Raw genomic sequence first — 57,363 nt, forward strand, 5'->3', positions numbered from 1 at the left:
GTCAAAAAGCGTCCTTTGACTACATGGAATATTTGTCCGCATCCTGTAAAAAGAAATGGAGTTTCGTTGACGCCATTTATGGTGTGATGCCGTTCTTTGGCATGGTGTTAAAATCCCGTTCTCAAAAAAACAACTCGAAGCAAGAATCCTTGCGGGCGCTGGCGTTGCAGGTCGTTTCTACCCAGGTCAGCGACGAGACGAATATTGTCCGTCTGATTGAACTGGCGGAGCAGCAGGGCATGTACAACATCGATATTAATTTACCGTATTCCCTGACAGACGATCAGCTCACGGCAATTAAGGTTGAGTGCAAACATCTGGTACAGCTCAGCCAGAATAACGATCATCTGTTTGTACAAATTATGCAGATGCCGCCGCAGCACTGATTTCACAGTTTGTAACAGTTCAGTGACGACGACATGACAAAAAAGAAAGGCCGCGAGTGCGGCCTTTGTCATTTTCAGAACAGCACGTTTATTTCTTCAGCGTTTCCCGCACATCTTTCACGTCTGACGCTGCCACTGGCGCAGCCGCATTGCCCCAACTGTTACGGATGTAGGTCAGCACGTTCGCCACGTCCGCATCGCTCATGTTTGCGTCAAACGACGGCATTGAGGGCGCGGTAGGTTTGCTGTCCGTCGCCACCGGCCTGCTGCCCGCCAGCACAACGTGGATAAGCGAGGTGGCATTGGTCTGGTTGATCAGCGCAGAATCCGCCAGACGCGGGAACAGACCTTCCTGGCCTTTACCGTCCGGCGTATGGCACGCAGAACAGCGGTCGGCATAGATGTGTTTCCCGGCGACCATCGCGCTGTCATCGGCTTTCACCGGCGCCGGGGCGTTATTCCCGCTGTCATGACCGCTGTCTTTGAGATAAACCGCCACGGCTTTCAGATCCGCATCCGTCCAGTGCTGCGACGAATTTGTCACTTCTTCCGCCATCGGTCCGGAGGCGATATCGAAACGGTTTACACCGGTTTTCAGATATTGCATCAGGTCTTCCTGCGTCCAGTTGCCCACGCCGGTGTGCTTGTTGGTGGTGATGTCCGGCGCGACCCAGTTTTCAACCACGGCGCCTTGCAGGAATTCACTGTCCTTGTCACCACCAATCATGTTTTTCGGCGTATGGCAGGTGCCGCAGTGGCCTAAACCTTCAACAATGTATGCCCCGCGATTCCATTCTGCGGATTTATCCATCTGCGGCCTGAATTCGCCTTTATTGAAGTTCATCCAGTTCCAGCCCATCAGGCTGGTACGCACGTTGAACGGGAACGGCAGCTGGTTGGTTTCAACTTCGTGATGCACCGGTTGCAGGGTTTGCAGATAAGCCCAGATGGCGGCGTTATCTTCACGGGTCACTTTGGTGTAAGCGGTAAACGGCATCGCGCCGTACAGGCGTTTGCCACCGTGGCCGATCCCTTCAGACATCGCGCGCTGGAAGTCGTCGAAGCTCCATTTACCGATACCTGTTTCCGGATCCGGCGTGATGTTTGCGCCCACTAAACGGCCAAACGGCGTTTCGATCGGCACGCCACCAGCGAAGGGTTTGGCATCCGGCGTGGAAGCGGTATGGCAGGCGGCGCAGTCGCCGACCGTCGCCAGGTAGCGCCCGCGTTCCACCTGCTCGAACGAGCCGTCACCGGCGGCATGCGCCAGCCCTGAAACGCTCAGTGCCAGTAAACCGAGTGAGAAGGAGGTTAACTTTTTCATGCAATCATCTCTCCCGGCTTTTTCAGATAGAAATTACGGATCGCGTGAGCCGCTTTGAATGCCAGCGCGCCGACGGTGCCGGTCGGGTTGTAACCCGGATTCTGCGGGAAGGCAGAGGCGCCGACCACGAACAGGTTTGGCACATCCCAGACCTGCAGGTGTTTGTTCACCGAACTGGTGGACGGATCCGCACCCATCACAAAACCGCCGACAACGTGGGAAGACTGATACGGCGTGCCGTTCCAGTGGCCTTTCATCGGGTTTGCCACCAGCTGGCGCGGATTCATCGCTTTGGCGATTTCCGCCACTTTGCCGGTGCAATACGCCGCCATTTTCAGATCGTTTTCCGGGAAGTCGAACGTTACGCGCAGCAGCGGACGGCCAAGGCGATCTTTGTAGTTCGGATCAAGCGACAGATAGTTGGTTTTGGTGGTGTAGCTGCTGGCCTCACAACCGATCGACATTGAGCTGAGGTAGTTGGCGACGGTCGCCTTTTTCCACTCGCTGCCCCATTTCGGGGTTCCTGGCGGAACCGGGCGATAACCGATGGGTGCGCCACCGATTGGCGTGACGCGGATGCTGCCGCCGCCGAAGAAACCCAGACCGCTGTGGTCGAAGTTATCGTTGTTGAAGTCGTCAATACCCATGCCGACCGCGCCTGCGCCGATGAACGGGTTAAAGTTTTTATCGTCGAAGAACAGCTGCACGCCGTTGGCGGTCTGATAGGCGTAATTGCGGCCCGTGGTGCCGCTCAGGCTTACCGGATCGTAAGGCTTGCCGATGCCGGAAAGCAGCATCAGCCGGACGTTTTCGAAGGTAAACGCGCTGACAATCACCAGATCGGCGGGTTGTTCCCACTCGTCGCCGGAGGAATCGATGTAGATAACGCCGGTGGCACGTTTGCCGGTGGAGTCGGTCAGGACCTGCATCACTTCGCAGTTGGTGCGCGCTTCGAAATTCTCTTTGCGGACAAGCGCCGGTAAAACGGTCGTGATCGCGCTGGCTTTCGAGTAGTTCGCGCAGCCGTAGTTGGTACAGAAACCGCAGTATGTGCATGGCCCCATTTTGACGCCGAGCGGGTTGGTGTAAGGCTCGGAAATCAGTGAGGAGGGCACCGGGAAGGCCTTGTAACCCATGTTGCGCGCGGCTTCGGCGAACAGCGTCGGGCCATAAGGCTGATCCATCGGGCGGGTCGGGTACTCAATCGAGCGCATCCCTTCATACGGGTTACCGCCGTCATGATGTTCGCCTTTCACGTTGCTGGCTTTACCGGAAACCCCGGCCAGACGTTCGAAAGAGGCGTAATGCGGCTCCATCTCATCCCAGTCGGTGCCCCAGTCCTGCAACACCAGCTCTTCCGGGATGGCGTTTGCGCCGTAACGTTCGGTGAGGTGGCTTTTCAGGCGGAATTCATCCGGCTGGAAGCGGAAAGTGATCCCCGCCCAGTGGTTGCCCGCGCCGCCGGTGCCGTTCCCCGGATGGAATGAACCCCATTCGCGCATCGGTAACGCGGTTTGCGCCGGGTTGTTGCGGATGGTGATGGTGTTCTGGCGCGTGCGTAACATCAGTTCCTGACGGGAGTTGTAACGCAGTTCGTCAGTCACTGTCGCCACGTTAAAATCGCGTGCGGTATCGCGCCACGGGCCGCGTTCAATCGCCACCACGTTCAGACCTTCGTCGCACAATTCATTGGCGATGATGGAACCGGCCCAGCCGAGTCCGATCACCACCACGTCAGTTTTGGGTAATTTCTTTGCCATAATAGTGTTCTGCCCTTAGCTCTTCATTTTCCACGCGTCGCCGCCTGAAATGCTCAGCGGTTCCAGATCGAGTTTCTGGTTATGTTTGCCGACATATTCACGGTAGTCATAACGTGCGCCGGGGAAGCCCAGCATTTTCCACGACACCATGTTGCGGTTGCCGCCATAAATCGGATCGGCAAAGAATCCTTCCATGGTGTTTTTCAGCACAATGGCGAAGAACAGTTTGGAATCGATCCCATCGAGAGCGATTTTTCCGCTTTCCAGACCGGACAAAATCTGGTCCTGCTGGTCGCCGGGCAGATCTTTAAACAACTTCTGATGCTGTGACTGGGTCAGTTTGTTCAGCGCGGCCAGACCGAGGCGGTAGCGCTGCTGCGGAACCAGCGGTGACTGATCCCCTTGTTCCGGCGTGCCTTCCTGGAAAGGGCCTTGCATATAAAGACGGGCATAGGTGCCGTAGAAACCGGCCATCTGGCGATCGATAAACACGGCACAACCGGCGTCTTTTCCGCCCACGCTCAGATCGTCGGCGGGTACCAGACGGTCAACAATGGCTTCCAGGGTGGCGGCTTCGGCATCGGTGAAAAACACCCAGCCGTCGGTTTCAATCTGTGGAGGCGGGCTGGCGTCGAAGGGGCTCCACACGGGCGTACCTTTGAGCGTCACCGCATTGGCGGCTTTGGCGGCGCCCAGCACTGCGGAGGCGGCCGTGAACGAGAGAATTTGCCGACGGGTTACCCCGGGCAAGGTTTTTTTGCTCATTTATGTTCCCTGTTTGTTATAGAAAATCGCTACAGAGGGCGGTCAGGCGTGCTATCGGCAACGCGCTGCAAAAGCAGTCGGGTGGCGTTGTGATAATCGTTAACATGCTAAGGATAAGTGATAAATCCGGGTAAGGATAAATAGAATGAATGTTAAAAATGTTATGAAATGTGTGTGAATGGTTTTTTATGTTGTAATTTTAGACGATTAATTGACGAATGTTTACATTTTAACCGTTAAGTTCATGGGGATAATCCGTCGCGGTCATCAGGACGGGAAGTCTGATGTGGCGTTTCGTGGCCTGAGGGTTGAAATATGCTGCCTGTCAGCTAAGATCACCTCTCACTGGCAAAATGTGCAAGGCATGACAAACGTCACAGATTTTTTTTCATATTTATTGAAGCGTTCGGGACCTTCCTGTCTTTCCGTGCTTATCGCCGGGGCAGGGAGTTTTTATGCTGTCGGCGCCTTTGCGCTGACGGCAGACCCGGCTGAAAGCAATTCCGCCGCCCTTAACCTCAGTTACGATCTTTCCGGCTTCCTTCCCGCCAGTGACCAGCAGTCAGCCTTCAATACCGGAGGTGGCGCTCAGCCTGCGGCCTTGCCGAGCCTGGGCAGCCAGTACATCAAAAGTGCTTCCGGCCCGACCGCAACTGAAAAGCAACTGGCGACGACCCTCAAAGAGCTTGGCACCACCACGGCAGACAGCGACGATCCGTTGCGCCTGCAGGCAGAAAATCTGGCGCTGGGTCAGGCGGCGAAGCTGGTGCAGAAAGAAACCAACAGTTTGCTGTCACCGCTGGGCACCGTCAGCACCACGCTGGATATTACCGGGCATAATCTTGACGGCAGCTCCGGGCAGCTTTTCAGCCCGCTGTACAATACCGATAATAATCTGGTGTACAGCCAGATCGGTTTGCAGAGTGCGAGCGATGCCACGGTCGGGAATTTTGGCGTCGGACAGCGCATCAATACCGGCGCATGGATGCTGGGTTACAACGCGTTCATCGATAACGATTTCGATCATCAGCTCACGCGCGGCAGTCTGGGGGCGGAAGCCTGGTCAGACTATCTGCGTCTCTCCACCAACTATTATCACCCGATCTCCTCGTATAAAGCGGACAGCCGCACCTCCGCCCAGCAGCGTCGGCAGGCGCGCGGGTACGACATCACCACCAAAGGGTATTTGCCGTTTTATCGCCAGCTTGGGGCATCGCTCAGTTATGAGCAGTATTTCGGTAATCAGGTGGATTTGTTCGGAAACGGCACGCGACAGAGCAATCCTTCGGCGGTGTCATTCGGGCTGAATTACACGCCGGTGCCGCTGGTGACGGTAATGGCCGAGCATCAGGCCGGTCAGGATGGCGATAATCAGGATCTGGTAAAACTGACGCTTAACTATCGTCTCGGCGTTCCGCTGGATCAGCAGTTGTCGGCGCGCAATGTGGCGGCAGCAAACTCGCTGCGCGGCAGCCGGATGGCGATGGTAGATCGTAATAATATGCCGGTGATGGAGTTTAAGCAGCGCAAAACCCTGTCGGTCTTCCTCGCCACGCCGCCGTGGACGTTACAGCCGGGGGAAACTGTTCCGCTGAAACTGCAATTACGCGCACTGAATGCTGTCGTGGCGTTGAGCTGGCAGGGTGATACCCAGGCGCTGAGCCTGACGCCGCCCGCCAATAACCGCAATGCCGAAGGCTGGAGTGTGATTGTGCCGCCGTGGGATGAGTCGCCGGGCGCGAGTAACAGCTATCGCTTATCCGTTACGGTGGAAGACAGTCAATCGCAGAAAGTGACTTCGAACTGGATCACGCTGAGCATCGCGCCGCCGCTGGCCGCGCAGCCACAATACGGTAACGACGCCGGTCTGAATTTCTGATCTGAAGGTCTGAGAGAAGGTGCGCTAACCTCCCCGGTGATGAAGGGGAGGGTGGCGCAGTTAAGACAATGTTGGCAGTTAACGCGTGCGCAGCCGGAGATGGCTTACTCTGTGAAGAAACTGACTTTCAGTGCCCGTTCAACCCCTCTCAGTTCCGCCAGCCCGCGTAAACGGCCAATAGCGGAATAGCCCGGATTGGTCTTCTTGTTCAAATCATCCAGCATCTGATGGCCGTGATCCGGGCGCATTGGAATAGCGCGCTGATTTCCTGCGCGGCGGCGGGTTTGCTCTTCGGTCAGAATGGCTTTGATCACCGCGACCATATCAACGTCACCGTCCAGATGGTCGGCCTCATGGAAACTTCCCGGTACCTCTTCACGCTGCGTCGCGCGCAGATGAATGAAGTGAACGCGATCGGCGAAGGTGGTCATCATCTTCACTAAATCATTGTCCTCACGCACGCCGTAAGAACCGGTGCAGAAACAGAAACCGTTATGGATGCTGTCTGCCGTGTCTTTTAGCCACTGCATATCTTCAATGGTGGAGACAATGCGCGGAAGGCCGAGAATAGGGCGCGGAGGATCGTCCGGATGAACCGCCAGACTCAATCCGCATTCCTCTGCCACCGGCACAATGCTGCGCAGGAAATGCGCCATATTTTCACGCAGTTTCGCTTTGTCGATGCCGTCGTAAGTTGCCAGACGCGCGCGGAACTGTTCCAGCGTGTAGCCTTCTTCCGCACCCGGCAGACCAGCAATAATGTTGGCGACCAGGGTGTCTTTTTCTGCCTGGGTCATCGCAGCGAAATAATCAGCAGCCTGTTTTTGCTCTTCCGCGCTGTAAGAGGATGTCGCCCCTTCACGTTGCAAAAGGTGTAGTTCGAAGGCGGCAAAGGCGATGTGATCGAAACGCAATGCGCGGGAACCGTCCGGCAGGAGATAACCGAGATCGGTACGCGTCCAGTCCAGAACCGGCATGAAGTTGTAGCAGACGGTGTCGATGCCACAGGCCGCGAGGTTACGGATTGACTGCTGGTAGTTGGCAATGTGCTGCTCAACGTTGCCGCTGCGGGTTTTAATCTCTTCATGCACCGGAATACTTTCTACCACTGACCACACCAGACCTTTCGCTTCCACCTCGGCCTGACGTTTTTTGATCTCCTCAACCGGCCACACTTCGCCGTTCGGAATATGGTGCAGGGCGGTGACCACGCCGGTTGCGCCAGCCTGACGCACATCATCAAGCGATACCGGGTCTTTCGGGCCGTACCAACGCCATGTCTGTTCCATCTGATTTCCTTAATTATTTTACTGATGCTTGCCAATGTAGTTGACGCATGGCCGGTGATAAGTTCAATCTTAGTGCACGGCATGGCCCGGTGGTCTGCTGGTCAGGCCATCAGACCAACATATGATTCAGCATCAAACCGATGATTAATGTGATCGGGATAACAAATCTGGGATTCAGCACCAGCACGGAGAAAACAATGGAATTACCTACACTGAAGGTCGAACGGCTGTATCGCCAGATTTCAAATGTCCTGATTAACTGTATTAAAACCGGGCAATTTTCGCCGGGGGCGATGATCCCTTCGGAGCGCGATCTCTCCAAACAACTGGGCGTCAGCCGCTCCTCTATTCGTGAAGCGCTGATTGCGCTGGAGATCACCGGCTGGGTGGAAATTCGTACCGGCAACGGGGTGTACGTCAGCAATCCGCTGCCGGACGGTTCGCCGGTGGTTCACGCCGCGCCCGCAGAAGAGGAGTTCAGCCTGCAATCATTAGTGAAAGCGCGTCAGATTTATGAAGCCATGACCGCAGAACTGGCGGCCATCAACGGTACTGACGACCAGCGCGCAAAACTCAAAGAGATTGCCCGCGAGCTGAACGAGCTGAACGCCAATAATGACGCCTTCCTCGAAGCCGACCGCCGTTTCCATCTGATGATCAGCGAAATGACCGGCAACGAAGTGCTGCACGATATGATGGGATACCTGTGGGATAAGCGTCAGTCGCGCCGGTTTATGCGGCTTGAAAGCCACTATACCGAGGTGGATTTTGCGCGTGAGATGAACGCGGATCATCAGGGGATTTTGGATTCGATTCTGGCGCGTGACGGCGCGGGTGCCAAAGCGCGGATGAGCAGGCATCTTCAGCACGTATACGATCAGCTGTTTGCCGGGTGAGTGGTCGCGTATGAGAAATTAAGGGGGGGAGAAAAGGAATCAGGGGAGCAGAAGCTCCCCAGGGTATTTCGGTGTCAGGGGGATGACGCGGTTAGCGCTCATCAGCCGACATCGTCTGGCCGGTGCTGCCGAAGACTACTGAGAGTCCTGGCTGGTGCCGGTTTTAGGGCTTGAGGCTGTCTCATCGCCCGCGTCTGCGGTTTTGGTGTAGATGATCTTCTGGCTGTCGTTTCCGCAATGCCCGACCACCTGTCCGCCGGCCTGATCTGCCTGATCGTTAGGTACGATGTCCAGTTTGAAGCCGGACTCCGGCAAACCGTTTGCAACGATTTTCGACGTAATATCTGCCTTCACGCTTTCACAGGAAGCTTGTGCGACGAGGGGGGCCAGCATGACCACCGCAAGACCGGCTAAAAGTGTCTTTTTCATCATTCATTCCTTTTATGAAAATCAACGTATCAATGAGTTTAGCAGATTACGGCGCCATTAACTGACGACCGGTCCGGCGATCGAGGCAGCGCTCGGTGTTCGGTTCCCAGTAGGCATTGATATTCTGGCTGGCTTCGCACTTGTCGCGCAGATCAACCGAGTTGTCGTACTTGGAGAAATCTTTCTCGTTGCGCTGGTTCTTCATGGCGCGCAGACGCTGGGTTTCATTCCACTGCTCTTTGCTCTGACGTGCTTCTTCGTTGGTCATGGCATCATTGCCGGTACCGCCAAAGACACAGGTTCCGCCCGCGCAGTTGGTGGCTGCCAGTGCAGGGGCCTGCCAGCCCGCTGTCATGACCAGCAAGGCGACCGGCAATACGCTGCGGGTCAGTCGGGACATAAACGTTGCATTCATTAGCTCATCCTTTTATTTTTACACATCGCTCAGGCGAATATATCAATTATAACATCCCGCTCAATGACGTCATCCTCTGACAGTGAACTCATTGATTTGTGATTGAACTACGGACTGTAAACCTGACAAATATGATGCTCAAAACTTCTTTACTGTTCTTTGCGACGGCGCTGGCGGAAATTATCGGCTGTTTTTTGCCTTATCTCTGGTTACGCAAAGGCGGCAGCGCATGGCTTTTATTCCCTGCGGCGCTCAGCCTGGCGGCTTTTGTCTGGCTGCTCACGCTGCATCCGGCGGCCAGCGGCAGGGTTTATGCGGCCTACGGCGGCGTGTACGTGATGACGGCGATGCTGTGGCTGCGCGTCGTGGATGGCGTGAAACTCAGCACCACCGACTGGCTGGGGGCCTGCGTGGCGCTGGCGGGAATGCTGATTATTATTTCCGGCTGGAAAGCCGCTTAATGCGTTAACTGCTCCATCATAACGATGACTTTCTGAATCACCATTTGCGCCGCGCGGGAAAGTTGCCTGCGCGGGGCGACGCACAAAGCCAGCGTCAGCGGTTTGGCGGTGCGGCCCTGCAACGGCACAAACGCCAGCCGCTGTTCCTGCAAATCGGGCAGGACATCTAACAAACTCAGCACGCCGACCCCGGCACCTTTGCGGATAAGTTCGCGCATCATGCGCACGTCATTACAGACGATCGACGGCGTTTCCAGCAGCTGATAACGGTTGTACAGCAGTTTTGCGCGGGCATTGACCATCAGCGGCTCAGACGGAATGATCTGCCGGTAAGCGGCGATATCGCTGAACGACAGCGACGTCTGATGAGACAGTTCATGCCCGACCGGCATGGCGATGCCGATCGGCAGTTCCGCAAACGCCCGTACTTCCAGCCCGGTATGTTCCACCGGATCAAGCAACAAACCGAAATCCACTTCTGCGGAACTCACCTGTTCGCTGATATTGCGGCTGTCTTCAATGCGGATATCAAAGGTCAGATAAGGGTGTTCCTTGCCGACGTCGGCAATCAGTTCTGCGACCATGCCTTCGCTCAGCGCAGCAATCATCGAAATCGTGACGTGACCGCGCCGTAATCCCTGGATTTCATCAAACCTTTCACGCGTGCGGGAAAATTCTTTTCGCCAGCGGCGAATGTCATCGAACAAGATTTCACCGGCCGACGTCAGTTTCAGCCCGGTGGGAAGCCGTTCAAACAGCGGGGTTTCCAGCGTCTGTTCGGCCTGTAAAATTTGCCGGTTGATGGCTGAAGCCGAGACGTGCAGCACTTCCGCCGCTTTGCGCAAACTTCCTGTTCGGGCGACTTCGGTAAAATATTGCGAAAAACGGGAGAATGGCGACATGGGTGTACTAATTTATGCAGTGAATAAGTGAGATATCTATTATGGACTGCATCACTCATTTTTCCTAGATTGTGCGATGTCCCTTTATAAAACAATGTCCTCAGGTTGTTTTATGTGCAAAGTGGCAATGACAGGGTTCGTCAAAACACGTTTTCAGCTCGTGTTCCGCTATCAGTATCAGGCAGTGGGGCGAATTGTGGCATCCTCACTGCGGGCGCGCGGGCGTGTTTTGAATAACAATACTAATAACAAGCGTGCGCTATTTGATCGCCAGATCAAAAGTGATCATGCGACCAAGAGATTCCTTCTCATGTTAGAAAAACTATTTAAGTTAAAAGCTCACCGTACTAACGTGCGGACTGAGATTGTGGCAGGACTGACTACGTTTTTAGCAATGGCCTATATTCTGTTTGTTAACCCGTCTATTTTGGGCGCGACGGGGATGGATAAAGGCTCGGTATTCGTGGCAACCTGTCTTGCTGCCGCAATCGGTTCCGCACTGATGGGCTTTATCGCCAACTACCCGATCGCGCTGGCGCCGGGCATGGGGTTAAACGCCTTTTTCACCTACACCGTGGTTCTGCATATGGGTTACACGTGGCAGATTGCGCTGGGTGCCGTTTTCCTTTCCGCCTGTATTTTCTTCGCGTTATCTATCTTTAAAATCCGCGAGTGGATTATCCGCAGTATTCCGCTGCCGCTGCGTTCGGCCATTGCCGCAGGTATTGGTTTGTTCCTGGCGCTGATTGCGCTGGAAAATGCCGGTATCGTGATTGCGAACCCGGCCACGCTGGTGGGGTTGGGTGATCTGACGAAACCGGGCCCGCTGTTCGCGATGCTGGGCTTTATCCTGATCGTGGTGCTGGAAGCGCGAAAAGTCACCGGTGCGGTGCTGATCGGCGTGCTGGCGGTTACCGTACTGGCGATCGCGCTGGGCTATTCAGCTTTCGGCGGGATTATGTCGATGCCGCCGTCTATCGCGCCGACCTTTATGCAACTGGACATCAAAGGCGCATTCAACGTTTCGCTGATTAGCGTGATCTTCGCCTTCCTGTTTGTGGATGTGTTTGATAACTCCGGCACCCTGATTGGCGTGACCAAACGTGCTGGTCTGGCAGACGAAGACGGCAACATCCCGAAAATGGGCCGTGCGCTGGTGGCTGACAGCGCCGCTGCGCTGTTCGGTTCGCTGCTCGGGACATCAACCACCACCAGTTATATCGAATCGGCGGCGGGCGTCAGCGCCGGTGGCCGTACCGGTCTGACAGCGATTGTGGTTGCCATCCTGTTCCTGCTGAGCCTGTTCTTCGCACCACTGGCAGGCAGCGTTCCGGCCTTCGCCACAGCGCCTGCGCTGCTGTTTATCGCGGTGCTGATGACCTCCGGTCTGGCTGAAATCGACTGGAAAGACATCACGGTCGCCGCACCGGTCACCGTGACCGCGCTGACCATGCCGTTCACTTATTCCATCGCCAACGGTATCGCGTTTGGTTTCATCACCTGGACGCTGTGTAAACTGCTGAGCGGCCGCTGGCGTGAGCTGAATTCTGCGCTGATCGTGCTGTCGATTCTGTTCGTGATCAAACTGGGCTGGCTGAGCGCGTAACCGTTACGTCAGACATCAGTAAGAAGAGGGCGCGGGCAGGTTTGCCGCGCCTTTTTTTGTGAGTGGCATACCCGTCAGTCAGGCTGCCGTTCTGGCGGCGGAGGGGAAATTCTCGACGCGGATATCAAATTCCGTAAACAGCGCGACCGGGCGTTTCCTGGCACCGAAAGCCACCATCTTCACAAACCCGCGATTCTCGAGAGTTTTCAGCGTTTTAGACAAGTTGCTTTTATGTCGTCCTGAAAGTGTCGCCAGTTCTGTCAGGGTTTGCGGATTGCGCTCATACATCAGGCTGAGCAATGCAATATTGTCCGGGCTGAGGATCTGCGCCAGTGCGGCCAGTGAGTTGTACCAAATTTTTGGTTCATCCGCCGCTGGCTTATAGTCGCCCTTAAGGATAGCCAGCATACGCTGACGAACCATCTCTTCCGGCATTACGCCAATAAGTGCTTTCATTCGGACCTCTTAACATCCTTGATTATTGAGTCTGTTGCCTGCCAAAAATCGTCAAGCAGTTGGCAGGGTGATGTAAACATGTAGGGCGTTCCTTTTTGTCTGATTCCCTTATGCAGATGATCGTAGGTCACGGTTCTGCCGTGATAAACGCCACGTTTGCCTGAGATCACTGCATGACTGTTATCCATTCCATACACCCGCTGATCGTGATTATCATGCAGAGTCAGGTTATAGCGAATGCCGTGGGGAACCGTCACCGTTTTCGGTACGCGCCGGGCTTCAATTTTCCACCAGTAACCTGACGTGGTGTAGTTAATCCAGCCATTAAGTTCCAGTAAGTATTCGAGTCCGTTCTCAAAATTGGCTTCCATAGTAGAACCTGTATGTTGTGAGGTGATCATAACTCTTTGTGCGAAATACAACCAGCACAATTCAGGTGCAAAATGCCGTTTTTCATCAAAATAAACCAATAAAAAAAGCAGCCTGGGCTGCTTTTCATTATTTTTCATCAGGTTCAGGAAGCGAGATCACTCTTCGCGATGGACCTGCAATCCGGCGAGAGACTGGCTGACTGGCATCATTTCGATGCTGTTGATGTTGACGTGCGCAGGGAGCGTGGACACCCAGAAAACGGATTCGGCAACGTCAGTGGCGGTCAGCGGGTTGGTGTTGTCGTAGGTTTTGCTGGCTTTCTCATCGTCACCCTTAAAGCGGATGTTTGAGAATTCAGTACCGCCGCACAGGCCCGGTTCGATGTTGGTGACGCGAACGTGAGTGCCGTGCAGATCGGTGCGCAGGTTCAGGCTGAACTGACGCACAAAAGCTTTGGTCGCGCCGTAGACGTTACCCCCGGCATACGGCCAGTTACCGGCGGTGGAACCGATGTTGATCACATGCCCGGTATTGCGTTCAACCATGCCCGGCAAGACGGCGCGGGTCATGTACACCAGCCCTTTGGTGTTGGTGTCGATCATTTTGTCCCAGTCTTCCAGCGACGCTTTATCCGCTTTTTCCAGACCAAGCGCCAGACCGGCGTTATTGACTAGCACGTCGATGTTGCGCCAGTCAGCAGGCAGGCTGTCGATGGCATCCTGAATGGATGCGCGGTTAGTGACATCCAGTTCAACAGCGTACAGCGCGTCTCCCAGTTCGGCTTTCAGGTCGTCCAGACGCTCTTTACGGCGGCCAGATGCAATCACTTTATGACCTTCTTTGACAAACCTGCGTGCGATTTCTGCACCAAATCCGGCAGTGGCGCCGGTAACAAAAATAATCATCCCGGTAATCCTCAATATTTAAGCAAGGTGCTCAGTGCACACAAAAAGACCTTCACAGTATTAACACAAAAATAACACGACCGGCACTCTCTGCCGACCGTGTTACGTTTCATTTTATTGCCGTTACTTTTTCAGATAGGGCGCAATCAGCGATAAATCCGCTGCGGACAAACGATCCGGTGCCGTCTGCGCCTGGTGCCAATAAGGATACAACAAAGGCAACTGACTGACCTGATTAAGTCGTTCAATTTCTTCATTATTGAGAGTTAAACCGGCGGCGAGCAGGTTGTCCTGCAACTGAGATTCATTACGCGCTCCGACAATCACCGAGGTCACCTGCGGGCGGGCAATCAGCCAGGCCAGCGCAATCTGCGCCGCAGAAACGCCACGGGCTTCGGCAATACTGACCAGCACATCAACCACGTCGTACAGCGCGCTTTCATCACGCACCGGCGGCTCGCCCCAGTCTGCCAGATGGCGGGTGCCTTCCGGCGCGGCCTGATTGCGGCGATATTTACCGGAGAGCAGGCCGCCTGCCAGCGGGCTCCAGACCAGCGTACCCAGCCCCTGATCTTGCGCGGCGGGCAGCAACTCGTATTCGGCTTCGCGGGCCTGCAGGGTGTAATGGATTTGCTGGCTGACCGGGCGGATATAATGATGGGCATCGGCCACGCCCAGCGTTTTCATCACATGCCAGGCGGAGAAGTTAGAGATACCGACGTACCGCACTTTACCACTGCTGACCAGATCGTCGAGCGCGCGCAGGGTTTCTTCCAGCGGCGTCAGGCCATCCCATTCATGCAACTGATACAAGTCCAGATAATCCGTATTCAGACGCTTAAGGCTGGCTTCGCAGGCGCGCAGAATGTGATGACGTGATGAACCGCGATCGTTCGGATCTTCGCCCATCGGGAAGCGGGCTTTACTGGCGACCAGCACGTCATGGCGTTTGTCGCCGAGCGCCTTACCGAGGATCACTTCTGATTCACCGCCTGAATAAACATCGGCGGTATCGAACAGATTGATACCGGCATCCAGACACAATCCTATCTGGCGCTGAGCGGCCTCAACGTCGGTTTGCCCGGTTTTTGCGAATTTGCCCTGACCACCAAATGTCATGGTGCCGAGGCTTAAAACTGAAACTTTCAGGCCAGAGCGGCCTAACAGACGGTATTCCATGGTTTAACTCCATTTTTCGGATACGTAATTTCAGTCTGGCTGCGCCATTATTTTTCCGGTACAGCCGGTGGGGTTACAGATTCTTTTTTGCGTCGTATTTCATCGCCTGCTGTTTTGTCGAGCGTCAGGCTGTCGAGCGTACCGGCCAGTGAAAACAGGCCGATGATGATAAAAGCGATGTGAAACGTGCCGGTCTGCAACGTGTCGCTGGCGGGCAGAAAATGTTCGGCGATGCGCAGGGAAAGCGCGCCGATGGCGATACCCAGCCCGGTAGAAAGCTGCTGCGCGGTGTTAAACAGCGTATTCGCGCCACCCATTTGTTCAGAAGGCACCTGCGAAAAGGCCAGCGTATTGAGGGCAGTGAACTGCATCGAGCGGCTCATGCCGCTGGCGAATAACAGCAGCAGCGTCAGCGCCGTCGGCACGTTTGGCGTTAACAGCGCACAGGCAAAAATGGTCGCAGAATTGATCAGGCCGTTAACCAGCATAATCGACTTAAAGCGGAAGCGGTGCAAAATCGCTGAGGTAAAAGGCTTCATCGCCAGATTTCCGGCAAAAACCGCGAGCACCAGCAAACCGGCATTAAAAGCACTCATGCCGTAACCGAGCTGGAACATCAGCGGCAGCAGAAACGGCAGGGCGCCGATGGCGATACGAAACAGCGAACCGCCGTAAATAGTGACCGCGTAACTTTTGATTTTCATCGCCGTCAGCGGCAGCAACGGGTGCGCCGCCCGGCGGGAATGCCAGATAGCCAGCGCCCCGGCCAACAGCGCGCCACCGATCATCGCGAAAGGTTTCCAGTCGATAATCCTTTCATTGAATTTATCCAGCCCGAAAATCAGCCCGAGGCAGGCAATCCCGGTCAGCACAAATCCGGTCACATCGAAGGGCACGCCTCTTTCGCCGGGAATAAGCGGGATCAGTTTCCGGCTAAACCACAGAGCAATACACCCGAGCGGCACGTTGAGGATAAAGATCCAGTGCCATGAGGCATAGGTGGTGATAAATCCGCCGAGCGGCGGTCCGAGAATGGGGGCGACCAGCCCCGGCCAGGTGATGGTGGCGATGGCGCGGATCAAATCCGATTTCCGGGTGTTTTTCAGCACCACCAACCGCCCGACCGGCACCATCAGCGCACCGGCAAAGCCCTGCAACATTCGGGCAGCGGTAAACGTCGGCAGGCTGGTGCTGGCGGAACATAACACCGAGGCGAGAGTGAACAACACCAGCGCCAGCGAGAAGACGTTGCGGGTGCCGAAACGGTTGGCAATCCAGCCGCTGGCGGGAATAAATACCGTGAGCGTCAGAATGTATGCCGACACACCGATATTCATATCCACCGGATGCACCCCGAAATCTTTCGCCATCTGCGGCAGCGCGGTCACGATCACCGTGGCATCGAGGTTTTCCATAAAGAACGCGCCCGCCACCAGTAATGGCAAAGCAGAACCGGGCGGCAGCGAGAATTTTTTGTTTGAGAAGAAGCTCATAGAAGGTAAGCGCGCTAATGAAACAGGCAATGTCTGAGCATAGCGCATCGGGGTGTGGCGTCAACGGTGAATAACAGGAAAGGTTATCTGTTAATAATTCCTTTAACGCTAACGCGTTTTTTTCCCTCTGTTATGTCGCGCAGGGTTAATACGCGAGGCGTGAATACGTGCCGGCAATATCATTTCGCACATTTAAATAGTCATCATTGTTCAGGTGGAACATAATGCCCGGCCTGTTTATTAATAATGGCAATGATTCATCAGTGTGTTGAATTGTTTTGATATTCATATTTTATATGTCCTATCGATAGTTATTTGTTCATTCGATATTTACACCTCACAGGAATGAAGTTAATCTCATTATGAATAATAAATTTATATACGCAGTGCTCTTTTCATCAATTCTGGTTGCGTTATCAGGTTGTGATGATAAAAAGGCTGAGGCTAAGCCTGCTTATGTGGCTGCCAAAGCGGCTGATACAGCTGAAAAATCCTCCACTGCGGCTGCCCCGAAAGCCTCTGCGGCAGAGGTTGCCGCAAAATTGCAGATCTACATTAAATGCTACAGCCTGCTGGATGCAGGAATTAATCATTCCTTTAACCAATATTCAAGCTGGGTAAAAGATGTTGATCAGGGGCCAGCAGGGAATGAAACTGAAGTGTCGGGAATGAGTCCTGTTAATAGCAAATTATTAGAGTTTTGTAATAATAAAATGCCACTGGCAGCTGAACGGCAACCGGGTATTCCAGAACTGGATCGTGCGGCGCTTAATTTCATAAAGTCAGCAAACAGTTTGAGTGAGGTGATGAATTCTCTGAATCAATATTACCAGCAAGGGGAATATAAGAAAGATGCATCCCTGAAAGGAAAAACTTTACGTGCTGAACTTATGAATAAACTGAAGTCATTTAATTCAGATTCTGCGGCGTTCAGAAGCGCAATTGATACCGTTAGCGATGCACAACAACTCGCCCGTTTGCAGGAAATCGAACAATCGGAGGGTAAAAATGCCCGCTATCATGCTTTGTCCATCGTGATAAATGCTAAAAAGCTGAATGCGATACTGGTGCAGGATAAATTTTCAGCCGAATCTGCCACGCGTATTGTGAGCGAAATACAGGCCTCTCTTGACGTGATGAAGCAGCCTTCCGAGAACACCGGGGAAAAACCGCAGGACTACAGCAAGCTGATTAAAAATATTGAAGAATATGTGCTGGCCGCGCAACAGCGAATTAATCATGTGCGGGATAACCAGCCATTCACCGAAGCGGAAAAGGCACAGTTCACTGACCAGAAATCATCAGCGATGGTTGAAGGAACCTTTAATCATGCGATGAAAGCCAATAATGAAATGGTCGCGAGTTTTAACCTTCTGCAATAATTAAATTTTACCGTTATCGCACGAATAAAGACCCCGTTTTGTCGGGGTCTTGACCTTTTATTCCTCCGCCAGTCGTTCTCCCGTTGTCACATCAAACAAATGAATCGCTTCACTGTTGGCCTCGAGATACAACGGCTGGTCGGCGCTGACGCGGGCACGTCCGGCAAACTGCACGTGCAGCGGGAATCCACTCCAGTCGATGTGCAGCAGGCTGCTTTCGCCGGTGACTTCCAGCAAGCGCAATGTGGCGGCAGGCTGCGTGCTTACCAGCACAGGTTTTAAGTCGTGCGGACGCAGCCCCAGAGTGACCGGTTTTCCCTCGGCGTGCCGCGCCTGCAATGCCCATTTCTCCGGCAGGGCGAACCACAGTAGATCGCAGGCCACGCCCGGCTGTCCGTCAATATTACGGAAGACACCGCTGAGCAGGTTCATGGGCGGCGAGCCGATAAACCGCGCCACAAAGGTGTTAACCGGTTTGTCGTAAATCGACAGCGGGTCACCCTGTTGCACGATAAAACCGTCTTTCATCACCACGATATTATCGGCCAGCGTCATGGCCTCGACCTGATCGTGCGTGACGTACACGGTGGTGGTGCGAAACTGCTGATGCAGTGATTTGATCTCAGCACGCAGTTCCATTCGCAGCTGGGCGTCAAGGTTAGACAGGGGTTCATCGAACAGGAACACTTTCGGATTTCGCACCAGCGCCCGGCCCATGGCGACACGCTGGCGCTGGCCGCCGGACAAATCTTTCGGCAGACGTTTGAGCAGGTGATCGATCCCCAGGACTTTGGCGGCCTGTTGCACTTTGGCCTGCTGCTCGGCTTTCGGCACTTTTTTAACCTGCATGTGGAACGCCATATTTTCGGCCACCGTCAGGTGCGGATACAGCGCGTAACTCTGGAATACCATGGCGATATCCCGGTCGGCCGGGTCGAAATTATTGATTTGCTGTTTATCGAGCAGAATGTCGCCGTCAGACAGCGATTCCAGCCCGGCAAGCAGGCGCAGCAGGGTGGATTTTCCGCAGCCCGACGGGCCAACCAGCACGGTGAAACTGCCGTCAGGGATGGTCAGATCCAGCGGTTTCAACACCTGCACTTTGCCATAATGTTTGGCGACTTTTACCAGTTCTACCAGAGCCATTTAGATTTTCTCCACAAGACCAAAAAGCGATTGCCAGTCAGGATAACGGCGCGGGGAACTGCCAATCGCACAACCGGCGACGCGGACACCCCATTGCAGCGCCGTGGCAGGCGGCAGGCCATAAATCAGCGCGGATAAAAATCCGGCGTTAAAACTGTCTCCGGCACCGATGGTATCGACCACATCGACCGGTTCCGCGTGCTGATGCAGCGTCAGGTTTTTCGACCACAGCCGCGCGCCTTCCGGGCCGCATTTCGCCACGCAAAAGGCGTTTTCCGCCATCTGCGCAAGCAGCGTCAGCGCGGCGATATCCAGCGTGGCCGCATCCGCCAGCCCGAGGGTTTCCACTTCATTAAGCAGCAGCGCGTCGCAATACGGCAGCCATGTTGATGCCTGGTCACGCAGCGCATCGCTCCAGTCTTCCGGCGGCCAGCCGCTGTCCACCGCCACCTGATAACCGCGCTGCTTAAGCACGGCCAGCAGTTGCGGATAGTCAGCATAAAGCGCCGTACACAGCCAGGTGCCGCACAGCAATACCCAGTCACCGGCCTGCGCCGTTTCAGGGATTTGCGCCAGCACGTCCTGCATGGAAAGGCGCACGATGTGCCCCTGATTGCTGAAAAAGGTTCTTTCGTGATCAGGGTGCGTAACGCCAAACGTCAGCGAGGTTTCGCAGTCGCAGGTAGGCCAGCCCGGGGCGCTCTCTGGAAACATGCCCGCCAGCCAGCCGCTGAACTGGTCGTTGCCCTGATTGGCCACCAGCCGGAAAGGGGATCCGAGGGCGGAGAGCGCCAGCGCGCAGTTTCCGGCAGAACCGCCGGGGCGCAATGAACTGCTTTCGAGCATCGCTTCGGTGCCTTTTTTCGGCCATGCGTGCAGCGTGCTCATGATCAAATCCACGTTGATGTTGCCCGCCACATACAGCGTGGCGCGGGTCTGCGGTCTGGTTGTCATTGATGAGAATTCCCTGGTGTTCATAATCAGCCTTTGCTGCCGCCGGCGGTTAACCCGCTGACCATGGTTTTTTGCAGCCAAAGCGCAATAAAGAGCGGCGGAATGGCCGCAAGAATGCCGACGGCGGCGATCAGCCCGTCATCGGTGGCGCGCCCGGCGGTGAATCCGGCAATGGTGACCGGCAGCGTCTGGGCGTCGATATTGTTGGTAAACAGCAGGGCGTAGAAAAATTCGTCCCAGGCCAGCAGCCAGCCAAACATGGCCGAGGCGCCGAGCGCCGGTTTTGCCAGCGGCAGGGTAATGCGCAGCAAAACCTGCCAGTAGCGCAGTCCGTCGAGGCGGGAAGCCTGTTCGATATCCACCGGCAGCGCGTCGAACTGGTTTTTCAGCATCCAGGTCAGGAACGGCAGGATCATCGAGCAATACACCAGAATCAGCCCGAGGTGGGTATTGAGCAGCGTCAGCTGTTGCAGGATGAAGTACAGCGGCAGAACGAATGCCACCGGCGGCACCATGTAAATTGCCAGGCTGCCGAACAGCCAGCCGTCACGGCCCGGATAGCGAGAGAAGCTGTAAGCGGCCGGGATCGCCAGCAGCAGCGAAACCAGTGTGGCTCCGCAGGCCACCAGCAAACTGTTGCCTAGCGCATGCAGGAACAGCGCGCCCGGTGTGCCGGCCTGTAAGGTCAGCAGGCTGGCATAACGGCTGAAATCCCAGTGACGCGGCAGCCATTCCAGCGGAATGCGGGTCAGATCTTCCGCCGAGCTGACGCTCATCAGGAACATCCACAGCAGGGGGGCAAGAATCGAGACGGCCAGCACCAGTGCGGCGAAATAGCGTAAAACGAGCCGGATTTTCTGTTTCATTCTGTGCTCCCTGAACGGCGCTGGCGCAGCAACATCACCATATAAATTGTGATCAGCAGGGCGCAGATTAATGTCATCAGTATCGCGTAGGCGGCACCGCTGCCAGCGCGCAGATAACTGAACGATTCCTGATAGACAAAGAAGCTGACGGTTTTGGTGCTGTCGAGCGGGCCGCCGCGGGTCATGACATAAATGATGTCGAAGACTTTAAAGGCATCAATGGTGCGCAGGATCAGCGCCACAGCCAGCGGTGCGGCAATCGCCGGTAAGGTGATTTTGCGAAAACGGCAGAAAGCCGATGCGCCGTCGAGCCGTGCGGCTTCGAACAAATCTTCCGGAATGGTCTGTAACGCCGCCAGCACCAGCAGGGTGATCAGCGGGTAGTTTTTCCAGATATCCGCGAACATCACCGCATTGATCGCCGAAGAGGGATCGCCCAGCCAGCTGCGGTAGGTATCAATCAGCCCGAGCTGGGAAAGCAGGGCGTTGATGCTGCCGTAATCCGGATTGAAATTCAGCCGCCACAGGGTGGCGTTGACGATGGTCGGCAGTGCCCAGGGCAAAATCACCAGCACGCGCAGGGCGCTGCGTCCCCAAAATGGCTGGTTCAGCAACAGCGCCACCAGTACGCCGATGATGCCTTCAATCACCACCGACACCACGGTGAAATACAGCGTGCGCCAGAGTGCGGCGCGAAAATCAGGGTCGGTCAGCGCATACAAAAAGTTCTCGCTGCCCACCCAGTTGGGCGCAGAGCCGTCGCCTATCAGACCGGCATCGGTAAAACTCAGCCACAACGTACGGACAAGCGGCCAGGCGGTGAGTAAGAACATCATCAGAAGCATGGGCGCGAGCAGCAACCAGGCCTGACGTTTCTCACGTTGCGGTAATGTCAGCATTCAGTTTTCCCGTCCCGCCATAGTCAGGCTATGGCGGGTATTTTGGTGTTGGTCGCGAAATTAACGTAAACGATCAGCGGCTTGGGTTGCGGCTTCCATACCGTCCTGTGCCGGGGTTTTCCCCTGCAATACCGCCTGAATATTTTGCTGCAAGATATTGGATAAACGGGAGTAATCCGCCGTGACCGGGCGCGACAGCATCACGTTCAGCGAGATTTTCGCCGCCGCAATCAGTTGCTCCTGATCTTTTTGCACTGCCGGATCGTCATAAGAGGATTTCCAGATTGGCAGGCTCAGTTTGGCGTATTTGTTCTGCACCGGCTGCGAGGTCATGTAGCTGATGAATTCCCACGCCTGATCCGGATGCGCACTGGCTTTGGCAATGCCCAGCCCCATCGAGCCGTTAACGCCGGATGCGCCGCCTGCGGTTTCACCCGGTGCCGGGATCACACCGACGTCACCCGCCACTTTGCTCTGTTTCGGATCGTTGGCCATGTTGTACATGTAGGTCCAGTTCAACGCGAAAGCCGCATCGCCGTTGGAGAAGGATTTACGCACGTCCTCTTCCAGATACTCGCGGGAGTTCGGGTTGGTCAGCCCTTTATCCAGCGTCTCTTTCATGTAACTGATGGCTTTCATGGCGCCGGAATTAGTGAAGTTCAGCTTGCCGTCTTTGTAGAAATCGCCCTTGAACGCGGAAACCAGCGTGGTGTAATCGCACAGCAATGCTTCGGATTGTGACCAGCTCCAGACCAGCGGATATTTGACGATGCCTTTTTCTTTCAGGATCGCAGACTGTTTCTCAACGTCAGCCCAGGTGGCGGGCGGCGTGGTGATCCCGGCCTTTGCCAGCATGGCTTTGTTGTAATACAGATATTTGGTGTCGAGGATCCACGGCATGCCCCAGCGTTTGTCTTTATACGTCACGGTGGAAATGGCACCGTCAAAAATCTTGTTGCTTTCCTCCGCCGGAATACGCGCCGTCACGTCCTGCAACAGGCCGTATTTGTTAAATTCGGCGGGCCAGATCGCATCGAACAACACCACGTCATAACCTTTGTCACCGGCACCGCGCGCGGCGACGATTTTGTCGTGCAGCGCTTCATACGGCACGAATTCCAGATTCACTTTGATATCCGGATGCTGCTTAGTGAAATCAGCGGCCATGGCGCGGATATCCGCTTCGCTGTACGCCGCCTGTGTCATAAACAGGGCGCTGAGGGTGGTTTGGGCCAGCGCATTGACAGAATATCCAAGAGTCAGGGCAGAGAGGGCGCACAGGGTGGCAGCAGGGGTAAATCGTAGGCTCATCGTCATTCTCCGAAACAGGGTTAAGTTTATTAAATCAATTTGATTGCTTTAATCGGCTAAAAAAAATGGGAAGGCATAACTCTGCCAGTCCCTGCGTCCCTGCCGGATTGTGCTACCGGGTTTTAAGGCGAATATCAAAACAGCGTAAAGTGAATAGTGACTGACGATTATTATTAACATGGCAATAACATTCAAAGCTGTGATGCCACCGTCATATTCATACTCTGTTATTTATAAAATCAATTTGATTGCTGTAATCACTCGCCACATACTGCCCGCAAGGTCTTCACCGCGGAGAGGGATGTGATAACAACTTCTGGCACCAATCTCGAGCACGCCCGTGCTCACAATCGTCGGGTGGTGATCGAAGCCATTCGCCTTAACGGTGAACTGACCCGTGCCGAAATTGCCCGGCTGACGTCGCTCACGCCGCAAACCGTCTCCAACATTGCCACCGAACTCGAGCAGGCGGGCATTCTGTCCTCCCACCTGCCGCGCCGTGCGGGAGGCCGTGGTCAACCAGCAACGCCACTGACACTCAATCCTGACAGCGCCTATTCCATCGGCATCCATCTTGATCATCAGTCGCTGCTGATTGTGCTGGTGGATCTGACCGGAACCGTTCGCTTTCGCAAACTGCTCCATGTGCAGAAACCGCAGCCAGAGCCCACGCTGGCTCTTATCGATCAGGTTCTGCAAGAAATGCGCCAACAGGTGAAAATTGACTGGCGAAAAATTCTGGGCGTCGGCGTGGTGATGCCGGGGCCGTTTGGCGTGGAAGGGATTTCCTCGCAGGGGCCGACCACGCTGCACGGCTGGGATAACGTTGATATTGAAGCCCGTTTAAGCGCCGCGACCGGCTGGCCGGTGACGCTGGAAAACGATGCGACGGTGGCGGCTATTGGTGAACGTTTTCACGGCGTCGCCAAGCAATTAACCTCATTTGTCTATCTGTATATCGGCACCGGTCTGGGCGCAGGCATCTTTACTGACGGGCGAATTTATACCGGCCATGCACACAATGCGGGCGAAGTCGGCCACGTTGTGGTGCAACCGGGCGGGCGCGAATGCTATTGCGGCAACAAAGGCTGCCTCGAACGTTACCTTTCTTTGCAGGCCGCGTACGAAGCCTGCGGGCTGGATCCAGCCTCGGCGATGCCGGAGGATCTGCTGAGCGTGGATGAAAAACGCTTCGACCAGTGGCTGGATACGGCGGTGGAACCGGCGTTGCAGGCCATCAATATTATGGAATGTGTGTTCGATGCGCAGTGCGTGATCATCGGCGGCACCATGCCGAAACCGCTGGTGGAGAAGCTGATTAAGCGCCTGACGCCGCTGTATAATTCGGTGCGCAGCCGCTATGCGCAGAGTGCGCGCATACGCCTCGGCATGTCCGGCAGCGACACCCCTGCGCTCGGTGCGGCGGCGCTGCCGATTTTCGACGAATTTAACCCGCAATATGAAGTGCTGCTGAAGTAGCGTTGCTGTCCGACGTAAAAAACATCCGGACGGTCTGACCGGTTGGTCAGATTTGGCATAAGCTTTGCAAATGTTCTGTTATCAAACGTGAACGTGAATGTTGCAGAGAAGGACTATGCCATGAGTCAGATCATCACCCGCGCGGTACGCGGCAATTTCTTTGATATCCGCGAGCCGGTGTTAACGCCGGAAGATGTTGAAGCGCAGGTGCGTTATATCGAAGACGGCCTGATGTTGCTCAGCGGCGGGCATATCGTCTGGCTGGGCAGCTGGCAGGAAGGCGAGGGCAGGCTGGCGCGGGCGCAAAAAACCGCCGGTCTGGACATCGATGATTACCGCGACAAGCTGATCGTGCCGGGCTTTGTCGATACGCATATTCACTATCCGCAAACCGAAATGATCGGCGCCTACGGCGAGCAACTGCTCGAGTGGCTGACCCGTTACACCTTCCCGACCGAACAGCAATATCACTGCGCCGACTATTCGAAGCGCATGTCGAAATTCTTCCTCGATCAGCTGTTACTCAACGGCACCACCACGGCGCTGGTGTTCGGCACCGTACATCCGCAATCCGTCGATGCGCTGTTTAAAGAAGCGGCAGATATCAATATGCGGCTGGTGGCGGGCAAAGTGATGATGGACAAAAACGCCCCCGACGCCCTGCTGGAAACGCCGGAACAAAGTGAACGCGATACGCGTGCACTGATTGCGCGCTGGCACAACCGTCAGCGCCTGAGTTATGCGCTGACGCCGCGTTTTGCCCCGACATCCTCGCCGGAACTCCTACAGAAGGTGCGGCTGCTCAGGCAGGAGTTCCCCGATGTGTACATGCATACCCATCTGAGCGAAAACGTCGCCGAGCTGTCGTGGGTGAAAGAAATGCACCCCGAACATCAGCATTATCTCGACGTTTATCATCAGTACGGCCTGACCGGCGAACGCTGCGTATTTGCGCACTGTCTGCATCTGGATGACAGCGAATGGGATTGCCTGCACGACACCGATTCGACCATCGCCTTTTGCCCGACCTCCAACCTGTTTCTCGGCAGCGGCCTGTTCAATTTGCAGAAATCCTGGCAGAAGCAGGTGCGCGTCGGCATGGGCACCGACGTCGGCGCCGGTACCACGTTCAACATGCTGGAAACCTTGTCGGAAGCCTATAAAGTCGGGCAGCTCCAGCGCTACCGTCTGTCCGCTTTCGAAGCCTTCTATCACGCCACGTTGGGCGGCGCACGGGCGCTGCATCTCGACGACAAAATTGGCAATTTTAACGCCGGTAAAGAGGCGGATTTCGTGGTGCTCGAACCGGGCGTCAGTGCGCTGCAAAAACTGCGCGCCGGTAACAGTAAAACGCTGGCCGAAAAGCTGTTTGTGCTGATGACGCTGGGCGATGACCGCAATGTTTACAGCACCTATGTGGATGGCGAACAGGTCTATGCGCGTGATGCTTTGCAGGGGGAGCGTTCAGCATGATGAACAATGACACCGGCGGCAAAGTCCGCATTGCACGTGAACGCACCCTGGAGAATATCCACGCCGCGGCGATTGCGGAATTCAGTGAAAAAGGCTTTCAGGGCGCGACCACTCAGGCCATCGCTCAGCGCGCGGGGATCAAAAAAGCCCAGCTGCACTATTACATCGCGGGGAAAGAGGAGCTTTACGAAGAACTCTTGCAGAAAGTGCTGAAAGTCTGGGGCGACATCATTCAGTTCGACCCGTCTGTCAGCGAGCCGGAAGACGTGCTGAGCCGCTATATCCGCAACAAACTCAACTTCTCGTTCGATCAGCCGGAACTCTCACGCATCTTCACCAGCGAGGTGCTCGGCGGCGGTCACTATTTACAGAAATACTGGCCACAGGCGACGCAGAACATTGCAGGCAAAGAGAACCTGATCCAGCAGTGGATTGTGCAGGGCAAAATCCGCGCGCTGGATGCCCGTCTGTTCATCATGCATATCTGGGCGGTGACGCAGTATTACGCCGATTTCGCGGTGCAGGTGAAACACATGTACGGCAATTTCGAGGGCGATGAGCAGGCGCGCGAACACATTATCGATGAAGTCACGACACTGATTTTAAACGGCTGTAAAAAAGGAGGTGCCGTATGATCCAATTTCTGATGAACGGCAGGATCCACACGGAAAATCTGCCCGCCGATACCACCGTTTTACAGTATCTGCGCCGTGACGCCGGTCGTTGCGGCACGAAAGAAGGCTGCGCCTCCGGTGACTGCGGTGCCTGCACCGTGGTGCTGGCGGAAAAACAGGGTGACCAGTTGCAGTACCGCACCGTCAACGCCTGCCTGACGTTCATGCCCGCCGTGCATGGCAGACAGCTGATCACCGTGGAAGATTTAAAGCATCGCGGCAAACTGCATCACGTTCAGCAGGCGATGGTGGATAATCACGCCTCGCAATGCGGGTTTTGCACGCCTGGTTTTGTGATGTCGCTGTTTGCGATGGAGAAAAATAAGCCCGCTTACACGGTGGAAGGCGTGCAGGAAACGCTTTCCGGCAACCTGTGCCGCTGCACCGGTTACCGGCCGATCATGGATGCCGCGAAGACCATTTGTGACGCGCCCGAGCCGGATCAGTTTGATGCTGATGCCCTGCAAACGCTGGCAAAACTCGCCGCGATGTCCGCCACTGAACAGCCGGTAAGCCTTGATCAACTGGCTCAACGCTACCTTGCTGAGCCGGATTCCCGTCTGGTGGCGGGCGGCACCGATCTGGCGCTGGAAGTGACACAACGCTATCAGCGCCTGCCGAAGCTGATTTCACTGAGCCATATCCCCGAACTCAAAACCATTACGCTGACCGGTCAGGCTATTCATATTGGCGCAGCGGCACCGCTGAGCGAATGTATGCCGGTTTTACACCATGAATTCCCGGAATTTGGCGAGCTGCTTGAGCGTTTTGCCTCACAGCAAATCCGCAATCAGGGCACGTTTGGCGGCAATATCGCTAATGCGTCGCCCATCGGTGACGGCGGGCCGGTGCTGCTGGCGCTGGGCGCATCTTTATTGCTGCGTCGTGGCGCTGCACAACGCGAATTACCGCTCGATCAGTTCTTCCTCGGGTATCGCAAAACGGCTTTACAGCCCGGCGAATTTATCGAACAAATCCGCATCCCGCGCAACACTTCGGCGGCGCGTCAGTTGCGGGTTTATAAAGTGTCGAAAAGGCTTGAGGATGACATTTCCGCCGTCTGCGCTGCTTTGCATATCGAAGTGCAAAACGGCGTGGTGATCCATGCCCGCGTGGCGTTCGGCGGGATGGCGGAAGTGGCGAAACGGGCCACCTGCTGCGAAGCGCAGTTGCTCGGCCAGCCGTGGCAGACGGCCACCGTCGAGCGTGCCTGTCAGGCGCTGACGCAGGATTTCTCCCCGATCAGTGATTTCCGCGCCAGCCGCGAATACCGCATGCAGGTGGCGAAAAATCTGCTGCGCCGCTGCCATATCGAAATGACCTCTCCTGAAACACTGATGCGGGTAACTCACTATGTCTGAATCCAAACCTTCACTGTCTCAGGCGGAGATGGAAACGCAGTTTCGCGCCGGGTTACAGAGCGGCGTCGGCAAAAGCCAGAAACACGAAAGTGCGGATAAACACGTCAGCGGCGAAGCGGTGTATGTCGATGACCGGCTGGAGTTTCCCGGTCAGCTGCACCTGGTGCCACTGCTCAGCCCGCATGCGCACGCCGATATTCTGCATATCGATACTGAACCTTGTTACACCGTGCCGGGCGTGGTGCGGGTGATGACCGCAGAAGATGTGCCCGGCAACCCGGATATCGCGCCACTCACCGTTGGCGATCCGCTGATGGCGCAGGGCACCGTGCAGTATGTCGGTCAGATTGTGCTGGTGGTGGCCGCTACATCGATGGAAGCCGCCCGTGCCGCCGTGGCGCTGGCGAAAGTGGAGTATCAGCTGCGTGACGCCGTTCTGACCGTGAAACAGGCGCTGGCGCTGGAACATTACGTGGAAGAGCCGCATCAGCATAAACGCGGTGACGCGGAAATGGCGCTGGCCTGTGCGCCGCACCGTTTGCAGGGTGAACTGGAAATTGGCGGGCAGGAGCATTTTTATCTTGAGACGCAGATTGCCTCCGTGATGCCCGGCGAAGACGGCGCGATGCTGGTGTACAGCTCGACACAGCATCCGACCGAAGTACAGAAACTGGTGGCCTCGGTGCTGGATTTGCCGATGCACAAAGTGGTGGTCGATATGCGCCGCATGGGCGGCGGTTTCGGCGGCAAAGAGACGCAGGCAGCGGGGACGGCGTGTCTGGCGGCACTGGCCGCGCATCTGACCGGACGTCCGGCGAAAATGCGTCTGGCGCGTCAGGACGACATGCTGATCACCGGTAAACGGCATCCGTTCCACGTCAGTTATGACGTCGGGTTTACCGATGACGGCGTGATTCACGGTATCGACATCAAACTGGCCGCCAACTGCGGTTATTCGCTGGATCTCTCCGGTTCTATCGTAGACCGCGCCATGTTCCATTCTGATAACGCCTATTACCTCGGCGATGCGCTGATCACCGGTTACCGCTGTAAAACCAATATGGCGTCGAATACCGCGTATCGCGGATTTGGCGGCCCGCAGGGCATCGTGGCGATTGAACACATCGTCGATCACATTGCACGCGAGCTGGGGATGGATCCGCTGACCGTGCGCAAAAATAACTATTACGGTCACGACAGCCGCAACGTGACGCATTACCACCAGCCGGTCGGGCAAAATCTGCTGCAGGAGATGACGCAACAGCTGGAAGAGAGCGCGGAATACACGGCAAGGCGTGACGTTGTCACACAATTTAACCGCAATAACCGCTATCTGAAAAAGGGGCTGGCGCTGACGCCGGTAAAATTTGGTATTTCGTTCACCGCCAGTTTTCTTAACCAGGCGGGCGCGCTGGTGCTGGTGTATACCGACGGCAGCATTCAGCTCAACCACGGCGGCACCGAAATGGGACAAGGGCTGAACACCAAAGTCGCGCAGGTGGTGGCCGAAGTGTTTCAGGTGGATATCAGCCGGATTCAGATCACCGCCACCGATACCGGTAAAGTGCCGAATACCTCGCCGACGGCCGCGTCCTCCGGCGCAGACCTGAACGGTAAAGCCGCGCAAAACGCCGCGGAGATCATCAAAGGTCGCATGACTGAAATGCTGATGCGCCTTCATGATGCGCAGGAAACGGACATTACCTTCAGTAACGGTCAGGTGCGGGTGAAAGATCTGTATTTCAGTTTTGAGCAGGTAGCCACCCAGTGCTGGCTGAATCAGGTGCCGCTCTCCAGCACCGGCTACTACAAAACGCCGAAGATTTTCTACGACCGCAGCAAAGCGGCCGGGCACCCGTTCTATTACTTCTCCTATGGCGCGGCCTGCGCGGAAGTGCTGGTCGATACCCTGACCGGGGAATACAAATTGCTGCGTGCGGACATTCTTCACGACGTCGGTGATTCGCTGAATCCGGCCATTGATATCGGTCAGGTAGAAGGCGGCTTCGTGCAGGGCATGGGCTGGCTGACCACCGAGGAACTGGTGTGGAACGACCAGGGGCGGTTAATGACCAGCGGCCCGGCAGCCTACAAAATTCCGGCCATTGGCGACATTCCGCAGGATCTGCGCGTGAAACTGGTGGAGAACCGCAAGAACCCGGAAGACACGGTTTTCCATTCCAAAGCCGTGGGCGAACCGCCGTTTATGCTCGGGATTTCAGTCTGGTGTGCGATCAAAGATGCCGTCGCCAGCCTGGCGGATTACCGCGTACATCCGCACCTGGATGCGCCTGCCACGCCGGAAAGAGTGCTGAATGCGGTCAATCAGTTGATGTTTCATGGTGACGTTGTCACTTACCCTGAGCCGGTCACCGCCCGCGTCACCGGCTAACGGAGGTTTTCATGCGTACAGATGACTGGATCACCCGTTTACAGGACCTGAAACACCGCGGGGAACCCTGCGTGGTGGCGACGCTGGTGGAAAATCAGGGCTCCACGCCGCGCGATGCGGGCAGCAAAATGCTGATCACCGCCGGGCAGCAATTTTATACGCTGGGCGGCGGTAACCTTGAGTTTCAGGTCACGGCGATTGCCCGCGAGATGTTGCAGCAGGGCGCACAAACCAGCCGCTTTGAACGTTTTTCGTTAGGGGCGCGGCTGGGGCAATGTTGTGGCGGTATGGCGTCGGTGTTGCTCGAACCGCTCGGGCAACCGCAGCCGCATGTGGTGGTTTACGGCGCGGGGCACGTCGGGCGGGCGCTGGTGAATATCCTCAGCACGTTGCCTTGCCGTATTACCTGGGTCGATGCGCGCGCCAGTGAGTTTCCTGCGCAGGTGGATCCGCACATCACCTGCGTCGTGGATGAAGAACCGGAAGGGACAGTGGCACAAATGCCCGCAGGCAGCTATTTCATGGTGCTGACGCACGATCACCAGCTGGATTTCGCCCTGAGCGAACGCATCCTGAAGCGGGGGGATTTCCGTTATTTCGGGCTGATAGGCTCCGACACCAAGCGTAAACGCTTCGATTACCGGTTATCGGGGAAAGGAATTTCGGATGAACAGCTGGCGCGAATGCGCTGCCCGGTCGGTTTACCGGATGTGCGCGGCAAACTCCCGGCAGAAATTGCCGTGGCAATTGCCGGGGAGTTTATCGCCGCGTATGGCGCGCACAATCAGGCGGTCAGCTGAGTTTTTTAAATTCAAAGGTACCGCCGAGCGCGACGGCGTAACGGCTGACGGTATTCAGTGTGGGGCAAGCAGCACCGTTTTCAAAGCGGCTGATATTTTGCTTTTTGATGCCGGTACGTTTTGCAATATCTTCCTGCGTCAGCGATTCGGCAATTCGCATGGCTTTAAGATCTGCCACCATCTTTTTATGCATTTTGTGAGCGGCGTACGCGGCGGCAAATTCGGGATTCTTCATCGCTTCCGCTTTCACAACGCTAAAGGGGATCAGTTCATAGTCATCATCATCGTCAATCATGGTTCATTCCTTTTGACAGTTTTCATGCGTTTTATCGCCAGCGCTAAATCGTTGGGAGGCGTCTTATCCGTTTTCTTAGCGCCGGGTAACAGGGTTACGTCGTACACAATCGCTTTCCTTGCGGTGAAGTATGATGACTCTCCCTTTAATTGAAAAGTAATCATTTATGATTCTTTTTTTAACAGGAACCGGGTTCACATTTTTGCCGGGTTCCGCCGTTTCGTACGCTGACGAACGGCCATTCTGAACAGGTTTTTCAGGTTGTGAATGAGGAGAGCGTTTTCGTTCGCGATGTCTCGCAAAAAATCGGTGAGGGCTGGAAAACCAGTCTGATCAACGCAAAGCCTGCGGCTCTGTGCGCTAATAAACCGTGAAATTTGATGTGCTACAGTTAAAGGGAACTGAAATGAAAACGTCAGGAGGCGTAATGACTCAAGTTGCAATCGTGGGAGCACACGGTCAGATAGGCAAACTGATCATCAAACATTTGCGTGCGCAGGGCCTTGAAGCCATCGGGATTGTGCGTAAAACCGAACAGCTTGCGCAAATGGACGCGCTGGGCGCGAAGGGCGTTCTGCTGGATATCGAAAATACCACAGCGCAGGCGCTGGCGACGGCGCTTAAGGGTGCAGATGCCGTGGTGTTTGCCGCCGGTGCCGGTGGCGGTTCGACGGCGGAGCGCAAACGCACGGTCGATTACGCAGGCTCGGTGTTGCTGGCGCAAGCCGCACAGCTTGCAGGTATACGCCGCTATGTTCAGATTTCGGCGGTGGATGTGGATAAACCGCTGAAACCCGATACCGATCCGGTCTGGAAAGCGTATGTCGAGGCCAAACGTGATGCCGATATCGAACTGCGCAAAAGCGGGCTGGACTGGACCATTCTTCGTCCGGGGCCGTTGACGGATGATCCGGCAACCGGCCTGGTGACGCTCAACGAGCACGCCGGAAGGGGCGACGTCAGCCGCGAAGACGTGGCGCTGGTGGTCGTGGCGGTGCTGAATGCCCCCTCGTCCGTTGGCAAACAGTGGGAACTTCGCGGCGGTGATACGCCGGTCAGAGACGCTGTGACACAGTAAACCGCTACGCCAGCACTGCTTTTTTGATCACATGAAAGCAGTGCTGAGCGCATTTGTATGTTAAGAGCAATGCCTGAGGTGTGTTGTTTTGTTACAAGGTAGTGCATGATTTACGACTGAAATCGTTCAGGAAGAGTGCTAATTTACGCGCATAGACAGCGCAAATAGAAAGACAGGCACAAGAGGCAATATCCCATTCCATGAGCACTCACACTACAACAGCGAAACAGCTGGAAGTTCAGCGAATCACCGAAATCCTATCCAGAGCCATCGGGCAGCAGCGGCTGAGGCCGGGCACGCGTCTGGTGGAGTCGCAGCTGGTTGAAGCCCTCAACGCCAATCGTAATCACGTACAGGTCGCGCTTCAGCGTCTGGCGATGCAACGCATTGTGACGATTGAACCCAACCGCGGGGCGATGGTTGCACAACCCACCGCACGGGAAGCGCGGGAAGTGTTCATTGCCCGCCGGGCTATCGAGCGGGCGATTGTGGAAAGCATTACGCCGGACATCCTGCGTTCACATCGTCAGCGTATCAGCAGTCACATGCGCAACGAACGCGATGCCACGGCATCCGAAGATCGCCGCGCCATTGTGCGCGAGCTGAGTGAGTTTCATCTGATCCTCGGCGAGATTTGTGGCAATAAGGTGCTGAGCGAAATCCTGTCGAATCTGATGGTGCGCAGCTCTCTGATTGTCGCGTTGTACCAGCGCAATGAAGTGCCTTCCTGCCAGTGCGATGAACATGAAGCGATCATTAATGCGCTGGAAGCGGGAGACACGGCTCAGGCGGCAGACATCATGCTGGAACACCTGGACGATCTCGAAGGCGTTTTAGACCTTGATGATGCCGCCAGCACAGAAGTGAATCTGCGCCAGGTGTTGTCCGATTTATAGCATGCAACACCGGCAGACAGCGCCCGCATGACGCGGGCGCAACAGGCCATTATGAGGACTTAAGGCGGCGCAGCTGAGCACGATCGTTGTAAAAACGCTGACAGGCCAGGTACCCCGCAATGATGGTCGATAAACTGGCGGTGCCCAGTAACATAAATGTCACCATAATCTGATACTTGATGGCTTTTACCGGGTCGATACCGGCAAAGATCAGCCCGGACATCATGCCCGGCAAACTGACAATACCCACCGTTTTCGCCGCATCCACGGTCGGGATCATCGCTGCACGGATGCTGTCGCGAATTATCCTCCCTGACGCAATTTTGGTCGAGGCGCCAAGGCTCAGCATCTCAAGAATTTTTTGCTGATTGTCGAGAAACCGCTGATTCAGATTGCTGTAACACAATCCCACCGCCACCATCGCATTCCCCGCCACCATGCCGGAAATCGGAATGACCTGCATGGGCAAAAATTCAATGGATCCGGTCAGGATCAAAATCGTCAGTGTCAGCGTGGTGCCCGCGGTGATCGCGACAAATGAAATAACGAACCCGTTATCAATGTTGCGGCTGCGTTTTCGGGCATTCAGCGCCGCATTCACGCAGATAAACAACACCATCAGCACCGTCAGCCAGCCATTGTTGAGATCGAAAATGTATTTCAGCACATAGCCGACGATCACCAGTTGCACGATGGCGCGGGCCACGCTCCAGATGATGTCCTTTTCCAGCCCCAGTTTTTCTTTACTGCTGATAAGCAGGGCGACCACCACCAGAACCAGCGCCAGGGCCAGAGATTCGTTGGTAATATTATGCTGATTCATTGACGGCGTTCTCAGGCGAAGTGTGTGACAGGGTGATGACGTTTTTGGCGTGGCGGATCTCATTCTGATCGTGACTGACCCACAGCACGGCGAGCTGTTTCTGTTCTGTCAGGCTGGCAATGATCGAGTTGATGTTTTCTTTGTTGTCTTCATCCAGCGCGCTGGTGATTTCATCAAGCAACAACACATCCGGCAGAAATTGCAGGTTACGCAGCAGGGCGACCCGCTGTTTTTCGCCCCCCGAGAGTTCCTGAATATTTTTGGTCAGCATGTCTTCAGACAGGTGGACGCGTTTTAGCCAGGCGCGAAGCAGTGCCTCGTCCACCTTTTTTTGTCTTATCTGGTACGGCAGCGCCAGATTGTCGAGCACGGTTTCACCGAACAGTGACGGCGTCTGAAAGCAATACGACACCCGCTGGCGATACACTTCCGGTTTTATCCGGCTGATGTCTTCACCTTTGAAGTAAATGCTGCCGCCGGTCGGGTTTAACAGCGATGCAATGATTTTCAGCAACGTGCTTTTACCGCTGCCCGACGGCCCGGTCAGCAGGGTGAATTCACCGGGATTGAGGGTCAGCGAAACAGGCTCAAGAAGCGGGGTGTCATTGAGTGTGAACGCGACATCGTTCAGGCGAAGTAAATCCGGAGGAGCAGACATGAAAATATCCAGGGGTAATGTGTTGAATGTGTGAATAATATCACTGTTTTGCGTTTTTGTGGGGGAGCGGGGTTTGCTCCTCCCCCGGCGAAGAGGGAGGACGTGAGGAAGGTTAGCAGGCAATCAACTCGGATAGGGTACCCATCCGCCGCCGTTCAGGCGGATATAGATTTTCCCCTGATATTCCATCACCACGGCGTTTTCATTTTCAGACACCAGCGGCGTCTGCGGCAGGTTGGCGCTGAAGGTTTTCCAGTCCATTGACGGTGTGGTGAAGACCTTGCCGTCAACGGCGCGGGACACCATGTCGGCAATCGCAAGATAGCTGCTTGGCGTATCGATTTTTATCGGTGCTGACCCGTGCGGTGCCTGCATGCCGAAGAATTTCACACCCACCGGAATGTGCGTGATGCCAGGGCTGGGAATATCGCGCAGACCGGAAATCTGCATTTTGTCACCGACCAGCGCGGCGCCATGTTCCGGCACCACCACCAGCATCACTTTGCGGCCTGATTTATCAAGCTGATCCATAAAGGTATTCAGCTGACTGAGCAGCGTCTGGGCGCGGCTGCGGTAGTCGGCGCTTTTATTGCTGCCCACATAACGGTTGCCGTCGTGCAACGGGATCAGGTTAAAGAAGGTCGCAGTGCGCGCGGTTCCGGCTTTTTGCTGATTCTCCAGCCAGCGGGAGAACAACTGCCCGTCGTTGAAAATCGGTGAACCGTCGAAAGAGGTCAGTTCATGCCCCAGACCGGCCTGCGACATCAGTGGCGATTTCATGTCTGCGTCGTCGCGCAGGTTGCCGATGTAATTACCAAACTCGCCGGTGTGATCCATCGCCAGCTGGGACGTGAAGCCCAGACGCGCCAGATCGTCGAACAGGTAACATTGCTGCCCGGCAGCCTGATACAGATTATGGTGCGACGACTGACCGCAGCTGGCGCGCAACAGACGGATAGACGCCGGGCCGCTGTAAGCCGTGGCGGAGTTAAAACGGCTGAACACGTAATCAAAGCGTGACCACAGCGGTGAGCTGGACAGGTTGACTGCATCCAGATCTGCCCATGCCAGTGAACAAATGTTGATCACCAGCAGATCAAAGGGCTGGGCATCGGCCGGCAGGGCATCCGGGAAGCGGACGTTGCGGCGGCTTTCATTCTGGTAGAACTGCTCTAAATAGGCGCTGAGATTGGCATCCGTCGGCGGGCCACTGACCGTATTGGTCGTGGCGGTAGAGGCTGCCGGTTGCGCGGCGACCGGTTTATCCACCGCCGCCGTGACTACGGCGGGCGTGAACAACGGCGTGACCAGGAAGCTGAGGTTTACCCACAGTAATGCCGCCACCGTAAAGGTCGTCAGGCGGATCCACTGCGAGATGAACAGATAGCCCACCAGCAGCGCAAAACCCACGCCAATCCACTGCCAGTTGATAAAGCGGTCGGCCAGCTCCAGCAGATAACCCATGCTGAATCCGGTGACATCTGCGCCCTGACTGACAATGGAACGCCAGCCCGGCAGCCAGGTGTCGTGATACAGCAACGCCAGACCAAACGGCAAAGCCAGCCACTGCCGCCAGCGGTGCATCCGCAGGGAAGGCAGCGGGAAAAGGAGTACGGCGGCGAAAATCAGGTTGCTCAGCGCATCAAAATTCAGGTAGCCCTGGGCCAGCAGCACAAATTTGAGCAGAAAGTAGTAGTTCCATGCGCCAAGACCGCGCCAGGATTGCCAGACCCGCAGACGGGGTGCGGAAGGTTGTGATTCTTTCATAGTGACGATTTGGATTTCCCGGTGGCGAGAGAAGTATCAGTTTTTGCTGTGCGCTGGCGATGTTTGTTCACCGTGCTGAGGGTGATGGGGGTCAGATAGCGCGGGCGCAGGAACCGTGTGGCGAGCCTGTTTTTCCAGCGCGGTAAACGGCTGCGCAGGGCATAACCGAGCGGGATAAACAGGATTGCCGCTAACATAAAAATCTCAATGATATCGCTGACGGACATTTTATAACTCCGGCGTCTTGATGACGGGTGAATCACTGACGGCCAGCGTGACAGCAACGGGCTGATGGACAGGCGCGCGTTTCAGGGGTTCGGTTTTATGCGCCACAAAGGCTTCTGCGCCCGCTACCGGTTGCGCCATCGGTGGTTTGGCCGCGAGGCGACGCACCTCGGTCTGAATATCCCGCTCCTGGCTCCAGAAGGTCTGGCTGGTGAACACCTCTTTCACCGGCAAAGAAAACAGGAAATCGAGCACGCTTGCGACATCACTGACCTGGCAGTTAGACAGGAACAGATACAGGTGTTTTTCCGTGACCGTCAGAATGTCGCCGTCGCGACGCAGGGAACACAGCGACATCGCCTGCTGCGGGCTGATGCCACTGGCCGGGCGCAGGGAGATCAAAATCCCGCGTGATTCGGTGGCCAGTGACGCATGCGTCCAGATATCTTTCATCACGGTGCAGAACGCCGGTAAGGGCAGATAGCCTTTGTGATGGGTAGGCAAGCGGCTGTCGAGCAGCACCTCGATATCTTCCGGCACGTGGCGGGTGAAACTGAGGTTTTGCAGATCATCGAGCAGGGTGAGGAAATTGGACAGCCGCGCTGCGTGAGGAACCACGAGATTGGCACCGCAGGCCTGCAATAGCCGCTGATCGACATACCGCAGCGAAGAATTCATTTCGCGAATGACAATCTTCAGGCTGTTGCCGCGTTGCATCCGCAGACGGTGGATCTGGCGCGCGATCACTTCCACTTCATCATTACCGCCGAGGGCAAAAACCACCGTCGCCGCGCGGGCATGCGCCGCTCTTTCGGCTAACGTCGCATTATCATCGAACAGGAACCAGCGTTCAGAAAGCGGCGGTGCGCCTTCCAGCACGCTGCGTTCTGCCAGCAACATCCACTGATCGTCACCGGTTTGCCCGGCAACCAAGGTGGGCGTATTTTTTTGAATTTCCCAGCCGGTTTCGCGTACGGTCAGCGGGTAGAGGGTATTGGCTTGTGAAATGACATTGTCATGCCACCAGGAAACCCCCCACTGATTGGGCTGAACGTCCGTTTTAATCTCGGCCAGGCCACATATTTGCCGGTGGTATAAATGCAGACGGGTTTTAGCGGTATTAATACCGCCGCCATAGCAGATAATAAGACAGCTGCTGCGTTTATTATCACAGGCTATACTCATTTCGCGTACCCAACGGGTGAGCTGTTTATCGTTTAATGCCAGGCACGAAGTCGCGGGGATCAATAAAATCAATAATGCCGAATTTGAGTTAGGTAAACGATGAATATCAGACGGCAATGCCAGCAGGGCTTTCATTTTTTTGCCGAGCTGATAATAAGCCACTTGTTTGCGCGGCTTTGTCAGGCTGGTTAAAATAACATCGTCAGCCTCTAGCCGGTTTTCTTCATTCGTGCAAATTAAATTGTGCTCTGGAAACACCACGCTGACCGGCGCAACGTCATGTTGTGCCTCAATAACCTGCCCGCAGAGCCGATAGGCGGCCTCCTGGCTGTCTGCATTGACCCAGTAAAGACCGCGAATTTGCATTTCCGCTAATCCATTCCAGAATTGCGACATGCCTAAAGAAAAGGAGAGTGCCATAGAGTTATATCTGCTTGTATTCGGGTTCGATTAAAAGTCTGCTAGGGACACAATCTAAATGTGAGTATAATAAATTCTATCATTGCTACATTAAATAATCATAAATCTTCACAATAATGTTTTGATACTAAAATGCCTAACCCCGCAGGGCAATTTTTGCGTGGTGTGGCGTCAGTGCGAGATTGAATGCAGGGAGGGGGTCCATTGGGCGCCAATATTATAGACTCAGACGAATCCGATTCGAGTAAAGACAACGATTTTCATGCACTGAGTCACTATTTTTCTGTCTCTGAATTAAATTATGTCGATATCGGCCGCAAAGAAAAAATTCCGCAACTGATGTCGCGCTGGCCTCTGCTGGCCGAACTGGCAAAACTCGACGAGCTGTCGCCCCCTGACGCGGAGAAAAAATAATCATGGCCGTTATCGCGTTACAGGGTTTTCGGGGCGGCACGGGCACCACCTGCGTGACGGCTGCGCTGGCCTGGGCCCTTGCACAGCTCAATGAAAAGGTTCTGGTGATCGACTTCTCCCCGGATAACTTGTTGCGCCTGCATTTCGGTATGCCGTTTGAACAGTCCCGCGGCTGGTGTGCTGCACATCATGCGGGGACCGCCTGGCAGGCATCGGCTCTGCGTTATCATCCCCGACTCGATTTTCTGCCTTATGGCAATGTCCTGCCTGGTGGCGATTCGCCATTACCTTTTGACTGGCCGCGTGCGATTCGTCAGCTGAAAAATACCGGCGTGTATGACTGGATCCTCATCGACTCACCGGCGGCGGACCCTCTGCCTGCGCAGACGGTGGCCGACGCCACGCTGATGTTGCTGCACGCCGATACGCAGTCGCACGTGCGTTTACATCAGCACGCGTTGCCGGCCAATGGCCGTTATCTGGTGAATCAGTTCATGACCTCCAGCCAGCTGCAGCAGGACATTTTATTGATTTGGCAGGAAACGCTGGCGTCGCTGGTTCCGACCGTTTTGCACCGTGACGAATCGATGGCCGAATCGCTGGCGGCCAAACAACCGGTAGGCGAGTGGGACCCTAACAGTAAAATCAGCCGGGAACTCAATACCCTGGCAAGCTGGTGCCTGCTGAATTTGCGCAGCCATGACGATCGGCGGAGCGCCAGCGCATGAGCCGCCTGCTGAACGTTTTGCTGGTGCCGCCGGTGATCTCCGTGTTGCAGAGCCGCTATCGCCACTACCGCCATCATCACGCGTCACCGGTTGCCGCCGCGACCATGGTGTTTTGCATCGCCCTGAGCTGGCTGTTTTTACGGTTTGAATCGCCGTCGTGGCAACGGGTGAGCGGACAACGCGCCCGCTGGTATCCGCAACTTTCTGCCGATCGCCCGAAACTGGCCGACCCGTTACGTTACCTGCTGCAAAGCCTGTGGCTGATGGTCATCATTCCCTCCAACGGCATGCGTGAACGTTTCACTTACACCCGCTGGCCGCAGCGGCTGCGCGACCGCTTCTACAGCTGGCTGGAAGCACTGCCGGTGAAGGTGGAACAAAATCCGCTGGAAGCCAGAGTGGTGCGCCGCGTCAGCACCATGAACCGCGTGGCAAAACGGGTGCTGATACTGCTGGCTGTTCTGGTGGCGCTGACGCTGGCGATGTTCTGCATCTCTCAGCCCTTCGGTTACCCGGCGCAGTTTGTTTTCGTGGTGCTGCTGTGGAGCATTGCGATGATCATCCGCAGAATCCCTGGCCGTTTCCCGGCGCTGATGCTGATTGTGCTGTCACTGACCATTTCCTGTCGCTACCTGTGGTGGCGCTATACCTCGACCCTGAACTGGGACGATCCGCTGAGCCTGACCTGCGGATTGCTGTTGCTGCTGGCCGAAACCTATTCGTGGACGGTGCTGGTGCTGGGTTATGTGCAGACCATCTGGCCTCTGAACCGTAAGCCCGTGCCCATGCCTGCGGATGTCAGCGTCTGGCCGACGGTTGATTTAATGATCCCCACCTATAACGAAGATCTCAGCGTGGTGAAACCGACGCTGTATGCGGCGCTGGGGCTGGACTGGCCGCGCGACAAACTGACGATTTATCTGCTGGACGACGGCAACCGGCCGGAGTTCGCCGATTTCGCCCATGAGATTGGCATTAAGTACATCGCGCGTGAAACCCATGAACATGCCAAAGCCGGGAATATCAATAACGCGCTGAAGCAGGCGCAGGGCGAACTGGTGGCCATTTTTGACTGCGACCACGTTCCGACCCGTTCTTTCCTGCAACTGACCGTCGGCTGGTTCTTTAAAGATAAAAAACTCAGCATGTTGCAGACGCCGCATCACTTCTTTTCGCCGGATCCGTTCGAACGAAACCTCGGACGTATGCGGCGCACGCCTAACGAAGGCGAACTGTTCTACGGGCTGGTGCAGGATGGCAATGACCTGTGGGATGCCAGCTTCTTCTGTGGCTCCTGCGCGGTGTTGCGGCGTGATGTGCTCAATGAGATCGGCGGCATTGCGGTTGAAACCGTCACCGAAGATGCCCACACCTCGCTGCGTATGCACCGCCACGGTTACAGTTCGGCTTATATCCGCATCCCGCAGGCCGCAGGGCTGGCGACGGAAAGTCTGGCGGCGCACGTCAGTCAGCGTATCCGCTGGGCGCGCGGCATGGTGCAGATATTCAGACTGGATAATCCGCTATTCGGCAAAGGCCTGAAACTCGCGCAGCGGTTGTGTTATGCCAACGCGATGATGCACTTTCTGGCCGGTATACCCCGCCTGATCTTCCTGACTGCGCCGCTGGCTTTCCTGCTGATGCATGCCTATGTCATTTACGCGCCTGCGCTGGCCATCGCGCTGTATGTTCTGCCGCACATGATCCACGCCAGCCTGACCAACTCCCGCGTGCAGGGCAAATACCGTCACTCATTCTGGAACGAGATTTACGAAACCGTGCTGGCCTGGTACATCGCCAGGCCGACGACTGTGGCGTTATTTAATCCTCACGCCGGCACTTTTAACGTCACCGCGAAAGGCGGGCTGAATAAACACGCTTACGTCGACTGGAAAATCAGCCGTCCTTATCAGGTGCTGATGTTGCTTAATCTGGCCGGGCTGTTCTTTGGTATTTATCGCGCGATTTATGGTCAGGCGGATGAATTGCTGACGGTGCTGGTGAGCATGGCTTGGGTGATTTACAACATGATCATTCTCGGCGGGGCGATCGCCGTGGCGTTCGAATCCAAGCAGGTGCGTCAGGCGCACCGCGTGGACGCCAAAATGCCCGCGTCGCTGCTGCGCCCTGACGGCCATCTGTATGTGTGTACCGTGCAGGATTACTCCGACAACGGCGTCGGGCTGGAAACGGAGAGTGCCCTTTATTTCAATGCCGGTGACAACGTCACGTTAATTCTGCATCGCGGCCAGCAGGAGTACGCCTTCCCGGTGCAGGTCAGCCGTGTCTTCGGCCAAAGTATGGGGATGCAGCTTCTGCCGTTAACCACTCAACAACACATCGATTTTATTCAATGTACCTTTGCCCGGGCAGACAGCTGGGTATTACGCGAAGACAGCTTCCCGGAAGATAAACCGATGGAAAGTCTGCGGGAAGTGCTGGGGCTGGGGATCCGCGGATATATGCGAATGCTGGATATCGCCCCGCAGCGCTACCGGCCACTGGCCTCCAAAACCCAGACGTTTGGCCGCTGGTTGCTCTCTTTTGCGCCGCGTAACCCGCCGCTGTCCGTTCAGCCTGATGAATCAACCCTGATGATGACAAAATAATGAAAAGACTTCCTTTGACGACTTTGATGGCATCCGCATTGATGACACTGGCATTGGGCTCTGCGGCCTCTGCCTATGGCGAGCCGGCCACGGCTGCGGTATTGCCGCAAACGGCTGCGACGACGCCACAGGTGGCACTGCCGATGGTCGCGCCTGCGGTCAACCCGATGATCATCCCTGGCGCGCCGGTGCGCAGCCTGACGCTGCCGTTTGCCGATGTGGCACCGACGCCGGGCGCGATAACCTTGCGCGGCATCCAGCCCAACGGCCAGATCGAGTTCGGCGTGCGCAGCGACGAAGTGGTGACGCAGGCGACGCTGAATCTGGAGTTCACGCCGTCGCCGTCGCTCATTCCGGTCCAGTCGCATCTGAAGGTTTATCTAAACGATCAGCTGATGGGCGTTGAAGTCATCGATAAAGACCAGCTCGGCAAGAAAAATCATCTGCAAATGGTGATTGACCCGCGCTATGTGACCGATTTCAACCGCATCCGTCTGGAGTTTATCGGTCATTATCAGAATATTTGTGAAAACCCGGCTAACAGCACACTGTGGCTGGAGCTCGGTAAGGGCAGTTCGCTCAGCCTGCAATACCAGAAGCTGCCGCTGAGCAACGATCTGGCGCATTTCCCGGTGCCGTTCTTCGATGCCCGCGACAGCCGGCCGCTGGATTTGCCGATGGTGTTTGCCGCCTCGCCGGATGCCACACAACAACAGGCGGCGGCCATTCTGGCGTCCTGGTTTGGTACTAAAGCGCAGTGGCGCGGTCAGTCATTCCCGACCCTGTATAACCAGCTGCCGGACAGCCATGCGGTGGTCTTTGCCACTAACGACAAACGCCCTGATTTCCTCAAAGAGATGCCGCCGGTAAAAGGACCGGTGGTGCAGATGATCAGCCGGGCGGATAACCCGTACGTTAAAATGCTGCTGATCCTGGGCCGTGACGATCAGGATCTGCTGACGGCGGTAAAGGGCATCGCTCAGGGCAATATTCTGTTCCGCGGGCAGACCGTGGGCGTGGATAAAGTGGAGCAGGTTCAGGCCCGTCAGCCGTATGACGCGCCAAACTGGGTACGCACCGATCGTCCGATGAACTTTGGTGAACTCAAACAGTATGCCGAACAGTTGCAGTCTGACGGCATTCAGCCAAACCCGATCACTCTGAACATCAACCTGCCGCCGGATCTGTTTTTGATCAACAGTTCGGGTATCGATATGCGTCTCAGATACCGCTATACCTCGCCGCAGCTGAAAAATACCTCACGGCTGAGCATCAGCCTGAATAACCAGTTTATGCAGGATCTGACCCTGAAAACCGGTCACGATGAAGATTCGCAGTTACTGCATTTGTCGCTGTTGCAGGGGCTGCTCGATGGCAGCAAAGATCTGAACATTCCGGCGCTGAAACTCGGCGCAGTCAACCAGATGCGCTTTGATTTTGATTACACCTCGCTGCTGGCGAGCGGCACCGAAGGACGTTGCGAAACCTATACCACCGTGCCAAATCACGTGGTGATCGACGACAGCTCCACCATCGATTTCTCCGGTTATCGTCACTTTATGGCGATGCCGGATTTACGCGCCTTTGCCAATGCCGGTTTCCCGTTCAGCCGCATGGCGGATTTGTCTCAGACGCTGCTGCTGGTTCAGCCGCAACCGCAGCCGGTGCAACTGACCACGCTGCTCAATGCGCTGGGGAATATCGGCGCGCTGACCGGTTATCCGGCGCTGAGCGTCAGCCTGACCGAAGATGCCGCGAAAGCCAAATCAACGGATGCTGATTTGCTGGTGGTGGGTGAATTACCGGCGGATTTACGTGATGACAGTATGCGCGATGATAAAAAAGCCAATCTGCTGATCAATGCGGCGCGGGATGCGATCAACACGCCAATCCGCCAGACACCGCTGCCGGATAACGCTGCACCGGCCAGCGATGCCCGCGTCGATGCCAGTGCGCAGATCACCGCACAGGGCCCTGTGGCGGCGGTTGTCGGTTTCCAGTCGCCGTATTTCGAACAACGCAGCGTGGTTGCCCTGATGGCGAATGGTCAGCAGGGCTTTGACATGCTCAATCACTCTTTGCAGGACACCAAACAGCGCGCGCTGGTTTACGGCTCGGTGGCGGTGGTGCGTGATTCCGGTACCACCAGCCTGAAAGTCGGCGATACCTATTACGTGGGGCATCTGCCGTGGTGGGAGCGCGTCTGGAATGCGCTGGCGACACATCCGGTTTTACTGGCGGTGATGGCGGTTGTCGTGGTGATTCTCGCGGCTATTTTGCTGTGGAGTGGCTTGCGTGCCCTGAGCCGTCGTCGTTTGTATGAAGACGATCAGGAATAAGCCCGTGAACACCCCTCGCAAGACGCCGTTCACATTCAGCAGGCTGGCCCTGACCCTGGGGCTGGCGCTGCTGAGCACACAGGCCGGGGCCGCACCGGTGGTTTCCCCTGAGCAGTGGCTGCTGGAACAGGTGCGCGTCGGTGAAGCCAGCCATCAGGAAGATCTGGTGCGTCAGTCGCTTTTTCGTCTGGAACTGATGGATCCTCAGAATCCGCAGGTGCTTTCCGCCCGTTTGCGGCTGTTACTGCGCGAAGGGGATCAGGCCGGTGCGAAACAGCAATTGCAAAAAATTCAGCAGGTCGCGCCAGATTCTGACGACTTCCGGCAGGCGCAGCTGAGCCTGCGGATTGCCTCGCCGGACATGCAGCAGAAACTCCAGCAAACGCGCTTACTGGCGACCGCCGGACGTCTCGACGAAGCCAAAGCGCAGTACGATGCGTTATTTCAGGGGCAGCCGCCAACGCTCGATCTCGCCGTGGAATACTGGCAACTGGTCGCCCGGCTGCCGGGGCAGAAAGCCCGTGCGCAGGGGCTGCTTCAGGCACTCAATCAACAATATCCCGGTGATGTGCAGTTGCGGCTGCAACTGGCGCAAATGGCGTTTGATGCCGGTGACAACGCCGGTGGGGTCGCGCTGGTGAAACAGGTTGCCACCACTAATGAAGGGCGGTCGCCTGCCGCAGATTTATGGCTGGCGCGTATCAGGGCGCAGCCGGTGGCGAACGCCAGTGTCGATGCGTTGCAGGCGTTTATCGCCACCTTCGATACCGGCCCTCAGGTGATCGCCGCCCAACAGGAACTCCAGAGACAGCAGGCGATGCTTGCCGATCCTCATTATCAGGCACGGATCAAAGGGCTGGCGCAGATAGAAAAAGGCGGCTCCACGGCGGCCATTGCGCCGCTGCGTCAGGCCTTGCAGGAAAAACCTAACGACGCTGAAGTGCTCGGGGCGATGGGGCTGGCGTATTCCCGTTCCGGCAACCGTCAGCAGGCTCTGGCGATGTTCCAGCGCGCCAGGGCAGCCGAACAGGATGGTTATAACACCAGTAAATGGAACAGCCTGATCGATACCAACAGCTACTGGCTCAGGATTGAGCAGGGCGATAACGCGCTGAAGGCCGGGCAGTTAGATCGGGCGCAAAGCGCCTATCAGCAGGCTCAGCACATCGACCCCCGCGATCCCTGGGCTCAAATTGGCCTCGGTGATGTGGCCGTGGCACGTAAAAACGATCCGCTTGCCGAACAGGCATATCGCCGTGCGCTGGCGCTGGAACCCAACAACAGCAGCGCCGAACGCGGGCTGGTGAACATTTATCAGCGGCAGTCACCGCAAAAAGCGCTCGATTATCTCAGTACCTTGCCTGCCGCCTCCCGGCAAACGTTCAGCGATCGTCAGAAAAGCCTGCAAAGCGATGTGCTGACCGCGCAGGCAGAAAAAGCGGTGGCAGCGCGTCAGTGGGATCAGGCCGCCACGCTTTACGCGCAGGTGCTGGCCCTGACCCCGGACGACGTCTGGAGCACGTATCACTACGCCGGTGCGCTGCGTGAAGCGGGGCATCCGGACAAAGCAGATGCCGCATTTACCCGGCTGGCGGCGAAAAAACCGGCCGATCCGCAGCAGGTCTATGCCTATTCGCTTTACCTCTCGGGTTCTGACCGCGATGAAGCGGCGCTGCGCCACTTACAGACGTTGCCGCAGAACCAATGGGACGCCAATATGCGCGAAATGGCGCAGCGCATCCGGCTCGATAAAACACTTTCAGGTATCGACACCGCGCTGGCGACGGGCGATACCGCACTGGCGAAACAGCGTCTGCAACAGGCGGATTTGCCGGCTGACGGGCTGAGTCTGAATCAGCAGCGCCGGGTGGCGACGGCCTGGCTGGATGTCGGCGAAGCCAGCAGGGCGTATGCGTTATTGCAGCCACTTAAAATGGCCGCCCGCCAGCAACCCGCCGGGCAGGACAAGGCGCTGATTTACCGTAATGCGGCGAACGTTGAACAACAGCTCGGTCAGCCCGATCTCGCCCGCCAGGATTACGCGCAGGCGATGGTGGCCAGCGGCATCACGGCGCAGGTGCCGGAAGATAACGACGGTTACACCCGACTGACACGTCAGCAGGCCGGGGATGACTGGCTTAAACGCGGCATCCGCTCCGATGCCCATGATTTGTACCGCCAGCAGGACGTTAACTTCACGGTGGATACCGACTCCTGGGCGTCCAGCGGTACGCCGGGTAAATCCGACCTGACCGCCAATACCACCATGTTTCAGGCCGATATGCCGGTGTATCAGGGCAGAGGTTTCCTGCGCGCTGACTGGGTGCGGATGGATGCGGGAACGTTTGATCATCAGAACGGTAACTTCGAAGAGAGCTTTGGTACCTGTACCGATCAGGTTTGCCGGCGTTATCGCAGTCAGAACGCCAATGGCCTGAGTCTGGCGGCGGGCTGGGAAAATGAACAATGGAAAGGGGATCTGGGCACCACGCCGCTCGGCTTCCCGGTGGTGGACTGGGTCGGCGGGCTGGCATACAGCGGCGACTGGGATACACTCGGCTGGACCACCACCGTCTCGCGCCGCCCGATCTCCAGCTCACTGCTCTCCTTTGCCGGTGCGAAAGATCCGGGCACCAATACCACCTGGGGCGGCGTTCGTGCCACCGGTGCCAGCCTCGGCCTGAGTTACGATCAGGGCGAAGCCAACGGCGTCTGGGCAGACATCAGTGCGCATCAGCTGACCGGTAAGAATGTGGCGGATAACACCCGTGAGCGGCTGATGGGCGGCTATTACTATAAGGTCATCAACGAGGATAACCGCCGCGCGACCGTCGGCCTGAGTTCAATGGTCTGGCATTACCAGAAAGATCTCAGCGGTTACACGCTGGGACAAGGCGGGTATTACAGCCCGCAGCGCTATTTCTCGCTGGCGGTGCCGGTGAATTATCGCCAGCGCACGGAAAACTGGTCATGGCAACTGGGCGGCTCGGTTTCCTGGTCACAGTCATCGACAAGCAGCCAAAAACGTTACCCGATCCAAAGTCTGATCCCCGATACGTTAACGGATAAAAGTGCCGTTGAGTCCGGCAGCAGCGGTTCCGGTTTCGGCTACACCGTGCAGGCCTTGCTGGAGAGAAGGGTCAGCGCCCACTGGACGGTCGGGGCGGGTATCGACATTCAGCAGGCGAAAGATTACACGCCGAGCCATTATTTACTGTACGCGAGGTATTCGATGGGGGGCTGGCAGGGCAGTCTGGATCTGCCGCCGCAACCTTTAACGCCGTATGCTGATTTCAAATAAGCGAAAGGTTCAGGCATAAAAAAAGAGGGGAAGACATTCCCCTCTTTTCGTTCTTATCGTTCTTAACGTTTAATGCGGCTGTATCAGAATTACTGCGCCGGAACCGGAGCGACTGGCGGTGCCAGAGGCGCAGGGGCTTCAGGCTGTGGCTGAGCAGCCGGGCCGCCGAACAGGCCAAACATACCGGCAAATTCCTGCAACGTCATCTTCTGACCGTTCAGATCCACCTGATTATCCGCATAGCTGAAGCTGCTGGTCAGGGTGTCATCTTTCACCGTGGTCAGTTTAAACATCTGACCCATGGCTGCCAGACCCTGAACCTGCTGCTGTGCCAGCTTGGTGGCGTCATCGCCGCTGTAACCTTCCAGTTTAGCAACCTGAGTGGTGACTTCGGTCGCCATCGCCAGCGGGACATTCAGTTTAGCGTCGATTTTGCTGACCAGATTAGACAACATCTGATCCTGCGTTTGCGCAGGTGTAGCGGCCGGATCTTTCAGATCCAGATGCAGGTTGAAGGTACTTTCACCTTTGCTGTTTTTCCAGCTCAGCGGTGCAATGCTGATACTTGGATTGCCTTTGAGCAGCAGTGGCAGATTCGCCAGCAGCATATCGGCGGCTTGTTGCTGGTAAACCGCAGGATCCAGTTCACCTTGTTGCATCAGCAGGGCGCGGGATTGCTGATTGTAATTATCAGCAAACTGTTTCAGGGCCGGGCCATCCAGTTTATCCAGCTTCAGCGTCAGTTTGGCAGAACCGAAATCAGCACCCTGAATTTTCAGTGCATCAATGGTGTAATCCTGCTGGCCGCCGATGTTATTGCCGTTTTCAGCAAATTTGCTCACCAGTTTGAAGTTATCCAGGGAGCCCGCGTCTTTACCGTCAACGTTCACCAGAATCTGTTTGATGCTCAGGTTCTGATCGCCCACGCCGACCTGGAATTTACCCTGCTGGGTATCGCTGTCCATGTTCAAACCGGCCAGCGTCACTTTTTCAAGCTGACCGAACTGGTTTTTAGAGGTGATCGCCAGGCTGTCGATGTCGGCTTTCAGCTTCATCGCCGTCAGCTCTTTATCCACATCCACATTGATGGTGCCGCCGGAGAATTGCAGCTGGCTCTCTTCTTTCTGGTAGGTCACCGGGATAATGTCGATGGCCGAAGCGCTCGCGCCGCTGTAAGAGACGCGGGTATCCGCGGTGATCAGCGAGCGGCCTTTGGTCACGTCAAACAGCGGTTTAAGCGTTGGGGTGTTTTGCAGTTCGGAATGCACCGAGGCCATGCTCGGGATCAGGTTGAATTTCTTCAGCTGAGCGGCAGGGAACGGGCCATGATCGACGGTTTCGATAAACGCGATTTCATCACCGGTTTTCAGCGCGCTGGTACCTGCGGTGGCCGCGGCGGCATCAGGTTGCAAAACGATGCGCAATTTGCTGCTGAACACGCCGCGCTGGTAATCCTGATAACTGACTTTCAGACCGGCTTTCGGGAAAGCAGTCTGCAGCTGGCTGTTGGCCGCCGCGACTTCTTCATCCATATGTTGTTCGATGAGTTTACCCGTGTACCACGAGACGCCTGTCCAGGCTGCGCCAAGGACGACAATGACGCTTACAGCGACTAACGACTTCTTCATATCTCTGTTTATCCTTATGAAATGTCCCGAAAACAAAAAACGCCTTGCGGCGTTATTAGTCTCCTGAGTGTAGCTCAATCAGTAAAAAAATCATCAAATTGAGGCCATTAGCCCCAATTTGTTTAATGACCGGATACTTAACTCAGGGTATTGAACACGCGGGCAATGCGCCCGTTGCCACTTATGCTGACCGGCGATTCACTGGCCGCAATATAGCCGGACTCACCCGGATTGAGCACCAGCGTCTGGCCGTCTTTCACCAGCACGCTCTGGCCTTCGATACAAAAGACAATCGCCGCGCTGTCTTGTTCAAGCGTTTGCGGCTCTGCAGACAGGCTGTGGATGGAGAACGCAAAATCTTCTACCGGGATCGGGAAGTTAAGCTCCGCGCCTTTTTCCACCGGCGTTGTCAGCAATTCGCTGGCCGGTTTGGCATTGAACTTCAGGTTGGCCAGCAACTCTGGGATATCGATGTATTTCGGCGTCAGGCCTGCGCGCAGGACGTTATCGGAATTCGCCATCACTTCCAGCGACACCCCTTTAAGATAGGCGTGCGGCGTTTCGGCATACAGGAACATGCCTTCGCCCGGTTGCAGGGTAATCACGTTCAGCAGCAGCGGAGAGAAAAGGCCGGTGTCGTGCGGATAAAATTCAGCGATGCTGCGGATGGTGTCCCACGGCTCGCCGCGCTGATCGTTGAGGACGGATTTCAGCACATCCAGCGCCCGCGATTTATCGTCGCCTTCCAGACTCAGCAGCCCGGCGAACAGGGTACGCAGGTGGTCAACATCGGGATAAGACAGGAAGCTGGCAATCAGCGGATGGGCACCGGCGACCGGTTGCAGCAAGGAAACGGTTTCACGCAGCTCGCGAAAACCGTTCATGGCCTGGAACTCGGTCAGGGCATAGACCAGCTCCGGCTTGTGATTCGGATCTTTATAGTTACGTTCAGCCGCATCGAGCGGGATCCCGTTGGCGTTTTCTTTGGCGTAACCCAGCTCGGCTGCGCCTTTGCTTGGATGAACCTGAATTGACAGCGGCTGATCGGCACACAATACTTTGAACAGAAAAGGCAGTTCACCAAAACGTTTGGCGACTTTTTTACCTAGCTGCCCCTCAAGATTGGCACTGATTTGATCGCGCAGCGAAATCGTCTCACCGGTGGCATTCTCAACCTGAGAGCTGCTTTTCGGGTGAGCACCCATCCACAATTCCGCCATCGGACGATCTTGCGGATCGGTAATGCCATAAAGTTCTGTCAGCGCGTCTTTACTGCCCCAGGCGTAATTTTGTACACCGTTATGCATCTTTTGCATTGCTTCATCCTGAATGGAAAATTCTACCCGCTAGTAAACAATGACGGGGCGGCCTTTACAACTGTGAAGGGTCAAAAAGTGCGGTGATGGCGCAATCTCTTCAATGTAAAAGGAACGGGTAATACGCTTGCCTTATATGTCACTATACTCGTCAGGCCGCTGATGAACGCGTGGGAGCGCACCTGGCGGCTGAAAATCCTGCACAAAACACAGACACTCATTCGAAAATAACTATCTAAGGAGACAACAATGACAGCGACTCGCATTGAAAAAGACTCAATGGGGCCTATCGATGTTCCGGCAGATAAGCTTTGGGGCGCACAGACGCAACGTTCGCTTGAACACTTTCGTATTTCCTCTGAAAAAATGCCCACGGCGCTGATCCACGCGCTGGCCCTGACCAAACGTGCGGCCGCCAGCGTCAATATGGATCTCGGTTTGCTGCCCGCCGAGCGGGGCGACGCCATTGTTGCCGCTGCCGATGAAGTGCTGGCGAATAAACATTCTGAAGAGTTTCCGCTTTCCATCTGGCAGACCGGTTCCGGCACCCAGACCAACATGAATATGAATGAAGTGCTGGCGAACCGGGCGAGTGAGATCCTCGGCGGTGAGCGCGGCGAAGCGCGTAAAGTGCATCCGAACGATGACGTCAACAAAAGTCAAAGTTCCAACGACGTTTTTCCGACCGCGATGCACGTCGCCGCGGTGATTGAACTGCGTGAAACGCTGCTGCCTGAGCTGAAAGTGCTGCACAAAACGCTGGAAGCGAAAGCCGAAGCCTATCGCGATATCGTTAAAATTGGCCGGACACATTTGCAGGATGCCACGCCGCTGACCCTGGGCCAGGAGATTTCCGGCTGGGTGGCGATGCTGGCGCATAATGTCACGCACATTGAAAACAGTATTCCGCACATCGCGGAGCTGGCGCTGGGCGGTACGGCGGTAGGTACCGGCCTGAATACGCACCCTGAATATGCGGTTCGCGTCGCGAAAGCGCTGGCTGACCTGACCAAACAGCCGTTCGTCACGTCGCCGAATAAGTTTGAAGCGCTGGCAACCTGCGACGCGCTGGTGCATGGACATGGCGCCTTGAAAGGTCTGGCGGCTTCGCTGATGAAAATCGCCAACGACGTTCGCTGGTTATCTTCCGGCCCGCGTTGCGGCATTGGCGAGATTTCCATTCCGGAAAACGAACCGGGAAGCTCGATCATGCCAGGCAAAGTGAACCCGACGCAGTGTGAAGCCATGACCATGCTTTGCGCGCAGGTGCTGGGAAATGATGTCGCCGTCAATATTGGTGGTGCTTCCGGTAACTTCGAGCTGAATGTGTTCCGCCCGCTGGTGATCCACAACTATCTGCAATCTGTCCGTTTGCTGGCCGACGGAATGCGTGGTTTTAATGAGCACTGTGCCGTCGGCATTGAGCCAAATCGTGACCGCATTACGCAGTTGCTGAATGAATCGCTGATGCTGGTGACGGCGCTCAACACCCACATCGGTTATGACAAAGCGGCAGAAATCGCCAAGAAAGCCCATAAAGAAGGGCTGACCCTGAAAGGTTCTGCGCTGAAACTCGGTTATCTGACCGAAGAACAGTTCGACGAATGGGTCAGACCGGAAGCCATGGTCGGCAGCATGAAGGCATAAGTTTCCCTGATACCTGTGCACCAGAGAGGTCCGGCTTGCCGGACCTTTTTCATTTACAGCGGATGGTCGGTGTATAAATGCAGGCGTTTGATCAGCAGGCTCAGCGGCTGAGACTGCGGTTTGTACTTGTGTTTGATGGCGCTGACGTCGTAATCCGGCAATTCGCCTAGCTTCGGTACCTGCATCATCGGGGTACGCAGACACAATGCGATCAGCGGCAGCGGGCAGGGGTGTTGCACCTGTTTCTGGCTGTTGCGATACCACACGCGGGCAATGGGCTGAACTTTCACCGGACGTTTAAATTTCAGCGCGGCATGTTCCGGTAGCCGTTTCACATCAATCATTTCGCGGTTGATATTTTCCATCCACTGTTCACGGGTATAGGGCGAGACGGCGCGTCCGGCATTGAGGCTTTTTTCCAGCATCGCCAGCACTTCGTCCCGGCTGACATTCTTAATAATGTGCTTGTTGGCCCAGCCAAAGCGCACCGAATCCGGGTCATTTAAAAAGGTCACGGAGCGGTAGGCGTTGAGGGTAATCAGGCCGCGCAAATGGGTGTGCACAAACTCGAAACGCTGTTCGCGCGCCAGCCCGGATTCAACAGTGACAATGTGCTCAAGTTCCGCCTTAAGTTTGTTCACTTCTTCGATCAGCAGCAGGGCAGACTGGTGCTCAGCGGGGTCAACGGCATAGCACAGCACACCGGGCAAACGGACCGCGGATTTGCTGCTGATATTCTCGTTATTATGATGAATGAACAGCCGCTGAAAATGCTGCAACGCCATCTCCTGCGCGGCTTCACCGAGATAAGGGGTAACAGAAATCTTATCCGCAGGATTATGTTCTTCGCCTTTGGCGATGTCCGGCAAGGCAAACACCCGCGCCTGCAGTAATTCCAGCCTGCTCAGGAAATTCCCCAGGTCGTGCAACGCCATTTCCAGCTCGTTAAAACAGCCATTCATACGAGCGATCAAATCATAATCTGCCATATCCCCTCCGGTTAGTTACAACATGCAGTGTAGGGTATTATGATTAAATGTGCACACTTAACCTTCGGGGAAATGTGCAGCGGTTGTTTTCAAGGCGCCTAGGAGGGAAATCAAGGGAGTGTAAAAACCGAAGTAAATGAGCAGGGTTCATGAATATTTGCTGAACCCTGCCGGTGGTTCATGAAACCATCATGAATATAATTCATAAAACCACAGAGGCGTGCGAGGGTTATTTTTTCCCTGAATAATGAAGACCGTTCTCGGGTAGACTACGCAAAACCCATCAGCCCGAGTTCCGCCATGACCATTGCTCCCGTCCGTTGTCCCTGGAATCTCCAGGACGATCTCATGATTCACTACCACGACACCGAATGGGGTAAACCCGTGCGCGACAGCCGTGCGTTGTGGGAAAAACTGATGCTGGATGGTTTTCAGGCGGGGCTGTCCTGGCGGATTGTGCTGAAAAAACGTGAGGCATTGCGTCTCGCGTTCTGCCAGTTTGAGCCGGAAAAAGTCGCTGAATTCACCGAAGATGATATCGAAAAGCTAATGAACAACGCCGAAATCATCCGCTCACGCAGTAAAATTACGGCTGTGATAAACAATGCGCGGGTTTATCTGGCAATGCAGCAGGCCGGCGAAGATTTCGGAGAGTGGATTTGGACGCAGATCGGCGGTAAAGCCATTCAGCATGTGGGGCCGGTGCCCACCAAAGATGCGCTGTCAGAACGTATTTCGAAAGACCTGAAAAAGCGCGGTTTTAAGTTTGTCGGTCCGACAATTGTTTATGCCTGGATGGAAGCTACCGGCCTTATCAATACTCACCGTCCTGAGTGTTTCAGGCGGGCGCAGGTTGCCGCAGAGGCCTGATTTATCAGGCTATAGTGAGTCACACAAACTGTTTTTGATATTGTGACGGTGTCACGTTAAGTTGGCGCATAAAGGCCCGCCGTAAGATATCCACGCTGGAAAATCCGCATTGCGAGGCAATCTGTTTCATGGCAAGACCGCCGGTTTCGAGCATCTGGCGGGCATGAAATATCCGTTGCTGTTCCAGCCATTCTGCCGGTGATTGTTTCATTTCCTGATTAAATAACCGCGTGACGTGGCGGGCACTCAGCCCCATATGTTGTGCCAGCGTGCTGACATTGTGCGGCTGGTCCAGGGAACTCAGCACCCAGCGCTGAACATCCTGCAACGCGGCGCGGCCACTCAGCGATGCCTGACCGTGACGGCTGAACTGAAGCTGACCGCCTGGGCGTTTGAAGAACATCACCAGCTGAGCGGCCACATTGCGCGCCGTTTCCCGCCCGAGATCTTCCTCAACCATACTTAACGCCAGATCCAGCCCGGACGTCACACCGGCAGCGGTGCGCAGTTCGCCGTCAGCGATAAAAATAGCGTCTGCTTCGACACAGACCCGTGGATATTCCTGACTCAGTTTTTCCGCAACCGCCCAGTGAGTGGTCACGCGGCGGTTATCCAGCAGTCCTGCGGCGGCAAGCAACAAAGCTCCGCTGCACACTGAGCCAAAACGCTGTGCATGATGGCTCCAGCGACAGAGATTGTGCTTTAAGGCATCGTCGCTCAAAAACGTGTTCAGTGAGGGCGCACCGGCGACCAGAAAGGTATCGAGATTATCGGGAAGCGGGGCGTCCAGAATCATGTCGGCCAGGATCCGGGTGCCTGAAGACGAAGTGACGATCGGGTCGTTTATCGCCATCACGCTGAGTTTATACACTTCGCGGCCACGCTGCTGATTGGCCTCGGCGAAAACATCCATCGGGCCGGAAACGTCCAGCATCTGTACGCCGGGGACGGCCAGAATAATGATGTGTTTGGGCATTGATCGTTTTCCTGTCGCAGAACGGCGTAATATCTTAAATCGTATTACTACGTCGATTGATGACATTCATCCTGCGGCTTACGCTGGGTTTATGCAATCCCACAGGAGAAATATCATGAGTCTCACAATCAATGGCATCCGTATCCCTGACAGCAAAATGTGCCGCGAAGCCACAGAACGGGTTCGCGATAGCGAATCGGAATTGCTGTTTCACCATTCCAGCCGGGTGTATTACTGGGCCGCGCTCGCCGGGCAGGCTCGCCAGTTAAATGTTGATCACGAGTTACTTTATATTGGCTGCATGTTCCATGACATGGGGCTGACTCACGAACACTGCAGCTGTGATAAACGTTTTGAAGTGGACGGTGCCAATACCGCGCGGGAATTCATGCAGCAATATGGCATCAGCGGGCAGGACATCGACAAAGTCTGGACCGCCATCGCGCTGCACACCACGCCCGGTATACCCGAGTTTATGGATCCGGTGATCGCGCTGGTCACGGCAGGAGTGGAAATGGACGTGCTCGGCATCAATTATCAGGCGTATGAAGAGGACGTTCGTCATGCGGTGGTGAATACACATCCCCGCACGGCGACATTTAAAGAAGATATTATTCAGGCATTTTATGACGGCATAAAAAATAAGCCGCAAACGACCTTCGGTAATGTAAAAGCAGACGTTATTGCAGATAAAGAACCTGAATTTATCAGGGGGAATTTCTGTTCCATTATCCGTCAGTCACGCTGGCAGGGCTGAAGAAGAGCAGGGCGCGCCGGTTTCAGCACGGCGCGTTTTTAGCGTTAAATAAGGCGAAACTCGAGCATAAACAGTTCTTTCAGCCCCGGATAAATTTCACTGATGACCTGTTTCAGTTCCGGCAACGTCATATTTTCCTGCAACGCATGGGTATCATTTAGCGCGTCAAATTGCACCGGCGTCAAATTGATAATCTCGATATTGCAGAAAAAAACATTATCTTCATAACGGCTTACCCGCACCTTATCACCGGTTGAAAAGTTTGCATCGCTGGCTTCGCGCAGTGTAATCGTTTTACGGCCTGCAAGAATATCCGCCTCAAAGCGACCATAAAAAGTGATGTTTTTCATAGAGTTTCCATTAGGGTGTGAAAAGGTGTCGTTGATTTTATACCGGCTGCTGCGTCCGCCCGCTGCGGTTCTTGTCAGACAGCCCCGCGCAACGAGATCAGCCAGATGGCGGGTAGCTGTCGCTTTACTGACTTTCGCCACTTTCTGATACTGACCCGCGTTGATCCCTTCGGCAAACCCGTTTTCGCCTCCGTCCAGCAGACGATTCAGAACGTTAATATACGAGCCGAATAAGGATTGTAAACGGCTCATAAATGGGTCTGACAAACAAATGTTCCGGTGAACACCCATGGCTTGTACGAGAAAAGTGACTTTCAGATCAGCCGATGACCCTCTTTATCAACAACTTTTTCGCCATCTTCTTTTGTGAACGCTGCTTTTTGAAATTCCGGAAGTATGTCGAGTACCTTCTCTGATGGTCGACATAACAATGTCCCAAGTGGCGTGACCACAACGGGACGATTCATCAGAATTGGGTGAGCGAGTATGGCGTCGATCAGTTCATCATCAGTGAGTGTATTTTTATCAAGTTCTAACTGTTCATAAGGCTCTGTATTTTTACGCAACAAAGCCCGAACCGTGATCCCCATATCTGTAATCAGTTTTATAAGATCCTCGCGGGTAGGTGGTGTTTCCAGATACAGAATAACCGAAGGTTCAATCCCACTGTTGCGGATCATCTCAAGGGTATTCCGTGATGTCCCGCAGGCAGGATTATGATAAATAGTCACATTGCTCATCGTTATGATCTCTGGTTGAACCCCGGAAGCGACTCATTCCGGGGTTATGAGTTAATAGTCAGTGTGATACAGACAGCCGCAGTGCCAGTGCTACCAGC

General features: G+C 55.5%; 52 protein-coding genes (2 of these 52 cut by a window edge). 22 read left to right on the top strand and 30 right to left on the bottom strand.

Features of this window, described 5'->3' with window-relative positions; all coding sequences use genetic code 11:
• On the top strand, window positions 1–386 hold the 3' portion of the coding sequence (locus ACO0U8_RS20505) for a hypothetical protein (protein WP_421671519.1). It extends 34 nt beyond the left edge of the window; only the last 386 of its 420 coding nucleotides appear in the window; its start codon lies off the left edge, out of view; its stop codon occupies window positions 384–386.
• Between the two features lie 88 nt (window positions 387–474).
• Here ACO0U8_RS20505 and ACO0U8_RS20510 read toward each other — a convergent pair whose 3' ends face one another.
• From ACO0U8_RS20510 to ACO0U8_RS20520, 3 genes are read right to left on the bottom strand one after another with little or no spacing between them, the layout of a single operon-like run.
• A complete protein-coding gene (locus ACO0U8_RS20510) occupies window positions 475–1,710 on the bottom strand; it encodes a c-type cytochrome (RefSeq protein WP_421671520.1) in 1,236 nt (411 codons plus the stop codon).
• Window positions 1,707–3,470, bottom strand: a complete 1,764-nt coding sequence (locus ACO0U8_RS20515) for a GMC family oxidoreductase (protein WP_122095257.1) — start codon at window positions 3,468–3,470, stop codon at window positions 1,707–1,709. Before ACO0U8_RS20515 ends, ACO0U8_RS20510 begins: the two co-directional genes overlap by 4 nt.
• A 15-nt stretch (window positions 3,471–3,485) precedes the next feature.
• The gene (locus tag ACO0U8_RS20520; protein ID WP_421671521.1) at window positions 3,486–4,235 is read right to left on the bottom strand and encodes a gluconate 2-dehydrogenase subunit 3 family protein; all 750 of its coding nucleotides are present in this window, start codon (window positions 4,233–4,235) and stop codon (window positions 3,486–3,488) included.
• A 364-nt stretch (window positions 4,236–4,599) separates the two neighbouring features.
• Between ACO0U8_RS20520 and ACO0U8_RS20525 the strand changes: the two genes are divergently transcribed.
• On the top strand, window positions 4,600–6,114 hold the full coding sequence (locus ACO0U8_RS20525; RefSeq protein ID WP_421671522.1) for a YchO/YchP family invasin: 1,515 nt from the start codon (window positions 4,600–4,602) through the stop codon (window positions 6,112–6,114).
• Between the two features lie 104 nt (window positions 6,115–6,218).
• Here ACO0U8_RS20525 and uxuA read toward each other — a convergent pair whose 3' ends face one another.
• Window positions 6,219–7,403, bottom strand: coding sequence for a mannonate dehydratase (gene uxuA, locus ACO0U8_RS20530; protein WP_122095259.1), 1,185 nt, complete (start codon window positions 7,401–7,403; stop codon window positions 6,219–6,221).
• A gap of 197 nt (window positions 7,404–7,600) precedes the next feature.
• Between uxuA and ACO0U8_RS20535 the strand changes: the two genes are divergently transcribed.
• On the top strand, window positions 7,601–8,299 hold the full coding sequence (locus ACO0U8_RS20535; protein ID WP_056771936.1) for a FadR/GntR family transcriptional regulator: 699 nt from the start codon (window positions 7,601–7,603) through the stop codon (window positions 8,297–8,299).
• Between the two features lie 135 nt (window positions 8,300–8,434).
• On the opposite strand, the gene ACO0U8_RS20540 is transcribed toward ACO0U8_RS20535, so the two are convergent.
• Together ACO0U8_RS20540 and ACO0U8_RS20545 are read right to left on the bottom strand one after the other, a co-directional pair.
• The gene (locus tag ACO0U8_RS20540; protein WP_056770466.1) at window positions 8,435–8,728 is read right to left on the bottom strand and encodes a DUF1161 domain-containing protein; all 294 of its coding nucleotides are present in this window, start codon (window positions 8,726–8,728) and stop codon (window positions 8,435–8,437) included.
• A 46-nt stretch (window positions 8,729–8,774) separates the two neighbouring features.
• A complete protein-coding gene (locus ACO0U8_RS20545) occupies window positions 8,775–9,143 on the bottom strand; it encodes a DUF1283 family protein (RefSeq protein WP_421671523.1) in 369 nt (122 codons plus the stop codon).
• A gap of 134 nt (window positions 9,144–9,277) precedes the next feature.
• Here ACO0U8_RS20545 and ACO0U8_RS20550 point away from each other — a divergent pair, with 134 nt between their 5' ends.
• The gene (locus ACO0U8_RS20550) at window positions 9,278–9,604 is read left to right on the top strand and encodes a YnfA family protein (protein WP_183848176.1); all 327 of its coding nucleotides are present in this window, start codon (window positions 9,278–9,280) and stop codon (window positions 9,602–9,604) included.
• Here the strand turns inward: ACO0U8_RS20550 and ACO0U8_RS20555 are convergent.
• Window positions 9,601–10,506, bottom strand: a complete 906-nt coding sequence (locus tag ACO0U8_RS20555) for a LysR family transcriptional regulator (RefSeq protein WP_056770472.1) — start codon at window positions 10,504–10,506, stop codon at window positions 9,601–9,603. The genes ACO0U8_RS20550 and ACO0U8_RS20555 overlap by 4 nt on opposite strands.
• Window positions 10,507–10,816: 310 nt before the next feature.
• Here ACO0U8_RS20555 and ACO0U8_RS20560 point away from each other — a divergent pair, with 310 nt between their 5' ends.
• Window positions 10,817–12,112, top strand: coding sequence for an NCS2 family permease (locus ACO0U8_RS20560; protein WP_056771944.1), 1,296 nt, complete (start codon window positions 10,817–10,819; stop codon window positions 12,110–12,112).
• A gap of 78 nt (window positions 12,113–12,190) precedes the next feature.
• Here the strand turns inward: ACO0U8_RS20560 and ACO0U8_RS20565 are convergent, their stop codons facing one another.
• From ACO0U8_RS20565 to ACO0U8_RS20585, 5 genes are all read right to left on the bottom strand, one after another.
• A complete protein-coding gene (locus ACO0U8_RS20565; protein ID WP_056770475.1) occupies window positions 12,191–12,568 on the bottom strand; it encodes a MarR family transcriptional regulator in 378 nt (125 codons plus the stop codon).
• On the bottom strand, window positions 12,565–13,077 hold the full coding sequence (locus tag ACO0U8_RS20570) for a hypothetical protein (RefSeq protein WP_421671524.1): 513 nt from the start codon (window positions 13,075–13,077) through the stop codon (window positions 12,565–12,567). The genes ACO0U8_RS20565 and ACO0U8_RS20570 overlap by 4 nt, the downstream gene beginning before the upstream one ends.
• Before the next feature lie 18 nt (window positions 13,078–13,095).
• The gene (ydfG, locus tag ACO0U8_RS20575; RefSeq protein WP_056770477.1) at window positions 13,096–13,845 is read right to left on the bottom strand and encodes a bifunctional NADP-dependent 3-hydroxy acid dehydrogenase/3-hydroxypropionate dehydrogenase YdfG; all 750 of its coding nucleotides are present in this window, start codon (window positions 13,843–13,845) and stop codon (window positions 13,096–13,098) included.
• Window positions 13,846–13,968: 123 nt separating this feature from the next.
• A complete protein-coding gene (locus ACO0U8_RS20580; protein WP_421671525.1) occupies window positions 13,969–15,024 on the bottom strand; it encodes an aldo/keto reductase in 1,056 nt (351 codons plus the stop codon).
• Window positions 15,025–15,071: 47 nt separating this feature from the next.
• The gene (locus ACO0U8_RS20585) at window positions 15,072–16,517 is read right to left on the bottom strand and encodes an MFS transporter (RefSeq protein WP_421671526.1); all 1,446 of its coding nucleotides are present in this window, start codon (window positions 16,515–16,517) and stop codon (window positions 15,072–15,074) included.
• 362 nt (window positions 16,518–16,879) lie between these two features.
• On the opposite strand from ACO0U8_RS20585, the gene ACO0U8_RS20590 reads away from it, so the two are divergent.
• Window positions 16,880–17,899: a DUF3829 domain-containing protein gene (locus ACO0U8_RS20590; RefSeq protein ID WP_421671527.1), complete on the top strand. Its 1,020-nt coding sequence runs from the start codon at window positions 16,880–16,882 to the stop codon at window positions 17,897–17,899.
• 57 nt (window positions 17,900–17,956) lie between these two features.
• Here ACO0U8_RS20590 and ACO0U8_RS20595 read toward each other — a convergent pair whose 3' ends face one another.
• From ACO0U8_RS20595 to ACO0U8_RS20615, 5 genes are read right to left on the bottom strand one after another with little or no spacing between them, the layout of a single operon-like run.
• A complete protein-coding gene (locus ACO0U8_RS20595; RefSeq protein WP_421671528.1) occupies window positions 17,957–19,045 on the bottom strand; it encodes an ABC transporter ATP-binding protein in 1,089 nt (362 codons plus the stop codon).
• Complete coding sequence (locus ACO0U8_RS20600) at window positions 19,046–19,999, bottom strand: carbohydrate kinase family protein (RefSeq protein WP_390975616.1); 954 nt, start codon at window positions 19,997–19,999, stop codon at window positions 19,046–19,048.
• Window positions 20,000–20,025: 26 nt separating this feature from the next.
• A complete protein-coding gene (locus ACO0U8_RS20605; RefSeq protein WP_122095266.1) occupies window positions 20,026–20,865 on the bottom strand; it encodes a carbohydrate ABC transporter permease in 840 nt (279 codons plus the stop codon).
• Complete coding sequence (locus ACO0U8_RS20610) at window positions 20,862–21,764, bottom strand: carbohydrate ABC transporter permease (protein WP_421671529.1); 903 nt, start codon at window positions 21,762–21,764, stop codon at window positions 20,862–20,864. The genes ACO0U8_RS20605 and ACO0U8_RS20610 overlap by 4 nt, the downstream gene beginning before the upstream one ends.
• A gap of 60 nt (window positions 21,765–21,824) precedes the next feature.
• Window positions 21,825–23,075, bottom strand: a complete 1,251-nt coding sequence (locus ACO0U8_RS20615) for an extracellular solute-binding protein (RefSeq protein ID WP_421671530.1) — start codon at window positions 23,073–23,075, stop codon at window positions 21,825–21,827.
• A 306-nt stretch (window positions 23,076–23,381) separates the two neighbouring features.
• On the opposite strand from ACO0U8_RS20615, the gene ACO0U8_RS20620 reads away from it, so the two are divergent.
• The 6 genes from ACO0U8_RS20620 to xdhC all read left to right on the top strand — a co-directional run bounded on the left by ACO0U8_RS20620 (window position 23,382) and on the right by xdhC (window position 31,254).
• Window positions 23,382–24,554 (top strand): ROK family transcriptional regulator, encoded by a 1,173-nt coding sequence (locus ACO0U8_RS20620; protein WP_421671554.1) that lies wholly within the window; start codon window positions 23,382–23,384, stop codon window positions 24,552–24,554.
• A 120-nt stretch (window positions 24,555–24,674) separates the two neighbouring features.
• On the top strand, window positions 24,675–26,027 hold the full coding sequence (gene guaD / locus ACO0U8_RS20625) for a guanine deaminase (protein WP_056770507.1): 1,353 nt from the start codon (window positions 24,675–24,677) through the stop codon (window positions 26,025–26,027).
• Entirely contained in the window at window positions 26,024–26,662 is a 639-nt protein-coding gene (locus tag ACO0U8_RS20630) for a TetR family transcriptional regulator C-terminal domain-containing protein (protein WP_056770510.1), read from the top strand. Before guaD ends, ACO0U8_RS20630 begins: the two co-directional genes overlap by 4 nt.
• Window positions 26,659–28,062 carry a xanthine dehydrogenase small subunit gene (xdhA, locus tag ACO0U8_RS20635; protein WP_421671531.1) on the top strand — a complete coding sequence of 468 codons (1,404 nt, stop codon included), beginning with the start codon at window positions 26,659–26,661 and terminating at the stop codon, window positions 28,060–28,062. The genes ACO0U8_RS20630 and xdhA overlap by 4 nt, the downstream gene beginning before the upstream one ends.
• Window positions 28,055–30,454, top strand: coding sequence for a xanthine dehydrogenase molybdopterin binding subunit (xdhB, locus tag ACO0U8_RS20640; RefSeq protein ID WP_421671532.1), 2,400 nt, complete (start codon window positions 28,055–28,057; stop codon window positions 30,452–30,454). Before xdhA ends, xdhB begins: the two co-directional genes overlap by 8 nt.
• A gap of 11 nt (window positions 30,455–30,465) precedes the next feature.
• Window positions 30,466–31,254, top strand: a complete 789-nt coding sequence (gene xdhC, locus ACO0U8_RS20645; protein ID WP_421671533.1) for a xanthine dehydrogenase accessory protein XdhC — start codon at window positions 30,466–30,468, stop codon at window positions 31,252–31,254.
• On the opposite strand, the gene ACO0U8_RS20650 is transcribed toward xdhC, so the two are convergent.
• Entirely contained in the window at window positions 31,247–31,549 is a 303-nt protein-coding gene (locus ACO0U8_RS20650) for a helix-turn-helix domain-containing protein (protein WP_056770523.1), read from the bottom strand. The genes xdhC and ACO0U8_RS20650 overlap by 8 nt on opposite strands.
• A 427-nt stretch (window positions 31,550–31,976) precedes the next feature.
• Here ACO0U8_RS20650 and ACO0U8_RS20655 point away from each other — a divergent pair, with 427 nt between their 5' ends.
• Both ACO0U8_RS20655 and ACO0U8_RS20660 read left to right on the top strand, forming a co-directional pair.
• Window positions 31,977–32,627, top strand: a complete 651-nt coding sequence (locus ACO0U8_RS20655) for an NAD(P)H-binding protein (RefSeq protein WP_390975597.1) — start codon at window positions 31,977–31,979, stop codon at window positions 32,625–32,627.
• A gap of 200 nt (window positions 32,628–32,827) precedes the next feature.
• Window positions 32,828–33,523, top strand: a complete 696-nt coding sequence (locus ACO0U8_RS20660; RefSeq protein ID WP_056770529.1) for a GntR family transcriptional regulator — start codon at window positions 32,828–32,830, stop codon at window positions 33,521–33,523.
• A gap of 49 nt (window positions 33,524–33,572) precedes the next feature.
• Here the strand turns inward: ACO0U8_RS20660 and fetB are convergent, their stop codons facing one another.
• The 5 genes from fetB to bcsE all read right to left on the bottom strand — a co-directional run bounded on the left by fetB (window position 33,573) and on the right by bcsE (window position 38,601).
• A complete protein-coding gene (gene fetB / locus ACO0U8_RS20665; RefSeq protein WP_122095275.1) occupies window positions 33,573–34,346 on the bottom strand; it encodes an iron efflux ABC transporter permease subunit FetB in 774 nt (257 codons plus the stop codon).
• On the bottom strand, window positions 34,333–35,004 hold the full coding sequence (fetA, locus tag ACO0U8_RS20670; RefSeq protein WP_122095276.1) for an iron efflux ABC transporter ATP-binding subunit FetA: 672 nt from the start codon (window positions 35,002–35,004) through the stop codon (window positions 34,333–34,335). The genes fetB and fetA overlap by 14 nt, the downstream gene beginning before the upstream one ends.
• Window positions 35,005–35,127: 123 nt before the next feature.
• A complete protein-coding gene (gene bcsG, locus ACO0U8_RS20675; protein ID WP_421671534.1) occupies window positions 35,128–36,771 on the bottom strand; it encodes a cellulose biosynthesis protein BcsG in 1,644 nt (547 codons plus the stop codon).
• Window positions 36,768–36,998, bottom strand: coding sequence for a cellulose biosynthesis protein BcsF (gene bcsF, locus ACO0U8_RS20680; protein WP_421671535.1), 231 nt, complete (start codon window positions 36,996–36,998; stop codon window positions 36,768–36,770). Before bcsF ends, bcsG begins: the two co-directional genes overlap by 4 nt.
• Window position 36,999: 1 nt before the next feature.
• A complete protein-coding gene (gene bcsE / locus ACO0U8_RS20685; RefSeq protein WP_421671536.1) occupies window positions 37,000–38,601 on the bottom strand; it encodes a cellulose biosynthesis protein BcsE in 1,602 nt (533 codons plus the stop codon).
• A gap of 204 nt (window positions 38,602–38,805) precedes the next feature.
• Between bcsE and bcsR the strand changes: the two genes are divergently transcribed.
• Genes bcsR through ACO0U8_RS20710 form a run of 5 tightly spaced genes read left to right on the top strand, consistent with a single transcriptional unit; the run spans window position 38,806 to window position 47,992 of the window.
• Entirely contained in the window at window positions 38,806–39,015 is a 210-nt protein-coding gene (gene bcsR / locus ACO0U8_RS20690; RefSeq protein WP_056770546.1) for a cellulose biosynthesis protein BcsR, read from the top strand.
• A 2-nt stretch (window positions 39,016–39,017) separates the two neighbouring features.
• The gene (bcsQ, locus tag ACO0U8_RS20695) at window positions 39,018–39,743 is read left to right on the top strand and encodes a cellulose biosynthesis protein BcsQ (protein ID WP_421671537.1); all 726 of its coding nucleotides are present in this window, start codon (window positions 39,018–39,020) and stop codon (window positions 39,741–39,743) included.
• On the top strand, window positions 39,740–42,352 hold the full coding sequence (gene bcsA, locus ACO0U8_RS20700; protein WP_421671538.1) for a UDP-forming cellulose synthase catalytic subunit: 2,613 nt from the start codon (window positions 39,740–39,742) through the stop codon (window positions 42,350–42,352). Before bcsQ ends, bcsA begins: the two co-directional genes overlap by 4 nt.
• Entirely contained in the window at window positions 42,352–44,691 is a 2,340-nt protein-coding gene (gene bcsB / locus ACO0U8_RS20705; protein WP_421671539.1) for a cellulose biosynthesis cyclic di-GMP-binding regulatory protein BcsB, read from the top strand. The genes bcsA and bcsB overlap by 1 nt, the downstream gene beginning before the upstream one ends.
• 4 nt (window positions 44,692–44,695) lie before the next feature.
• Complete coding sequence (locus ACO0U8_RS20710) at window positions 44,696–47,992, top strand: cellulose synthase subunit BcsC-related outer membrane protein (RefSeq protein WP_421671540.1); 3,297 nt, start codon at window positions 44,696–44,698, stop codon at window positions 47,990–47,992.
• 89 nt (window positions 47,993–48,081) lie between these two features.
• Here ACO0U8_RS20710 and ACO0U8_RS20715 read toward each other — a convergent pair whose 3' ends face one another.
• On the bottom strand, window positions 48,082–49,620 hold the full coding sequence (locus ACO0U8_RS20715) for a YdgA family protein (RefSeq protein ID WP_136377464.1): 1,539 nt from the start codon (window positions 49,618–49,620) through the stop codon (window positions 48,082–48,084).
• Window positions 49,621–49,757: 137 nt separating this feature from the next.
• A complete protein-coding gene (gene manA / locus ACO0U8_RS20720; protein ID WP_421671541.1) occupies window positions 49,758–50,936 on the bottom strand; it encodes a mannose-6-phosphate isomerase in 1,179 nt (392 codons plus the stop codon).
• 249 nt (window positions 50,937–51,185) lie between these two features.
• Between manA and fumC the strand changes: the two genes are divergently transcribed.
• Window positions 51,186–52,583: a class II fumarate hydratase gene (gene fumC / locus ACO0U8_RS20725; RefSeq protein WP_421671542.1), complete on the top strand. Its 1,398-nt coding sequence runs from the start codon at window positions 51,186–51,188 to the stop codon at window positions 52,581–52,583.
• A 53-nt stretch (window positions 52,584–52,636) separates the two neighbouring features.
• Here fumC and tus read toward each other — a convergent pair whose 3' ends face one another.
• Window positions 52,637–53,572 carry a DNA replication terminus site-binding protein gene (tus, locus tag ACO0U8_RS20730; protein WP_414071041.1) on the bottom strand — a complete coding sequence of 312 codons (936 nt, stop codon included), beginning with the start codon at window positions 53,570–53,572 and terminating at the stop codon, window positions 52,637–52,639.
• 300 nt (window positions 53,573–53,872) lie between these two features.
• Here tus and ACO0U8_RS20735 point away from each other — a divergent pair, with 300 nt between their 5' ends.
• On the top strand, window positions 53,873–54,442 hold the full coding sequence (locus ACO0U8_RS20735) for a DNA-3-methyladenine glycosylase I (protein ID WP_421671543.1): 570 nt from the start codon (window positions 53,873–53,875) through the stop codon (window positions 54,440–54,442).
• Between the two features lie 19 nt (window positions 54,443–54,461).
• On the opposite strand, the gene ACO0U8_RS20740 is transcribed toward ACO0U8_RS20735, so the two are convergent.
• Window positions 54,462–55,418: a GlxA family transcriptional regulator gene (locus ACO0U8_RS20740; protein ID WP_421671544.1), complete on the bottom strand. Its 957-nt coding sequence runs from the start codon at window positions 55,416–55,418 to the stop codon at window positions 54,462–54,464.
• Between the two features lie 115 nt (window positions 55,419–55,533).
• On the opposite strand from ACO0U8_RS20740, the gene ACO0U8_RS20745 reads away from it, so the two are divergent.
• Window positions 55,534–56,175 carry an HD domain-containing protein gene (locus tag ACO0U8_RS20745; protein ID WP_421671545.1) on the top strand — a complete coding sequence of 214 codons (642 nt, stop codon included), beginning with the start codon at window positions 55,534–55,536 and terminating at the stop codon, window positions 56,173–56,175.
• A 44-nt stretch (window positions 56,176–56,219) separates the two neighbouring features.
• On the opposite strand, the gene yqfB is transcribed toward ACO0U8_RS20745, so the two are convergent.
• The 3 genes from yqfB to ACO0U8_RS20760 form a co-directional block, all read right to left on the bottom strand.
• Complete coding sequence (yqfB, locus tag ACO0U8_RS20750) at window positions 56,220–56,525, bottom strand: N(4)-acetylcytidine aminohydrolase (RefSeq protein ID WP_421671555.1); 306 nt, start codon at window positions 56,523–56,525, stop codon at window positions 56,220–56,222.
• Window positions 56,526–56,839: 314 nt separating this feature from the next.
• Entirely contained in the window at window positions 56,840–57,265 is a 426-nt protein-coding gene (arsC, locus tag ACO0U8_RS20755; RefSeq protein WP_122095289.1) for a glutaredoxin-dependent arsenate reductase, read from the bottom strand.
• A 58-nt stretch (window positions 57,266–57,323) separates the two neighbouring features.
• Window positions 57,324–57,363 carry the end of an arsenic transporter gene (locus tag ACO0U8_RS20760; RefSeq protein ID WP_421671546.1) on the bottom strand. It continues 1,250 nt past the right edge of the window, so only the last 40 of its 1,290 coding nucleotides appear in the window; the start codon falls outside the window, past its right edge; the stop codon is at window positions 57,324–57,326.

This window comes from Rahnella sp. EDr1-12, assembly GCF_049206505.1.
Lineage (GTDB): Bacteria > Pseudomonadota > Gammaproteobacteria > Enterobacterales > Enterobacteriaceae > Rahnella > Rahnella rivi.

Coding starts and splice junctions, on each gene's coding strand:
- bcsG (WP_421671534.1), bottom strand. CDS start 36,771: ATGAAAGAATCACAACCTTCCGCACCCCGTCTGCGGGTCTGGCAATCC.
- ACO0U8_RS20630 (WP_056770510.1), top strand. CDS start 26,024: ATGATGAACAATGACACCGGCGGCAAAGTCCGCATTGCACGTGAACGC.
- ACO0U8_RS20520 (WP_421671521.1), bottom strand. CDS start 4,235: ATGAGCAAAAAAACCTTGCCCGGGGTAACCCGTCGGCAAATTCTCTCG.
- ACO0U8_RS20570 (WP_421671524.1), bottom strand. CDS start 13,077: ATGAAAAATAATGAAAAGCAGCCCAGGCTGCTTTTTTTATTGGTTTAT.
- bcsB (WP_421671539.1), top strand. CDS start 42,352: ATGAAAAGACTTCCTTTGACGACTTTGATGGCATCCGCATTGATGACA.
- yqfB (WP_421671555.1), bottom strand. CDS start 56,525: ATGAAAAACATCACTTTTTATGGTCGCTTTGAGGCGGATATTCTTGCA.
- ACO0U8_RS20555 (WP_056770472.1), bottom strand. CDS start 10,506: ATGTCGCCATTCTCCCGTTTTTCGCAATATTTTACCGAAGTCGCCCGA.
- ACO0U8_RS20650 (WP_056770523.1), bottom strand. CDS start 31,549: ATGATTGACGATGATGATGACTATGAACTGATCCCCTTTAGCGTTGTG.
- ACO0U8_RS20600 (WP_390975616.1), bottom strand. CDS start 19,999: ATGACAACCAGACCGCAGACCCGCGCCACGCTGTATGTGGCGGGCAAC.
- fumC (WP_421671542.1), top strand. CDS start 51,186: ATGACAGCGACTCGCATTGAAAAAGACTCAATGGGGCCTATCGATGTT.
- ACO0U8_RS20540 (WP_056770466.1), bottom strand. CDS start 8,728: ATGAAAAAGACACTTTTAGCCGGTCTTGCGGTGGTCATGCTGGCCCCC.
- bcsE (WP_421671536.1), bottom strand. CDS start 38,601: ATGGCACTCTCCTTTTCTTTAGGCATGTCGCAATTCTGGAATGGATTA.
- ACO0U8_RS20590 (WP_421671527.1), top strand. CDS start 16,880: ATGAATAATAAATTTATATACGCAGTGCTCTTTTCATCAATTCTGGTT.
- xdhA (WP_421671531.1), top strand. CDS start 26,659: ATGATCCAATTTCTGATGAACGGCAGGATCCACACGGAAAATCTGCCC.
- ACO0U8_RS20565 (WP_056770475.1), bottom strand. CDS start 12,568: ATGAAAGCACTTATTGGCGTAATGCCGGAAGAGATGGTTCGTCAGCGT.
- bcsA (WP_421671538.1), top strand. CDS start 39,740: ATGAGCCGCCTGCTGAACGTTTTGCTGGTGCCGCCGGTGATCTCCGTG.
- ACO0U8_RS20735 (WP_421671543.1), top strand. CDS start 53,873: ATGACCATTGCTCCCGTCCGTTGTCCCTGGAATCTCCAGGACGATCTC.
- xdhC (WP_421671533.1), top strand. CDS start 30,466: ATGCGTACAGATGACTGGATCACCCGTTTACAGGACCTGAAACACCGC.
- ACO0U8_RS20510 (WP_421671520.1), bottom strand. CDS start 1,710: ATGAAAAAGTTAACCTCCTTCTCACTCGGTTTACTGGCACTGAGCGTT.
- bcsQ (WP_421671537.1), top strand. CDS start 39,018: ATGGCCGTTATCGCGTTACAGGGTTTTCGGGGCGGCACGGGCACCACC.
- ACO0U8_RS20580 (WP_421671525.1), bottom strand. CDS start 15,024: ATGGAATACCGTCTGTTAGGCCGCTCTGGCCTGAAAGTTTCAGTTTTA.
- ACO0U8_RS20745 (WP_421671545.1), top strand. CDS start 55,534: ATGAGTCTCACAATCAATGGCATCCGTATCCCTGACAGCAAAATGTGC.
- ACO0U8_RS20610 (WP_421671529.1), bottom strand. CDS start 21,764: ATGCTGACATTACCGCAACGTGAGAAACGTCAGGCCTGGTTGCTGCTC.
- ACO0U8_RS20545 (WP_421671523.1), bottom strand. CDS start 9,143: ATGAATGCAACGTTTATGTCCCGACTGACCCGCAGCGTATTGCCGGTC.
- ACO0U8_RS20560 (WP_056771944.1), top strand. CDS start 10,817: ATGTTAGAAAAACTATTTAAGTTAAAAGCTCACCGTACTAACGTGCGG.
- ACO0U8_RS20715 (WP_136377464.1), bottom strand. CDS start 49,620: ATGAAGAAGTCGTTAGTCGCTGTAAGCGTCATTGTCGTCCTTGGCGCA.
- ydfG (WP_056770477.1), bottom strand. CDS start 13,845: ATGATTATTTTTGTTACCGGCGCCACTGCCGGATTTGGTGCAGAAATC.
- ACO0U8_RS20525 (WP_421671522.1), top strand. CDS start 4,600: ATGACAAACGTCACAGATTTTTTTTCATATTTATTGAAGCGTTCGGGA.
- ACO0U8_RS20585 (WP_421671526.1), bottom strand. CDS start 16,517: ATGAGCTTCTTCTCAAACAAAAAATTCTCGCTGCCGCCCGGTTCTGCT.
- manA (WP_421671541.1), bottom strand. CDS start 50,936: ATGCAAAAGATGCATAACGGTGTACAAAATTACGCCTGGGGCAGTAAA.
- ACO0U8_RS20655 (WP_390975597.1), top strand. CDS start 31,977: ATGACTCAAGTTGCAATCGTGGGAGCACACGGTCAGATAGGCAAACTG.
- ACO0U8_RS20605 (WP_122095266.1), bottom strand. CDS start 20,865: ATGAAACAGAAAATCCGGCTCGTTTTACGCTATTTCGCCGCACTGGTG.
- ACO0U8_RS20550 (WP_183848176.1), top strand. CDS start 9,278: ATGCTCAAAACTTCTTTACTGTTCTTTGCGACGGCGCTGGCGGAAATT.
- ACO0U8_RS20595 (WP_421671528.1), bottom strand. CDS start 19,045: ATGGCTCTGGTAGAACTGGTAAAAGTCGCCAAACATTATGGCAAAGTG.
- arsC (WP_122095289.1), bottom strand. CDS start 57,265: ATGAGCAATGTGACTATTTATCATAATCCTGCCTGCGGGACATCACGG.
- fetB (WP_122095275.1), bottom strand. CDS start 34,346: ATGAATCAGCATAATATTACCAACGAATCTCTGGCCCTGGCGCTGGTT.
- ACO0U8_RS20660 (WP_056770529.1), top strand. CDS start 32,828: ATGAGCACTCACACTACAACAGCGAAACAGCTGGAAGTTCAGCGAATC.
- ACO0U8_RS20535 (WP_056771936.1), top strand. CDS start 7,601: ATGGAATTACCTACACTGAAGGTCGAACGGCTGTATCGCCAGATTTCA.
- ACO0U8_RS20515 (WP_122095257.1), bottom strand. CDS start 3,470: ATGGCAAAGAAATTACCCAAAACTGACGTGGTGGTGATCGGACTCGGC.
- uxuA (WP_122095259.1), bottom strand. CDS start 7,403: ATGGAACAGACATGGCGTTGGTACGGCCCGAAAGACCCGGTATCGCTT.
- bcsF (WP_421671535.1), bottom strand. CDS start 36,998: ATGTCCGTCAGCGATATCATTGAGATTTTTATGTTAGCGGCAATCCTG.
- ACO0U8_RS20740 (WP_421671544.1), bottom strand. CDS start 55,418: ATGCCCAAACACATCATTATTCTGGCCGTCCCCGGCGTACAGATGCTG.
- xdhB (WP_421671532.1), top strand. CDS start 28,055: ATGTCTGAATCCAAACCTTCACTGTCTCAGGCGGAGATGGAAACGCAG.
- fetA (WP_122095276.1), bottom strand. CDS start 35,004: ATGTCTGCTCCTCCGGATTTACTTCGCCTGAACGATGTCGCGTTCACA.
- guaD (WP_056770507.1), top strand. CDS start 24,675: ATGAGTCAGATCATCACCCGCGCGGTACGCGGCAATTTCTTTGATATC.
- ACO0U8_RS20615 (WP_421671530.1), bottom strand. CDS start 23,075: ATGAGCCTACGATTTACCCCTGCTGCCACCCTGTGCGCCCTCTCTGCC.
- tus (WP_414071041.1), bottom strand. CDS start 53,572: ATGGCAGATTATGATTTGATCGCTCGTATGAATGGCTGTTTTAACGAG.